Origin of the sequence: Geodermatophilus aquaeductus, assembly GCF_900182545.1 — a bacterium.
GTDB lineage: Bacteria > Actinomycetota > Actinomycetes > Mycobacteriales > Geodermatophilaceae > Geodermatophilus > Geodermatophilus aquaeductus.
The window spans coordinates 1-53987 of the sequence record NZ_FXTJ01000013.1 but is presented as its reverse complement, the minus strand read 5'-3'; the positions used below and the strand labels follow the sequence as shown (position 1 = coordinate 53987).

At 75.5% G+C, this 53987-nt stretch carries 52 protein-coding genes, 4 tRNA genes and 1 other RNA gene; 33 read left to right on the top strand and 24 right to left on the bottom strand.

The window, feature by feature from the left end; genetic code table 11:
* A partial coding sequence (locus FN207_RS22695) for a glycosyltransferase family 4 protein (protein ID WP_142460715.1) occupies window positions 1-686 on the top strand: 686 nt, incomplete at its 5' end.
* Entirely contained in the window at window positions 683-1654 is a 972-nt protein-coding gene (locus FN207_RS22690; RefSeq protein ID WP_185938511.1) for a PIG-L family deacetylase, read from the top strand. The genes FN207_RS22695 and FN207_RS22690, both read left to right, overlap by 4 nt.
* Before the next feature lie 35 nt (window positions 1655-1689).
* On the opposite strand, the gene FN207_RS22685 is transcribed toward FN207_RS22690, so the two are convergent.
* Window positions 1690-2730, bottom strand: coding sequence for a PHP domain-containing protein (locus tag FN207_RS22685; RefSeq protein ID WP_142460786.1), 1041 nt, complete (start codon window positions 2728-2730; stop codon window positions 1690-1692).
* Between the two features lie 8 nt (window positions 2731-2738).
* Window positions 2739-3296: a DoxX family protein gene (locus FN207_RS22680; protein ID WP_142460714.1), complete on the bottom strand. Its 558-nt coding sequence runs from the start codon at window positions 3294-3296 to the stop codon at window positions 2739-2741.
* A 143-nt stretch (window positions 3297-3439) separates the two neighbouring features.
* Here FN207_RS22680 and FN207_RS22675 point away from each other — a divergent pair, with 143 nt between their 5' ends.
* Complete coding sequence (locus FN207_RS22675; RefSeq protein WP_142460713.1) at window positions 3440-4084, top strand: hypothetical protein; 645 nt, start codon at window positions 3440-3442, stop codon at window positions 4082-4084.
* On the opposite strand, the gene FN207_RS22670 is transcribed toward FN207_RS22675, so the two are convergent.
* The 4 genes from FN207_RS22670 to FN207_RS22655 all read right to left on the bottom strand — a co-directional run bounded on the left by FN207_RS22670 (window position 4065) and on the right by FN207_RS22655 (window position 7774).
* Window positions 4065-4661 carry a hypothetical protein gene (locus tag FN207_RS22670; RefSeq protein WP_142460712.1) on the bottom strand — a complete coding sequence of 199 codons (597 nt, stop codon included), beginning with the start codon at window positions 4659-4661 and terminating at the stop codon, window positions 4065-4067. The two genes, FN207_RS22675 and FN207_RS22670, sit on opposite strands and share 20 nt — an antisense overlap.
* Before the next feature lie 300 nt (window positions 4662-4961).
* Entirely contained in the window at window positions 4962-5573 is a 612-nt protein-coding gene (locus FN207_RS22665) for a hypothetical protein (protein ID WP_142460711.1), read from the bottom strand.
* Between the two features lie 203 nt (window positions 5574-5776).
* On the bottom strand, window positions 5777-7219 hold the full coding sequence (locus tag FN207_RS22660; protein WP_142460710.1) for a bifunctional phosphatase PAP2/diacylglycerol kinase family protein: 1443 nt from the start codon (window positions 7217-7219) through the stop codon (window positions 5777-5779).
* A gap of 21 nt (window positions 7220-7240) precedes the next feature.
* The gene (locus FN207_RS22655; protein ID WP_142460709.1) at window positions 7241-7774 is read right to left on the bottom strand and encodes a CGNR zinc finger domain-containing protein; all 534 of its coding nucleotides are present in this window, start codon (window positions 7772-7774) and stop codon (window positions 7241-7243) included.
* 136 nt (window positions 7775-7910) lie between these two features.
* Between FN207_RS22655 and FN207_RS22650 the strand changes: the two genes are divergently transcribed.
* The 4 genes from FN207_RS22650 to FN207_RS22635 all read left to right on the top strand — a co-directional run bounded on the left by FN207_RS22650 (window position 7911) and on the right by FN207_RS22635 (window position 12164).
* Window positions 7911-9071, top strand: coding sequence for an MFS transporter (locus tag FN207_RS22650; RefSeq protein ID WP_246066283.1), 1161 nt, complete (start codon window positions 7911-7913; stop codon window positions 9069-9071).
* Window positions 9072-9166: 95 nt separating this feature from the next.
* Window positions 9167-9255 (top strand) — tRNA-Ser (locus FN207_RS22645).
* A 21-nt stretch (window positions 9256-9276) separates the two neighbouring features.
* A tRNA-Arg gene (locus FN207_RS22640) sits at window positions 9277-9349 on the top strand.
* Between the two features lie 214 nt (window positions 9350-9563).
* Window positions 9564-12164, top strand: coding sequence for an alpha/beta fold hydrolase (locus FN207_RS22635; RefSeq protein ID WP_142460708.1), 2601 nt, complete (start codon window positions 9564-9566; stop codon window positions 12162-12164).
* A gap of 7 nt (window positions 12165-12171) precedes the next feature.
* Here FN207_RS22635 and FN207_RS22630 read toward each other — a convergent pair whose 3' ends face one another.
* Complete coding sequence (locus tag FN207_RS22630; RefSeq protein WP_142460707.1) at window positions 12172-12639, bottom strand: DUF6194 family protein; 468 nt, start codon at window positions 12637-12639, stop codon at window positions 12172-12174.
* 63 nt (window positions 12640-12702) lie between these two features.
* On the opposite strand from FN207_RS22630, the gene FN207_RS22625 reads away from it, so the two are divergent.
* Window positions 12703-13407, top strand: a complete 705-nt coding sequence (locus FN207_RS22625) for a MerR family transcriptional regulator (RefSeq protein ID WP_221888363.1) — start codon at window positions 12703-12705, stop codon at window positions 13405-13407.
* 2 nt (window positions 13408-13409) lie between these two features.
* On the opposite strand, the gene FN207_RS22620 is transcribed toward FN207_RS22625, so the two are convergent.
* The 4 genes from FN207_RS22620 to FN207_RS27395 all read right to left on the bottom strand — a co-directional run bounded on the left by FN207_RS22620 (window position 13410) and on the right by FN207_RS27395 (window position 16659).
* The gene (locus FN207_RS22620) at window positions 13410-13883 is read right to left on the bottom strand and encodes a hypothetical protein (RefSeq protein ID WP_142460706.1); all 474 of its coding nucleotides are present in this window, start codon (window positions 13881-13883) and stop codon (window positions 13410-13412) included.
* A 274-nt stretch (window positions 13884-14157) separates the two neighbouring features.
* Entirely contained in the window at window positions 14158-15003 is an 846-nt protein-coding gene (locus FN207_RS22615) for a universal stress protein (RefSeq protein WP_142460705.1), read from the bottom strand.
* On the bottom strand, window positions 15000-16424 hold the full coding sequence (locus FN207_RS22610) for an amino acid permease (RefSeq protein WP_221888362.1): 1425 nt from the start codon (window positions 16422-16424) through the stop codon (window positions 15000-15002). The genes FN207_RS22615 and FN207_RS22610 overlap by 4 nt, the downstream gene beginning before the upstream one ends.
* A 100-nt stretch (window positions 16425-16524) precedes the next feature.
* On the bottom strand, window positions 16525-16659 hold the full coding sequence (locus tag FN207_RS27395) for a hypothetical protein (protein WP_281282161.1): 135 nt from the start codon (window positions 16657-16659) through the stop codon (window positions 16525-16527).
* A 252-nt stretch (window positions 16660-16911) separates the two neighbouring features.
* Between FN207_RS27395 and FN207_RS22600 the strand changes: the two genes are divergently transcribed.
* From FN207_RS22600 to FN207_RS22560, 9 genes are all read left to right on the top strand, one after another.
* A complete protein-coding gene (locus FN207_RS22600; RefSeq protein WP_142460704.1) occupies window positions 16912-17820 on the top strand; it encodes a hypothetical protein in 909 nt (302 codons plus the stop codon).
* Window positions 17821-17845: 25 nt separating this feature from the next.
* Complete coding sequence (locus tag FN207_RS22595) at window positions 17846-18343, top strand: MarR family winged helix-turn-helix transcriptional regulator (protein ID WP_142460703.1); 498 nt, start codon at window positions 17846-17848, stop codon at window positions 18341-18343.
* A 101-nt stretch (window positions 18344-18444) separates the two neighbouring features.
* Window positions 18445-19935, top strand: coding sequence for an HAD-IIIA family hydrolase (locus tag FN207_RS22590; protein WP_142460702.1), 1491 nt, complete (start codon window positions 18445-18447; stop codon window positions 19933-19935).
* Complete coding sequence (locus tag FN207_RS22585; protein ID WP_142460701.1) at window positions 19932-20954, top strand: glycosyltransferase family 9 protein; 1023 nt, start codon at window positions 19932-19934, stop codon at window positions 20952-20954. The genes FN207_RS22590 and FN207_RS22585 overlap by 4 nt, the downstream gene beginning before the upstream one ends.
* A complete protein-coding gene (locus tag FN207_RS22580; RefSeq protein ID WP_142460700.1) occupies window positions 20951-21931 on the top strand; it encodes a glycosyltransferase in 981 nt (326 codons plus the stop codon). The genes FN207_RS22585 and FN207_RS22580 overlap by 4 nt, the downstream gene beginning before the upstream one ends.
* Window positions 21928-23172 carry a glycosyltransferase gene (locus tag FN207_RS22575; protein ID WP_142460699.1) on the top strand — a complete coding sequence of 415 codons (1245 nt, stop codon included), beginning with the start codon at window positions 21928-21930 and terminating at the stop codon, window positions 23170-23172. The genes FN207_RS22580 and FN207_RS22575 overlap by 4 nt, the downstream gene beginning before the upstream one ends.
* Window positions 23173-23192: 20 nt before the next feature.
* Window positions 23193-23873, top strand: coding sequence for a D-sedoheptulose-7-phosphate isomerase (locus tag FN207_RS22570; protein ID WP_142460698.1), 681 nt, complete (start codon window positions 23193-23195; stop codon window positions 23871-23873).
* Entirely contained in the window at window positions 23870-25243 is a 1374-nt protein-coding gene (rfaE2, locus tag FN207_RS22565) for a D-glycero-beta-D-manno-heptose 1-phosphate adenylyltransferase (RefSeq protein ID WP_142460697.1), read from the top strand. The genes FN207_RS22570 and rfaE2 overlap by 4 nt, the downstream gene beginning before the upstream one ends.
* A gap of 41 nt (window positions 25244-25284) precedes the next feature.
* Window positions 25285-26202, top strand: coding sequence for a glycosyltransferase family 9 protein (locus FN207_RS22560; RefSeq protein ID WP_142460696.1), 918 nt, complete (start codon window positions 25285-25287; stop codon window positions 26200-26202).
* Between the two features lie 118 nt (window positions 26203-26320).
* Here the strand turns inward: FN207_RS22560 and FN207_RS22555 are convergent, their stop codons facing one another.
* The 7 genes from FN207_RS22555 to FN207_RS22525 all read right to left on the bottom strand — a co-directional run bounded on the left by FN207_RS22555 (window position 26321) and on the right by FN207_RS22525 (window position 34507).
* On the bottom strand, window positions 26321-27964 hold the full coding sequence (locus tag FN207_RS22555; RefSeq protein ID WP_142460695.1) for a VWA domain-containing protein: 1644 nt from the start codon (window positions 27962-27964) through the stop codon (window positions 26321-26323).
* 123 nt (window positions 27965-28087) lie between these two features.
* Window positions 28088-29065 carry a UDP-glucuronic acid decarboxylase family protein gene (locus tag FN207_RS22550; RefSeq protein ID WP_142460694.1) on the bottom strand — a complete coding sequence of 326 codons (978 nt, stop codon included), beginning with the start codon at window positions 29063-29065 and terminating at the stop codon, window positions 28088-28090.
* Between the two features lie 190 nt (window positions 29066-29255).
* Window positions 29256-30566, bottom strand: a complete 1311-nt coding sequence (locus FN207_RS22545; protein WP_142460693.1) for an ABC transporter substrate-binding protein — start codon at window positions 30564-30566, stop codon at window positions 29256-29258.
* Window positions 30567-30711: 145 nt separating this feature from the next.
* Entirely contained in the window at window positions 30712-31875 is a 1164-nt protein-coding gene (locus FN207_RS22540; protein ID WP_142460692.1) for a branched-chain amino acid ABC transporter permease, read from the bottom strand.
* 4 nt (window positions 31876-31879) lie between these two features.
* Entirely contained in the window at window positions 31880-32761 is an 882-nt protein-coding gene (locus tag FN207_RS22535; RefSeq protein WP_142460691.1) for a branched-chain amino acid ABC transporter permease, read from the bottom strand.
* A gap of 41 nt (window positions 32762-32802) precedes the next feature.
* Complete coding sequence (locus FN207_RS22530) at window positions 32803-33633, bottom strand: ABC transporter ATP-binding protein (protein ID WP_246066282.1); 831 nt, start codon at window positions 33631-33633, stop codon at window positions 32803-32805.
* Window positions 33626-34507, bottom strand: a complete 882-nt coding sequence (locus FN207_RS22525; RefSeq protein WP_142460690.1) for an ABC transporter ATP-binding protein — start codon at window positions 34505-34507, stop codon at window positions 33626-33628. Before FN207_RS22525 ends, FN207_RS22530 begins: the two co-directional genes overlap by 8 nt.
* 176 nt (window positions 34508-34683) lie before the next feature.
* On the opposite strand from FN207_RS22525, the gene FN207_RS22520 reads away from it, so the two are divergent.
* Window positions 34684-35919, top strand: coding sequence for a PucR family transcriptional regulator (locus FN207_RS22520; protein WP_246066281.1), 1236 nt, complete (start codon window positions 34684-34686; stop codon window positions 35917-35919).
* A gap of 95 nt (window positions 35920-36014) precedes the next feature.
* On the opposite strand, the gene FN207_RS22515 is transcribed toward FN207_RS22520, so the two are convergent.
* From FN207_RS22515 to FN207_RS22505, 3 genes are read right to left on the bottom strand one after another with little or no spacing between them, the layout of a single operon-like run.
* Window positions 36015-36248, bottom strand: coding sequence for a DUF2630 family protein (locus tag FN207_RS22515; protein WP_142460688.1), 234 nt, complete (start codon window positions 36246-36248; stop codon window positions 36015-36017).
* A 37-nt stretch (window positions 36249-36285) separates the two neighbouring features.
* A complete protein-coding gene (locus tag FN207_RS22510; RefSeq protein WP_246066280.1) occupies window positions 36286-37197 on the bottom strand; it encodes a prephenate dehydrogenase in 912 nt (303 codons plus the stop codon).
* Window positions 37194-37634, bottom strand: a complete 441-nt coding sequence (locus tag FN207_RS22505) for a PaaI family thioesterase (protein WP_142460687.1) — start codon at window positions 37632-37634, stop codon at window positions 37194-37196. Before FN207_RS22505 ends, FN207_RS22510 begins: the two co-directional genes overlap by 4 nt.
* A 43-nt stretch (window positions 37635-37677) precedes the next feature.
* Between FN207_RS22505 and FN207_RS22500 the strand changes: the two genes are divergently transcribed.
* From FN207_RS22500 to FN207_RS22480, 5 genes are all read left to right on the top strand, one after another.
* Window positions 37678-38340, top strand: coding sequence for an O-methyltransferase (locus FN207_RS22500; protein WP_142460686.1), 663 nt, complete (start codon window positions 37678-37680; stop codon window positions 38338-38340).
* Entirely contained in the window at window positions 38337-38855 is a 519-nt protein-coding gene (locus tag FN207_RS22495) for a tRNA adenosine deaminase-associated protein (protein ID WP_246066279.1), read from the top strand. Before FN207_RS22500 ends, FN207_RS22495 begins: the two co-directional genes overlap by 4 nt.
* Window positions 38852-39508, top strand: a complete 657-nt coding sequence (locus tag FN207_RS22490) for an HAD-IA family hydrolase (protein ID WP_142460685.1) — start codon at window positions 38852-38854, stop codon at window positions 39506-39508. Before FN207_RS22495 ends, FN207_RS22490 begins: the two co-directional genes overlap by 4 nt.
* On the top strand, window positions 39505-39990 hold the full coding sequence (locus FN207_RS22485; protein WP_246066278.1) for a nucleoside deaminase: 486 nt from the start codon (window positions 39505-39507) through the stop codon (window positions 39988-39990). The genes FN207_RS22490 and FN207_RS22485 overlap by 4 nt, the downstream gene beginning before the upstream one ends.
* Before the next feature lie 10 nt (window positions 39991-40000).
* Window positions 40001-40088 (top strand) — tRNA-Ser (locus FN207_RS22480).
* 61 nt (window positions 40089-40149) lie between these two features.
* Here FN207_RS22480 and FN207_RS22475 read toward each other — a convergent pair.
* Both FN207_RS22475 and FN207_RS22470 read right to left on the bottom strand, forming a co-directional pair.
* Complete coding sequence (locus tag FN207_RS22475; RefSeq protein WP_221888361.1) at window positions 40150-41880, bottom strand: serine/threonine-protein kinase; 1731 nt, start codon at window positions 41878-41880, stop codon at window positions 40150-40152.
* Window positions 41881-41923: 43 nt separating this feature from the next.
* The gene (locus tag FN207_RS22470) at window positions 41924-42271 is read right to left on the bottom strand and encodes a hypothetical protein (protein ID WP_110908316.1); all 348 of its coding nucleotides are present in this window, start codon (window positions 42269-42271) and stop codon (window positions 41924-41926) included.
* 167 nt (window positions 42272-42438) lie between these two features.
* Between FN207_RS22470 and FN207_RS22465 the strand changes: the two genes are divergently transcribed.
* Window positions 42439-42523: transfer RNA gene (locus tag FN207_RS22465), tRNA-Ser, on the top strand.
* A gap of 48 nt (window positions 42524-42571) precedes the next feature.
* Here FN207_RS22465 and FN207_RS22460 read toward each other — a convergent pair.
* On the bottom strand, window positions 42572-43498 hold the full coding sequence (locus FN207_RS22460) for a DMT family transporter (RefSeq protein ID WP_142460684.1): 927 nt from the start codon (window positions 43496-43498) through the stop codon (window positions 42572-42574).
* 187 nt (window positions 43499-43685) lie between these two features.
* Here FN207_RS22460 and ffs point away from each other — a divergent pair.
* The 9 genes from ffs to FN207_RS22415 all read left to right on the top strand — a co-directional run bounded on the left by ffs (window position 43686) and on the right by FN207_RS22415 (window position 53789).
* Window positions 43686-43781: signal recognition particle sRNA small type (gene ffs, locus FN207_RS22455), an RNA gene on the top strand.
* A 95-nt stretch (window positions 43782-43876) separates the two neighbouring features.
* A complete protein-coding gene (locus FN207_RS22450) occupies window positions 43877-44551 on the top strand; it encodes a YceI family protein (protein WP_142460683.1) in 675 nt (224 codons plus the stop codon).
* A gap of 56 nt (window positions 44552-44607) precedes the next feature.
* Complete coding sequence (locus FN207_RS22445; protein WP_142460682.1) at window positions 44608-46920, top strand: DNA polymerase III subunit gamma and tau; 2313 nt, start codon at window positions 44608-44610, stop codon at window positions 46918-46920.
* Between the two features lie 58 nt (window positions 46921-46978).
* Window positions 46979-47320, top strand: coding sequence for a YbaB/EbfC family nucleoid-associated protein (locus FN207_RS22440; RefSeq protein WP_142460681.1), 342 nt, complete (start codon window positions 46979-46981; stop codon window positions 47318-47320).
* A 38-nt stretch (window positions 47321-47358) separates the two neighbouring features.
* Entirely contained in the window at window positions 47359-47958 is a 600-nt protein-coding gene (gene recR / locus FN207_RS22435) for a recombination mediator RecR (RefSeq protein ID WP_142460680.1), read from the top strand.
* A gap of 184 nt (window positions 47959-48142) precedes the next feature.
* The gene (locus tag FN207_RS22430) at window positions 48143-49786 is read left to right on the top strand and encodes an ABC transporter substrate-binding protein (protein WP_142460679.1); all 1644 of its coding nucleotides are present in this window, start codon (window positions 48143-48145) and stop codon (window positions 49784-49786) included.
* A gap of 129 nt (window positions 49787-49915) precedes the next feature.
* Complete coding sequence (locus FN207_RS22425; RefSeq protein WP_142460678.1) at window positions 49916-51025, top strand: ABC transporter permease; 1110 nt, start codon at window positions 49916-49918, stop codon at window positions 51023-51025.
* The gene (locus FN207_RS22420; RefSeq protein ID WP_142460677.1) at window positions 51025-52083 is read left to right on the top strand and encodes an ABC transporter permease; all 1059 of its coding nucleotides are present in this window, start codon (window positions 51025-51027) and stop codon (window positions 52081-52083) included. Before FN207_RS22425 ends, FN207_RS22420 begins: the two co-directional genes overlap by 1 nt.
* Window positions 52080-53789: a dipeptide ABC transporter ATP-binding protein gene (locus FN207_RS22415; protein WP_246066277.1), complete on the top strand. Its 1710-nt coding sequence runs from the start codon at window positions 52080-52082 to the stop codon at window positions 53787-53789. The genes FN207_RS22420 and FN207_RS22415 overlap by 4 nt, the downstream gene beginning before the upstream one ends.
* The last annotated feature ends 198 nt before the right edge of the window (window positions 53790-53987 follow it).

Below are 53987 nucleotides of genomic sequence, written 5' to 3'. Positions count from 1 at the left end.
GCGTCCACAACGCGCTGCCCCCGGGTGCCTATCCGTACGGCGGGGAGGAGGCGCGGGCCCGCACGCGACGCCAGCTGGACCTCCCGCAGGACGTGCCCGTCGTCCTCTGCTACGGGCAGATGAGCGCGGAGAAGGGCGTGGGGACGCTGCTGGCGGCCTGGCAGCGGGTGCGCGAGCTGGTCCCCGACGCCCTCCTGGTGCTGGTCGACTCGCTCTCCGGTCATCGGGTAGTCCCCGACGTCCAGGCCGAGCTCGACCGGCTGCCCCCGGCGTCCTACCGGGTCTTCCCGGCTACCACCGACGTCGTCCCGTTCCTGCACGCCAGCGACGTGATCGCCTTCCCGACCCAGCTGCCCGAGTCCTTCGGGAGGGTCGTGCTCGAGGGACTGACGTCCGGGCGGCCCGTGGTGGCCTCTCGCATCGGTGCCCTGCCCGAGATCCTCTCGGGAGAACTGGGCCGGTTCCTGGTGACGCCCCGCTCGCCGGCGGAGCTCGCCGAGCGGCTCGTCGCCGTCCTCGACTGGCGGCAGACCGACCCCGGCCTGGGCCGCGCGTGCAGCGCGTTCGTCGACGAGCACTTCCCGTTCGACGCGCACCTGACGGCGCTCGAGGAGGTCCTGCACCGGCACCGCGCCCGGCGGCGACCGGACGCGCGGCACCGGAACACCGCGTCCGGCCGCTCGTGACCGGCCTCCGGGTCCTGCCCGGCCTGGTGACCGCTGCCGTGCAGCGCCGGACGCTGGCCGTGTGGCTGGGTGTGCGGCGCCGCGTCGCGGTCCTCGCCGGGGCGACCGGAGTCGCGCGCGGTCGGCAGGCCGCCGTGGCGGGGTGGCGCCCGCCGGGCACAGGCGGGGTGCTGGTCGTCGTGGCCCACCCGGATGACGACCTGTTCTTCCTGAGTCCGGACATCGTGCACGACCTGAGGGCCGGGAGGCCGGTCGTCACGGTGTACGTAACCTCGGGTGATGCCGGTCGGCCTGACCGGTACTGGCGGGGGCGCGAGCGTGGGATCGGGGCCGCCTACGCCCGGATGGTCGGGGCCGCCGACCGCTGGTCGACGTCCCGGGTGTCGATCGGGACAGCCGTGATGACGGAGGCCGTGCTGCTCGACCACCCTGCGGTCCGCCTGTGCTTCCTGCGGCTGCCCGACGGCGGGATGGAGGGCGCGGGTACCCCCCGGTCGGGCCCGGCCAGCCTCCAGCGACTGGTCAACGGCACGGCCTCCGTCCTGTGGACCGTCGAGACGCCGGCCCGGGCGTACTCGCGGTCGGCGCTGCTCGACGTCCTGGGCCGGTTCATCACCGAGTTGCAGCCCACCGTCGTCCGCACGCTCGACCACGCGGGAGCCTGGGGCGACGGCGACCACAGCGACCACCACGCGGTGGCCCGCCTGCTCGTCGCGGCCCGGGACCGCTCCGCGCCCGACGTGCCGGTGGTGGGCTACGTCGGGTACCCGGTCCGGGACCTGCCGGTCAACGTGGACGGGGCCGACCTGAACGCCAAGGTCGACGCGCTGGCGGCCTACGCCCCCTTCGACCCGCTGATGTGCCGGCCCGAGGAGTTCCAGGGCCGGCCGGAGGGCGCCTGGCTCCCGCGCCAACACCGGGTGGACCGGTGTTCCGCGGCAGGGGCTTCACCGTCTTCGGCAGCGTGACCTGACCCGACGGGCGCCAGGGCAGGCACCGCGACTCAGCCGGTCGTCCAGTCGAGCAGCTCGTCGGCGGTCCAGGTGTTGACCACTCGGTCGACGTCGACGCCGGTCTCGACCGCGCGCTCGCAGCCGTTGTCCTGCCAGTCGAGCTGACCGGGCGCGTGCGCGTCGGTGTCGATGGAGAACGAGCAGCCCAGCTCGACGGCGAGGGAGAGCAGCCGCAGCGGCGGGTCCAGCCGTTCGGGCCGGGAGTTGATCTCGACCGCGGTGCCGTGCTCGACGCAGGCGCTGAAGACGGCCTCGGCGTCGAAGGCGCTCTCCGGCCGGGGCCGCTGTCGCCGTCCCTCCCGCTGCTCGCGGGGGATGAGCAGCCGCCCGGTGCAGTGGCCGAGGACGTCGGTGTGCGGGTTGGCGACGGCGGCCAGCATCCGGGCGGTCATGGCGGCGGACTCCGCGCGCAGGTCGGAGTGCACGCTGGCCACCACGACGTCGAGCCGGCCGAGCAGCTCGTCGGTCTGGTCGAGGCTGCCGTCGACGTGGATGTCGCACTCGATGCCGGTGAGGATCCGGAAGGGGTGCAGCTCCTCGTTGAGCGCGGCGACGACGTCGAGCTGCCGCTCCAGCCGCTCCGCGGTCAGCCCGTTGGCGACGGTCAGCCGCGGCGAGTGGTCGGTGAGGGCCATGTACTCGTGGCCCAGGGCGATCGCCGCCTCGGCCATCTCGCGGATCGGGCTGCCGCCGTCGGACCAGTCCGAGTGCGTGTGCAGGTCGCCGCGCAGGGTGCTGCGGAACTCGGCGACGTCGTCAGCGAGGGGCACGAGCTCGCTGTGGGCCTCCTCGAGGCGGGCGAGGTACTCGGGGACGTCGCCGGCGTGCGCCTGCACGATCGCGGCGCCGGTCTTGGGGCCGATGCCGCGCAGGTCGGTCAGCGTCCGGGTGCTGATCCGCCGCTCGAGCTCGCCCTCCGGGAGCGCGTCGACGACTGCGGCCGCGGTGCGGAACGCGGCCACCCGGTGCGTGGGCTCGCGGGCGCGCTCCAGGAGGAAGGCGATCCTCCGGAGCGCGGCCGCGGGTCCCAGTGGCGTGCTCAGCTGGCCTTCCTCGCCTTCTTGGCGGCCTTCTTGGCGGCCTTCTTCTGCGCCTTGGCCGCGCGCTTGCCGGCCTTCTCGTAGCTCTTCTCGGTGCCCTCGGCGGCGCGCTTGGCCGCGCGCTTGGCCCGGTAGCCCACCGACGGGCGGCCCTCGGTGTCGACGGCGGCGATGAGCAGCCCGCCGAGCAGGCCGGCGTTCTTGAGGAAGTTCGCCAGCTGGCCGAAACGCTCCTCGGGGTCCTCGTGCTCCCAGAAGCGGTGCCCGGCCAGCGTCGTCGGGACGATGCTGCCGGCCAGGGCGAGGGCGCTCAGGCGGGGGAGCTTGCCGAGGGCGAACAACGAGCCGGCGCCGACCTTGATCCCGGCGTCGATCCGGACCCACTGCTCGACGTCGCGCGGCACCTGCACGGGCAGCTGCTCGTCCGCCGTCCTCGTGATCTGCTCGACCACCGGCCTGGCCCCCGGGACGCGGGTCTGCGGGTTGCGCAGGGTGTCGATGCCGCCGTAGATGAACGACGACGCGAGCAGGGGCCGGGCGATCCGGCGGACCAACATGGGTGACCTCTTCCGTCGATGGGACCTTCCGCGTGTCCCATGCCCGCGCTGCGGTGCGGGACACCCTGATCGGAACCTAGTGATCGACACGTCACTCTGCTCGGTCAATGCGCTCCGGCTGCGGTGCGGGAGAGGATCACCGGGTGCAGCCGACGGTCCGTCCCGAGCGGCGGACCGCCTGGTGGGTGCTCCTCCTCGCCCTGGTGGCCGTCGTCCTGTTCGGGGCGGCCTTCGCCGTGCGGCTGCGCTGCGGGCTCGGGCACTGCACGGAGCCGGCGGTGCGCCACCTGCTGTCCCTCGACGCGGTCGGCGGGCTGCCGCGGCTGTTCACCACCGGGGTCCTCGCGGCGGTCGGCGTCCTGGCGGCGGTCGGCGGGTGGTCCGCGCGGGGCCTCGTGCGGCTGTGGTGGGCCGGCGTCGCCGGGACGGCGCTGGTGCTGGCGGTGCTGAAGCTCGACAGCGCGCACGCGGCGGTGGAGTCGGAGACCTCCCCGGCGGCCACGCTGGTCCTCGGTCTCGCCGTCGCGGTGCCGTCGCTCGCGCTGCTCGCCTCCGCGGGGCGGGTGTGGAGGGTGGTCGACGGCGCCCGGGTGGCGGCCGCGTTCGCCGGCTACGCGCTGGCCGCGCTGGGCCTCGACGCGCTCACCGGCCTGGTCGTGGCGGTCCAGGACGACGCGAGGACGCTGTCGGCGTCGTCGGCCACGTTCGTGGAGGAGTTCGGCGAGGCGCTGGCGTCGCTGGCCGTCCTGGCGGTGGTCCGGTCGACGGTCAGTCGTACGGGTCGGTGAGGACGGCGCGGGCCTCGACGACGGCGAAGGTGACGGGCGCGCCCTCGGTCGTCGTCGTGCCGGGCACCGCGACGTCGGCGCTGCCGTCGACCCGGAAGGTGCCGCTCCACGTGGTGGTCAGCGACGCCGTGTAGGTGCCGGCCGCGTAGTCGTGGGTGATCGTGTGGCGCGGGTACGGGGCGCCGGGGTCGGTGGTCGTGAGGTCGGTGCCGTCGCCGGTGTGCCAGGTGAAGGAGTCCGCGGTCGCGGTGATCTCGACGGTGAAGCCGCGGATGTCGAGGACGAAGTCCTGGCTGGTCGGTCCGTCGGCGTAGAAGACGACCGGCAGGCCGACGAGCGCGTTGCCCGGTGGCTGCTGGCGCGTGGTCAGCGTCGGCAGCGGGAGGGTCTGGAAGTAGCGGAACACCTCGTCCGGCGACGGCGGCGGGTTGAGGTCGGTGATGTCCACGCACGACGTGCTGAAGCCCGTCCACGGACCGACGGCCGTGCCTGGTGCCGCTCCGCCGGTCGGGTAACCGTCGGTGGTCGTGCCGTCGGGCAGGACCAGGCGGCGTTGCTCGACATTGAGGAACCGCACGACTCGGTCCGGCGGCGCCGGACAGGGTTGGTCGGTCGCAGGGTTGCAGTCGTTCCCCGTCCACGTCGAGCAAGGACTCGTCAGTCGCCAGGTAAATGGTTGGGCTCCCGGCGCCGCATTCGACGCGGCGTACCCACCGCCGGGCGACGCTGCAAAGTAGTTCGCAAGGAGTGCGCCCGGTCCCGTGCTCACTTCTGGCGTACTGCAGACCCCGAGTGCACAGTCACCTGCCAGGGCGACCGGGGGGCCGAAAACCAATCCGAGTAGTGCGACCAAGCCGGCCGCAAGGCGCCGTCCCATTTATCCGATAGTCAAACTAGTCACGACCCAGGAAGAAATATCGTTCTTCCATTCGACCAGGGCGCCTGACTGTAGAGGGCCCGTTGCGGCGGCGCCTTCGTTATCTACTATCTGACCAGAGGCATCTCGAACGACGAGAGGGCCTTGTTCGTAGACGAATCCGACGTCGAATCCGTGGTCGGTTGCGAACGCTTCGTCGTCGTACGGGGTCATTCGCACCCAGACGTCATCGTATGTGAAACCTGCGGCACGATCTTCGCTGAACGATGTTGCGATCCGATCGCAAGCGTCGCAGTTCGCACTGAGTGTCGTAATGGGTTGGGGATCGAGGTCGCTATCGCCGATGTATTCGATCAGTAGCATGTAATAGTGAGTGAATTCCACCGCCCCGCGCGAGGTTCTTTCGCGCGCCTCGGGGGGCATGGGGAAGTCGGCGGGGCCGAGCGGCGGCAGGGCCTCGGTGGTCGGAGCGGCCTGCGCGCTCGTGCTCGGCAGGGTCTGGCTGGCCGGCTCGGCCTCGGAGCAGCCGGCCAGCGCCGCAGTCGCCACTACCAGCGCCGCCGCCGTCCGTGCAGCCCTGCCCATGCGTCGTCCACCCCCGTCGGCGATCACGGATCCGGGACCCTAGCCACTGACCGCCCCCTCGCGCAGTGCCCCTGTGGAGGGATCGCTCTTGCGGTGTCCCACCCGCTCCTGCGGTTGTGCAGCACCGCAGGAGCGGGGACGACACCGCAGGAGGCGCCGCATCGCGGGTGTTCCTCGCGCCTCGGGGGTCCTGCAGCACCCGCAGAGCGCGAGGAGCACCCGCAGAGCAGTCAGGACGTGCGGCTGCAGTACACCGTCAGCGGCGAGCGCTTGCCGAACACGAACGTGGAGGACGCCTCGCCCGTCTCGCCGTCGTAGGCCACCCGCTGCGGCCCCGACCACAGGTGCACCCGCAGCTGTGCCGTCTGGAACGACGCGTAGCCCGAGCTGCGGTCGCTGACCCCGAGCAGCGCCCCGAGCACCGCGCGGGTCCGGCTGAACGGGACGTCGGCGCGCAGGTACTGGACGTCGAGCAGGCCGTCCTCCAGCCGGGGCCGCCAGGCCGGCGCCAGGCCGCGCGGGGTGTACCGGCAGTTGCCGACGAACAGGATCCACACCTGCGCCGGCCGCCCGTCGAGCACCAGCGACACCGGCGTCCCGCCGCGCAGCACCTGCGCCGCCGCCGCGGCCGTCGCCGTCCACCGGCCCAGCCGGCCCTCGAGGGCGTCGCGGCGGCGCACCAGCTCCGGGTAGACGCCGATGCTCGCGGTGTTGAGGAACGGGACCCCGTTGACGTCGGCGACGTCCACGCACACCGCCTGCCCGGCCGTCACCGCCTCGGCGGCCTCCTCGAGCGTCTCGACGCCGAGGTCGCGCGCGAAGTGGTTGAGCGTCCCCGCCGGGACGACGGCCAGCGGCAGGCCCGCCTCCAGCGCCACCGCCGCCGCGGCTGCCACGCTGCCGTCGCCGCCGGCCACCCCGAGTGCGGCGGCCCGTCCCGAGCGGGCCGCCTCCTCGAGCAGGTCGGTGATGTTCTGCCCGGGCGACGTGGTGAGCACCTCGGCGGCGGGCAGCAGCCGCCGGACCTCCTCCGCGGGGTCGTAGTCCTCCTCGCCCGACCGCGGGTTCACCGCCACCACGAGTCCCGCGCCGTCGGGCAGCGCCGGGGCGGTCTGTGCCGGGCGCACCCGCGCCGGCTCGGTCGGCCGTACCGGCCACCAGCGCCGTCCGGCCAGCGCCACCCCGGCGCCGATGGCCAGGCCCGAGACGACGTCGCCCGGGTAGTGCACGCCCACGTGCACCCGCGAGTAGCCGACCGCCAGTGCCAGCGGTCCGAGCGCGGCGCCGGCCAGCGGGCTCTCCATCGCGACGCCGGTGGCGAAGGCGGCCGCCGAGGACGAGTGGCCGCTCGGGAAGGAGAGCGTGTGCGGCGCCCGTCGCAGGTGCCGCTCGCCGGTCAGGCCGGCGAGGTCCGGCCGCACCCGGCCGAACACCCGCTTGAGGACGGCGTTGACCACGGAGCTGGCCACCGCCAGCGATCCCACGCCGCGCAGCGCGCCCCGCCGGAACTGCCCGCGCCGCACGCCCAGGAGCAGGGCGATCGTGAACCACAGCTTCCCGTGGTCGGCCGCCCGCGACAGCCACCGCAGCCACCGGTCGGCCGGGCTCGCGGGCAGGGCGCCGATGGCGGCGTGCAGCCGCGCGTCCCAGTGGCGCAGCCGCAGCGGGGTCACCCGCGGGACGCTAGACCCCGCTCAGGCCTTGCGGCGGGCGCGGTACGCGGCGACCGTCGAGCGGCTGGCGCAGGTGTTCGAGCAGTACCGCCGGCTGGCGTTGCGCGAGGTGTCCACGTAGACGTCGTCGCAGGCGTCGGCCGAGCAGACGCCGAGCCGCTGCCACCCGTGCTGGGCCACCACCTGCGAGAGCCCCATCGCCACGGTCGTCGTCAGCTGCTCGAGCGCGGGGGCGTCGGGGCGGGCGTAGTGCAGGTGCAGCTCGCCGTCGTGGTCGGTGGCGTAGGGGTGCGGCCGGGCGAGGGTGAGCAGCTCGTTGAGCCGGGCGATGACGTCGTCCTGCGTGCCGGCGACGGCGACGGCGCGGACGAGGTCGGCGGTCGCGGCGGCGCGGCGGGTCTCGGCGGGGGAGAGGTCCAGCGCCGTCTCGGGCGTGAACCACTCGTCGTGCGCGCGCAGGAAGGCCGCGGCCCAGTCCGGGTCCGCCGCGCGGTCGGCGTTGGCCAGGTCGATGGCCAACTCGACGGCGTTCGACCCGTAGGTGTCGTAGTCCATGTGACTCCCTACCGCCCCTGCTACTGTCGTAGGGGGTCAACGAAGTTTGACCGCCTACTGTTCCTCTTCCCGCAAGTCTTAAGTGAGTGCTGTCGTGCGTTCGTACCTGTCCGTCTGGCGTCTGCCGTCCGCCCCCGTGCTGCTGCTCGCCGGGTTCGCCGGCCGGCTGCCCTCGGCGATGGTCCCGCTGGCGCTGCTGCTCATGGTGCAGCAGCAGACCGGTTCCTACGCCGTGGCCGGCCTCGCCTCGGCCACCTACGGCCTCGCGATGGCCGCGATGGCGCCCGTCCTCGGCCGCCTCGCCGACCGGCGCACCCCGCGTCCGGTGCTGCTGGTCCAGGCCGCCGCCTATCCGCTGCTGCTGGCGCTGCTGGTGGCCGTCGTCCTCGGGGGCGCGCCGACGGCGGTCGTCGTCGCCGCCTCGGCCGCGGCCGGTGCCGGCACCCCGCTGGTGTCCGGCACGGTCCGCGCGCTGTGGTCGCGGGTCGACCCGGCCGTGCGCGGCACCGCCTTCGCCCTCGACGCCACCGCCACCGAGCTGGTCTTCGTGGCCGGCCCGACGCTGGTGGCCACGCTCGCCGTCGTCGCCGGTCCGGCGTGGGCGCTCGGCGTCGCCGGGGTGCTCGCCGTCACCGGCGCGCTGGCGCTCGCGGCCTCGGCCGCGATGCGCGGCTGGGTGCCCGTGCCGTCCGCGGAGCGCATGAGCCCGTTCGCCACCGTGCTCGCCCCCGGCATGCCGCGCGTGCTGCTCAGCGGCTCGGCGCTGATGCTCGGCTTCGGCGCGCTCGAGGTCGCCATCCCCGCCTTCGCCGACGACGCCGGCTCGCCCGGGATGTCGGGCCTGCTGCTCGCCCTGTGGTCGCTGGGTTCGGTCGCCGGCGGGCTGTGGTTCGGCGCCCGCGTGGTCAGCGCCTCCCTGCCGCGGCAGTACCGGTGGCTGCTGTTGGGCGTCACGATCGGCCTGGCCCCGCTGACGGCGGCGTCGAGCCCGTGGGTGCTCGGCGCCCTGCTGTTCCTCGGCGGCACGGCGATCGCGCCCACGCTGACCGTGCAGAACTCGCTGGTCGGCGCTCTTGCCCCGGCGCACGCCACCACCGAGGCGTTCACCTGGCTGTCCACGATGGCCACCGGCGCCTCGGCCGTCGGCGCGGCCCTGGGCGGTGCGCTCGTCGACTCGTCGTCGGGCGTGACCGGCAGCCTCGTCCTCGCCGTCGCGGGCGCGGCCGTGGCGGTGCTGGTGACGCTGGTGCCCGGCCGCCGTCCGTCGTCGGTGACCCGCGAGCGGATGGCCGTCTGACCCCGCTCCTCCCGGCCCGGACCCCCCGGGCTGGGAGGGTCGCGGAGGCCGCTGGTAGTCTCTACCGCGGTGGTTCCGGGGGGACTCGGACCCCGGGAGGCTTCGCCTAGTCCGGTCTATGGCGCCGCACTGCTAATGCGGTTTGGGTTAATCCCCATCCCGGGTTCAAATCCCGGAGCCTCCGCGCACGACAACTGAACAGTCCGCACCCGTAGCTCAACGGATAGAGCATCTGACTACGGATCAGAAGGTTAGGGGTTCGAATCCCTTCGGGTGCACGTCTGGTTGAGACAGCACCGCGGCTCCGCTCCTGCCCAGGAGCGGAGCCGTTGTGTGTCCCCGGCCCGCGGGCGCCCGGTCGTTCGCCCGGTCGGGTGAACGGCCCCCGGGGCCTCCCCGCGCGGGCCCGGACCCCTCCTCCGGGCCACATACAGTGGCGTGCCGGCGCGTGCACGGTGCGGTACGCGACGGAGATCCCGCCCGGGAGGCTGCATGACCGAGTCCAGCGCGCCGACCGCCCCGAGCGCCGGTGCCGGCCCCGCGGGCGCCGTCACCGTCGTCCCCGGGGTGCCGGCGCTACCCCAGCCCGGCCCGGGGCAGAGCGTCCCCGGACGGCTGGCCGAGCTGGCCCGCGCCGTGCCGGACCACCCGGCGCTGGAGTCGGCCGGCGTCCGGCTGACCTACGCCGAGCTCGACTCCCGGGTGCGGGCGCTCGCCGCCGCGCTGGCACCGCTGCTCGCCGGGACGCCGGACGGGGCCGTCGCCGTGTACGCCGAGCAGGACGCCGACAGCGCCGCCGCCATCTGCGCGGTCACCGCCACGGGCCGGCCCTGCGTGGTCCTCGACGTCACCGTCCCGCCGGCCCGCGTGGCGCAGGTGGTCGAGCAGGCGCAGGTCGCCGTCGTCCTGGCCGACGACGACCGCCGCGAGGCCGCCGCCGGCCTGCCCGGGGTCACCGCGGTGCTCGGGCTCGTCCCGACGGCGGAGGCCGGCACCGCGCCCGCCCTCGACCCCGCCCCCGACCCCGCCGTCGACGAGGCCGCGCTGCTGCTGTTCACCTCCGGCTCGACCGGGGCGCCCAAGGGCGTCGTCTTCACCCACGGCACCGTCCTCGCCTCGGCGTTCAACCACGGCCGGGCGTTCCGGCTCGCGCCCGCCGACCGCGTCGCGGTCGTCATGCCGTCGTCCTTCGGGGCGGCGATGAACGTCCTCTTCGGTGCCCTGCTCAACGGCGCCACGGCCTGCGTGCGCGACCCGCGGGTGCACGGCCTGTCCGACCTCGCCGAGTGGCTGCGGGCCGAGCGCGTCACGGTGCTGTGCTGCACGCCGTCGCTGCTGCGGGCCCTCGGTGCGGTCCTGCCGGCCGGCTCCGCGCTGCCGGACCTGCGGCTGGTGCCCACCGGCGGGGAGAAGGTGTTCGGTGCCGACGTGCACACCGTGCGCCGGCACCTGGGCGAGCACGTCGCCGTGATGAACTGGCTCGGGTCCTCGGAGGCCTCGGGCCTGGCCGCCTTCGAGGTGCCGCCGGGTGCCCCGGTGCCCGCGGGGGTCCTCCCGGCCGGGCCGCCGCTGGCCCTGCAGCACCTCGAGGTCCTCGACGACGACGGCACCCCGCTGGCGGCTGGGGAGACCGGGACCCTGCACGTCACCTCGGCCTTCCTCGCCGCCGGGTACTGGCGCGACCCCGAGCAGACGGCGGCGCGCTTCGAGCGGCTGCCCGACGGGCGCACCCGGTTCCGCTCCGGTGACCGCGCCCGCCTGGTCGGCGACGTGCTGCACCTGCTCGGCCGCGCCGACGACGCGGTCAAGATCCGCGGCTACCTGGTCGAGCCCAGCGAGGTCGAGACGGCGCTGCGGGCACTGCCCGCCGTCCGCGACGTCGTCGTCCGCGCGGTGGACGCCGACACCCCCACGCCCCGCCTGGTCGCCTGGGTCGAGCCCGACCCCGCCGGCGGCACGGCCGCACCGGCCCTGCTGCGCGCCGGGGTCGCCCGCACCCTGCCGGCGTGGATGGTGCCCCGCGACGTCGTGCTGGTCGAGTCCCTGCCCCGCACCGAACGCGGCAAGGTCGACACCCGCGCCCTGCCGGACGTGCCCGAGCGCCCCGCGCCGACCCCCCCGCGCACGCCGCAGGAGGAGGCCGTCGAGGCCGTCTGGTCCTCGCTCCTGCACCTGGAGCAGGTCGGCCGGGAGGAGAGCTTCACCGCCCTGGGCGGGGACTCCCTGCTGGTGGAGGAGATGCTGGCGACCGTCCAGGCGCGGCTCGGGGTCGAGCTGACCACCGCCGACCTGGCCGAGCACGCCACCCTCGCCGAGTTCGCCGCGCTGGTGGCCGCCGCCGGAGGCGGCGCGGTCCGGCGCACCAGCGACCTGGTGACCCTCCGGACGACCGGCCGCCGGGCGCCGCTGTTCTGCTTCGCCGGTGCCGGCGGTGCGGCCGCGGCGTTCGCCCCGCTCGCCGGGGCCGTGGGCCCCGACCAGCCCGTGTACGCCTTCCAGGTCCGTGGCCTCGAAGGCCGCGGCGTGCCCGACTGGACCGTCGGCCGCGCCGCCCGCCGCTACCTGCGCCGGCTCGAGGCGATCGCCCCCGAGGGTCCGGTCGTCCTGGCCGGGCACTCCCTCGGCGGCCTGTTCGCCCTGCGGGTCGGCGACCTGCTGCGGCAGCGCGGGCGCGAGGTGCTGCAGGTGGCCGTGCTCGACACCTTCGTCCCGGCCGGCCTGCGCCCCGCGCAGGCACCGCAGCACCTGGGGCCGGAGAGCGCGCCGCTGACGCGGGGAGAGCTGTGGCGCACCCGCGTGCAGGTGCTCACCGCCGGTCTCGTGCGGCGTCCTCCCGAGGTGCAGAAGGAGGTCTTCCACCAGCACGGCGCCCGGGTGGGGCGCTTCCACCGCCCGCGGCCCTGGCCCGGCGCGGCGCTGCTGGTGCAGTCGGCGGAGAACGACGACGACGCCGCCTGGTGGGATCCCGTCCTCCGGGGACCCCGCGAGGTGCACCGCTTCGACTGCGGGCACAACGCGCTGCTGCGCCACCCCTACGTCGAGCGGCTCGCCGAGCTGCTCCTCGCCGCGGTCGACCGGGAGGCGCGGGGCTGATCCGCGTTCAGGCCCCCTCCCGGCGCTCCCGGCGGGCACGGGCCAGTCCGTGTGCGGTGGTCAGCAGGTCCCGGAGCGTGTCCTCCGCGCGGGGACCGGGGTCGACCACGCAGACCCAGCCCAGCGCGCCGTACACCGGGTGCGCCAGCACGGTGTCGGTCTCGTCCGGCGCGGGCTCGCCCGCGCCGGCCGGCTCGCGGGGGCCGCGGCCGACGAGCGCGGTGAACTCCTCCCGCCCCACGCCCACGTTGACGCGGAACGTCCCGGGGCGGTCCAGCCGCGACGACCGGTCGCCCGGCAGGTCCTTGGTCACCACCGTCGCGAACGGCTGGGTCCGGGGGACGACGCCGTCGGGTGCGTAGTAGAGGAAGACGTCGCCCCAGGCGGCCTCCGGCGACCCGTCGCCCGGCCCCGGCCGCAGGACCAGGACGCCGCCCAGCGCGGTGACGTGCTCGATGATCTCGTCGATGCCCACGCCCTCGAGCGTGGCATTCGGGTCCCTGTGGAGGGTCGGACCGGTCGGCACGCGGAGGTGGGGGTGCGGAGTCTCCAGTCAGGCCTGCGGACGGTCGACGTCGCGCGGCGGTCCGGGTACTCGGTACAGCAGGTCCGCGACCTCGAGGCCGACGGCGTCCTGCCCCCGGCGGAGCGGACCGCCTCGGGGTACCGCACCTTCACCGACCTGCACGTCCGTGCCGCGCTGGCCTACCGCTCGCTGGCGGTCGCCGTCGGACCGGTGCCCGCCCGGGAGCTGGTGCGGGCCGCGCACCGCGACCCGGCGTCCGGGCTGCTGCGGCTCCTCGACGCCGCGCACGCCCGCCTCGACACCGAGCGGCGGGAGCTCGCCCTCGCCCGCGAGGCCGCCGGGCTGATCGCCGAGGAGCCGATCGCGGACGTGCGCCCGTCGGACGCGATGGGCGTCTCGGAGCTCGCGGCCGCCCTCGGCGTGCGCCCGTCGACCCTGCGGCACTGGGACGCCGAGGGGCTCGTCGTCCCGCGGCGGGGCGCCGGCGAGGCGCGGCGGTACACCCCGGCCGACGTGCGCGACGCCCGGATCGTCGTCCAGCTCCGCCGCGCCGGGTACCGGATCGGCCCGCTGCGGGAGCTCCTGCCGCAGGTCCGCCGCGCGGGCCGGCGCGACGACGTCCTGGCCGCCCTGGCGGCCCGGGACGCGGACGTCGACGCCCGCTCCCGGGCCCTCCTCGAGGGGACGGCCGCGCTCGCCGCGCTGCTCGCGCGCTGACCTCAGAGGCCCAGCGCCGCACAGGCGTCGGTCAGGCTCTCCAGCCCCCCGATGGTGGCGTCGACCTCCTCGACGCCCTCGCCGCCCTCGAGGGCGGGCACCGCCTCGGCGGCCGCGGCGCTGGTCTCCTGCGCGGCGGTCAGGACGTCGGGCGACACCTCGCCCACGGGGGCGGAGTCGACGTCGGCGGCGAGGGCTTCCAGCGAGGCGTAGAAGTCGCCCGGGTCGGCGGTCGCGCCGCTGCCGTAGGCGTCGTAGGCGTCGAGGAGGGCCTGCCCGTCGGCGGCGTACAGGGCGCACACGTCCGCGTCGGCCGGCAGCGGGCCGTCCTCCGGCGTCCCCTCCTCGACCGTCCCGGCGGCGCCGCCGTCGGCGGCGGAGGCGACCGGGTCGTCCCCTCCGCCGCAGGCGCCGAGCAGGAGGACGGCCGCACCGGCGGCGAGCAGGGACGTGGTCCGGACGGCGGTGGTGCGCATCGTGGGGGGAGCTCCTCTGCGGGGCGGCGGTCGGCCGGGCGGCCGGGTGCCGTGCGAAGAGGAGACTCGGGGACGACGCTTGCCCGGTGCTTGCGGGCGGTTGCGGCCCGGTTGCAGAGTGGCATGAGGGGCGGGGGGCCGGTCCTGACGGTCTGGCCGCGTTGGTCGGTCCACCGAGCTGTCGGTGGCCACTCGATTGCCGGCTGCCCCCGCCCGTCTCAACTGTGAGCCGCGTCACAGGAGGAGTCAAGCCGACCCCTCCCCGGGCGTGTCCTCAGCCCTCCGTGCCGCGCGGGACCACGACCACCGGCACCGGGGCGGCCCGCACGATCCGGGTCGCCGTCGACCCGAGGAACACCCGCGCCAGCGGGCCCAGGCGCGAGGAGCCGACCACCAGCAGGTCGCCGTCGGACCAGCCTGCTGCCGCCACGGCGCCGGGCCACCCCGAGCCCCGCGCGACCACCGTGTCCGGCGGCCCGGGCAGCCCGGCGGCCACCTGCTCGAGCTCCGCCCGCGCCTGCCGCGCCCACGACGAGCTCACCTCGCGCTCGACGTGCAGGCCGGTCTCCGACGGCAGCATCGGGTCGCGCTCGGGCGCGAACGTGATCAGCCGCAGCGGCACGTCCCACGCCGCCGCGGTGCGCCGCGCCCAGGCCAGCGCCGCGCGGGAGCGCTCGGTGCCGGCCCACGCGCAGGTCAGCCGGGTCACCCGCTCCCCGGGGGAGCCGGCCCGCGCGGCGAGGGCGAGCGGCACGGGGGAGGAGCGCAGCAGGTGCTCGGGCACCGCGCCCTCCCGGCCGAGCACCAGCAGCGTGCCGCCGACCTGCTCGACCACGGTCACCAGCCCGGACGGGACCGAGGAGGCCTCGACGGCGACCGTGCGCACCTCGGCCACGCCGGCCGCGCGCAGGTCGTGCGCCGCGCGGCCCTGACGCGACCGCACCAGGTCGGCGACCCAGAGCCGGTACTCGCGGTCCACGCGCGGGTCGGGGAAGCCGCGCGCGGTCACGGTGGCCACCACGACGTCGTCCCCGCCGGTGCGCGCCAGCGTCGCGGCCAGGCGCAGGTGGGCCTCGGAGCGCTCCTCGAGGTCGGCGGGGTGGCCGACGACGAGGGTCACCGCGGCGCCCGCAGGGCCGAGTGGGTGCGCGCGTAGGTCACGTAGACGACGGCGGCGATCGCCAGCCAGCCGGCGAACAGCGCCCAGGTCACCCCGGGCAGGCCGTAGATGAGGTACAGGCAGAAGGCCACCGACAGCACCGGCACGACGGGGTAGCCGGGCACGCGGAAGCCGCGCGGCAGGTCCGGCTGGGTACGGCGCAGCACGATGACGCCGATCGACACCACGGTGAAGGCGACCAGCGTGCCCATGCTGGTCAGGTCGACGAGGAAGTCCAGCGGGACGAACCCGGCCAGCACGCCGACGAACAGCGCGACGGCGACCGTGCCGCGCACCGGGGTGAGGGTGCGCCGGTCGACGCGGCTGAACAGCGACGGGATCATGCCGTCCCGGCTCATCGCGAACAGGATCCGCGTCTGGCCGTACATGGTCACCAGCGTCACCGAGAAGATCGAGATCACCGCCCCGGCGGCCAGGACGATGGCCGGCCAGCGGGACCCCGTGACGTCCTCGAGGATCACCGCCAGCCCCGCCTCCTGGCCCTCGAAGGCGCCGGCGGCCTGGGCGCCGACCGCGGCGAGCGCCACCAGCAGGTAGACCACCGTGACCACGACCAGCGCGCCGATGATCGCCCGCGGCAGCGTGCGGCGCGGGTCGCGCACCTCCTCGCCGGCGGTCGAGACGGCGTCCAGGCCGATGAAGCTGAAGAAGATCGACGACGCCGCGGCGCTGACCCCGGCCACCCCGAGCGGCGCGAACGGCGACAGGTTGCCGGCGTCGAAAGCCGTGAACGCGATGACGACGAAGAACAGCAGCACGCAGACCTTGAGCACGACCATGACCGCGTTCGCCCGCGCCGACTCGCTCGCCCCGCGCACCAGCAGCAGCGCGCACAGCGTCACCAGCACGATCGCGGGCAGGTTGACCACCCCGCCGGCGCCGGGCGCGAACGACAGCGCGTCGGGGATGCGGACGCCGACGACGTCGTCGAGCAGTTCGTTGACGTACTCGCTCCAGCCCACCGACACCGCCGCCGAGCTGACCGCGTACTCCAGCACGAGGCACCAGCCCACGACGTAGGCCACGACCTCGCCGAGCGTGGCGTAGGCGTAGGAGTACGACGAGCCCGCGACCGGGATGGTGGAGGCCAGCTCGGCGTAGCAGAGCGCCGTGAACCCGGCGGTGATCGCCGCCAGGACGAAGGAGAGGACGACGGCGGGGCCGGCCTCGGGCACCGCGGTGCTCATCACGAAGAAGATGCCGGTGCCGATCGTGGCGCCGATGCCCAGCGCCATGAGCTGGCCGACCCCGATGCGGCGGGCCAGCACCCCGCCCTCGGCGTCGGTGGCGCCGGTCTCCTCGACCATGGCCGACACGGGCTTGCGCCGGAACAGCTGGGAGCGCACGGACGGAGCACTCACGCGGACCTCCTCGGCGGGGGTGCCGGCGTCGTCGACGGCGGACGGTGCCGCCCACCGTGGCCGAGAACGGCAGAAATGGCCATTTCTGCCGCCGGGGCGGTCAGCCGACCCGGCGGAGGACCTCCGGCGTCAGCTCGGCCACCGAGGTGTGGCCGGTGAGGCCCAGCGTGAGGTCGAACTCGCCGAGGACGTCGGAGACGACCTGCCGCACGCCGGCCGCGCTCGCCACCCTCACCGCGCCTCGCGACACGCCCGGCGACCGACACGCCGTGCCTGTGATCCGACGCGCCGCCGACCCGTCGTCAACCAGTGCTCACGCACCGCATCATGGGGGCGCGCCCTCGCCGGGACCACCGGCGCCGCGGCGTGCACGACCGCTCGAGGGGGAAACGTGCCGGTCGGGTCGGTGCCACGTCGCACCCCCCGCCCTGTCCTGTCGACAGGGCTCGCTCTGCTGTTCTCGGTCTCCGGCCTGCTCGGTGGCGGGGTGCTCCTCGCTGCGCCCGCCCTCGCCGTCGACGACCCCGCCCGCCCCGACGCCCGGGTCACGCACGGGCCGAGTTGCCGGCCCGGCGGGGTCGCCGTCGAGGTGACCGCCGGGACGGTCGCCTACGCCGTCACGCTGGCCACCACGCGCTCGGCCGAGGGGGAGGACGCCGCCAGCCTCGAGCCGGGCCAGACGGCGGTGCTGCGGACCGGCGACGTCGCGTGGGGCGAGACGATCGACAGCCGGCTGGAGTATGCCGCCCTGGACGGCTCCGGCACGACCTACGTCGACGAGCTCGAGGGCTTCTCCTTCACCCGCCCGGCCGAGGAGGACTGCGCCGCCATCGCGGCGCCGCCGACCGCGGCGGAGCCCGAGCTCCCGGCCGCGCCGCCCTCCTCGCCGTCGGCCGTCCCGCCGGCCGACGGCGTCGTCCCCGAGGTCGTGCCGATCCCGGTCCCCGGCCTGCCCGCGCCGGAGGCGGCGCCCGGTGCGCCGGCCGACGGCCCCGCGGCCGGTGCCGTGGTCGCCTCCGCCCCGGCCGGCCAGGTGGCTGCCGGCGGGCGGGTGGTGGTCTCCGCGGCCGGCTTCGGCGCCGGCGAGGAGGTCACCGTCACGGCCGCCGACGGCACGGTGCTCGGCTCCGCGGCCGCCGGACCGGACGGCGCGGTCGAGGTCGTCGTGCGCATCCCCGGCGGCGGCGCCCCCGGCCCGACGACCATCGAGCTGGTCGGCGCCGACAGCGCGCTCACCGCCGCGGTGCAGCTGCGCGTGGCCGGCGCCTCGAGCGCCGTCGACCCCGACCCCCTGCCGCTGGTGGCCGCCGGTCTCGCGCTCGTGGGCGCCGCCACCGGGCTGGTCCTGGTCGCCGCCCGCCGGCCGTCGGGCGGCGATCCGACCGGGGGCGCCTGAGACCGACCTGGGCGACGATGGGGCCATGCGCTCCGACGACGTGCTGACGACCGCCGTCCCGGCCGACCCGGCGGCGCTCGCGGGAGCCGCTCCGCTGGCCGCGGAGACCTGGCTGCGGATCGTCCAGGTGCACGACCGCATCACCCACCGCGTCGACTCCGCGCTGCACCGCGAACACGACCTGTCGCTCACCGGTTTCGAGGCCCTGCGGCGGATCGCCGAGGCGCCCGGGGAGCGGGCCACGATGGGCGAGGTCGCCGAGGCGCTCGGGCTGTCCCGCGCCGGGGTGACCAGCACGGTCGGCCGGCTGGTCGAGCAGGGCCTGGTCGTGCGGGAGCGGCGGCCGGGGGACCGGCGGCTGCTGCACGCCCGGCTGACCGAGGCCGGCCGCGAGCGCGCGCGGGCCGCCGCCGTCACCCACGACGAGCTCGTGGCGCACCTGCTCACCCTGCTGGGTGACGACGCCGCCGTGGTCACCGACGCGCTCGCGCGGGTGTCCGCAGCGACCCGCGTCCGACGCTGAACAGCACGTTCCCCGGTGCCGCCCCCTCGGGCTGCACGACGTCCGGAGGAACTTCAAGCCCGTAGTGTTTGCGGGGGATCGCGTCCGGGCAGGGCGCGATCATGCTCGCGGAGTGCACCGTCGTCGTGCCGACCATCGGCCGGCCGTCGCTCGGCGTGCTGCTCGACGCCATCGCCGCCGCGCCGGGGCCGCGCCCGGCAGAGCTCGTCGTCGTCGACGACCGGCCCGGCGGGCCCCCGCTCGAGGTGGACCGCCCCGGTCTGCCGCCGGTCCGCGTGGTCTGCACCGGGGGCGGCGGCCCCGCCCGCGCGCGCAACCTCGGCTGGCGGGTGGCCCGCACCCCGTGGATCGCGTTCCTCGACGACGACGTCGTCCCCGACCCCGACTGGTACGAGCGGCTGGCGGCGGACCTGACCGGGCTGCCCGCCGACGTCGCCGGCAGCCAGGGCCGGGTGCGGGTGCCGCTGCCGGAGGACCGCCGGCCCACCGACTGGGAGCGCGGCACCGCGGGCCTGGCCACGAGCGCCTGGATCACCGCCGACCTCGCCTACCGCCGGGCCGCGCTGGCCGCCGTCGGCGGGTTCGACGAGCGCTTCCCGCGCGCCTTCCGCGAGGACTCCGACCTCGCGCTGCGGGTCATGGACACCGGCAGCCGGCTGGTGCGCGGCGAGCGCCGGATCACCCACCCGGTCCGGCCCACCGACCGGTGGGTCAGCGTGCGCGTGCAGGCCGGCAACGCCGACGACGTCCTCATGCGCCGGCTGCACGGCCCCATGTGGCGCGAGCGCGCCGACGCCGCGGTCGGCCGCCGGCCGCGGCACCTGGCCGTCACCGCGGCGGGGCTGGCCGCCGTCGGGCTGGCCGCCGCACGGCGCCCCCGGGCCGCGGCGGCCGCCGCCCTGGCCTGGGCCGCGGGCACCGCCGAGTTCGCCTGGGCCCGCATCGCGCCGGGCCCGCGTGACCGCGCCGAGGTGACCACCATGGCGCTGACCAGCGCGGTCATCCCGCCGCTGGCCACCTGGCACTTCCTGCGCGGTGCCGTGCGGCACCGCCGGGTCACGCCGTGGCGCGGCCTGCCCGACCTCGTCCTCTTCGACCGCGACGGCACGCTCGTGCGCGACTACCCCTACAACGGCGACCCGGAGCTGGTGAGGCCGGTGCCGGGGGCGCGCGAGGCGGTCGACGCGCTGCGCGCCCGCGGCGTCCGGGTGGGGGTGGTGAGCAACCAGTCCGGCGTGGCCCGCGGCATCATCACCCGCGCCAAGGTCGACGCCTGCATGGCGCGGCTCGACGAGCTGCTCGGCCCGTTCGAGACCGTCCAGGTCTGCCCGCACGGCCCCGACGACGGCTGCTCCTGCCGCAAGCCGGCACCGGGGATGGTCAAGGCCGCCTGCGCCGAGCTCGACGTCGACCCGGCGCGGACCGTGGTGATCGGTGACATCGGCGCCGATGTCGAGGCCGCCGCCGCCGCGGGCGCCGTCGGGATCATGGTGCCGACGCCGGTCACGCGGAAGCAGGAGGTCGCCGCCGCCCCGCGCCGGGCGGAGACGCTGGCCGCCGCGGTCGGCGAGGTCCTGGCGGGCCGGTGGTGAGCGCGCGCCGGGGCACCGTCCTCGTCGCCCGGCTCGACAACGCCGGCGACGTCCTCCTGCAGGGCCCGCTGGTCCGCGCGGTCGCCGCCGACGCCGAGCGGGTGGTGTTCCTGGCCGGTCCGGCCGGCGCCGACGCCGCCGCGCTGCTGCCCGGCGTCGACGAGGTCTGGACGTGGGCCTGCCCCTGGATCCTCGGCGACCCGCCGCCGGTGGACGCCGCGGACCTCGCCGCCTTCACCCAGCGGGTGCGCGCGCTCGCGCCCGACGAGGCCGTCATCAGCACGTCGTTCCACCAGTCGCCGCTGCCGCTGGCTCTGCTGCTGCGGGCGGCCGGCGTGTCCCGCCTGAGCGCCACCAGCGTCGACTACCCGGGCGCGCTGCTCGACGTCCGCCACCGGGTCGGCCAGGACGACGAGGTGGACCTGCCCGAGCCCGAGCGGGCGCTGTCGCTGGCCCGTGCGGCGGGCTTCGAGCTCCCCGACGGCGACGACGGCCGGCTCGCGGTGCGCCGTCCGCTGCCGGCAACGCCGCACGAGCCCGGGTACGTCGTGCTCCACCCGGGCGCCTCCGTCCCGGCCCGCGCCTGGCCCGCCGAGCGCTGCGCCGAGGCGGTCGAGGCGCTGGCCGACGCCGGGCACCGCGTGCTGGTCACCGGCGGACCGGGGGAGCGCGCCCTCACCGCCGCCGTCGCGGGCACCCGCGGCGTCGACCTCGGTGGCGCCACGACCCTGCCGGAGATGGCCGCCCTGCTCGACGGCGCCGCGGCCGTGGTCGTCGGCAACACCGGCCCCGCGCACCTGGCCGCCGCCGTGGGGACGCCGGTGGTCTCGCTGTTCAGCCCGGTCGTGCCGGCCGCGCGGTGGGCCCCCTACGGCGTCCCGACCGTGCTGCTCGGCGACCAGGACGCGCCCTGCCGCGACACCCGCGCGCGCGTCTGCCCCGTCCCCGGCCACCCCTGTCTGACCTCGGTGACCGCCGCCGACGTCGTCGCCGCCGTCGAGAAGCTGGTGAGTGCATGAAGGTCCTGGTCTGGCACGTGCACGGCTCGTGGACGACGGCGTTCGTCGAGGGCCGGCACGAGTACCTGGTCCCGGTGGTCCCGGATCGTGGGCCGGACGGGCTGGGCCGCGCGCGGACGTGGAACTGGCCGGCGTCGGCTCGCGAGGTGACGCCGGAGCAACTGCGCGACGAGGACGTCGACGTCGTCGTGCTGCAGCGCGTGCGCGACCTGGAGCTGGTGCGCGAGTGGCTGGGCCGCGAACCCGGGCGCGACCTCCCGGCGGTCTTCCTCGAGCACAACGCCCCCGGCCTGGAGGAGGGCGCCGCGCCGGTCCCGTACACGCGGCACCCGCTGGCCGACCGCGACGACGTCCCGATCGCGCACGTCACCCACTTCAACCGGCTCTTCTACGACAACGGCCGGGCGCCGACGACGGTCATCGAGCACGGCATCGTCGACCCGGGCGAGCGCTGGACCGGCGAGCTCGCCCGCGCCGCCGTCGTCACCAACGAACCGGTCCGCCGCGGCCGCACGGTCGGCGCCGACCTGCTGGCCGGGCTGGCGCAGGCCGCACCGATCGACGTCTTCGGGATGGGCCTGACCGGGCTGCACGAGCGCTACGGCCTCGACCCCGGGCGGGTGGCCCTGTACGACGACCCGCCGCAGGCCGCGATGCACACCGAGCTGGCCCGCCGCCGGGTCTACGTGCACCCGGTCCGCTGGACCTCCCTCGGGCTCTCGCTGCTCGAGGCGATGCACCTCGGCATGCCGGTGGTCGCGCTGGCGGCCACCGAGGTCGTCGAGGCGGTGCCCGCGGGGGCCGGCGTGCTCTCCACCCGGCCCGAGGTCCTCTGGGACGCGGTCCGCACCTACCTGCACGACGAGGACGCCGCCCGGCTGGCCGGCAAGGCGGCCCGCGCCGCCGCGCTGGAGCGGTACGGGCTCCCTCGCTTTCTCGCTGATTGGGATGCGCTTCTCGAGGAGGTCACCCGATGAGGACGCACCGCGTGTCCGGCGCACCGCTGCGCATCGACCTGGTCAGCGAGCACGCCTCGCCGCTGGCCGCGATCGGCGGTGTGGACGCCGGCGGCCAGAACGTGCACGTCGCCGCGCTGGCCGCGGGCCTGGCCGCCCGCGGCCACGACGTCACCGTGCACACCCGCCGCGACGACCCCGACCTCCCCGACGAGGTCCCCACAGCCGACGGCTACGTGGTCAGCCACCTGACCGCCGGCCCGGCCCGCGCGCTGCCCAAGGACGACCTGCTCGGGCACATGCCGGCGATGGCCGCCGCGCTGCGCGCCCGCTGGTCGGTGGCGCCGCCCGACGTCGTGCACGCGCACTTCTGGATGAGCGGGCTGGCCGCCGTCGAGGCCGCCGGGAGCCTGCTCACGCCCGTGCCGGTGCTGCAGACCTTCCACGCGCTCGGCTCGGTCAAGCGCCGCCACCAGGGCGACGCCGACACCTCGCCGGCGCAGCGCGTCGAGCTGGAGCGGGGCCTGTGCCGGGCGGTGGGCCACGTGGTGGCCACCTGCACCGACGAGGTGTTCGAGCTGCGCCGCCTCGGCCTGTCCCGCGACCGCGTCTCCGTCGTCCCCTGCGGCGTGGACACCACCGTGTTCACGCCGCGCGGGCCGGTGGCGCCGCGCTCGGACCGGCCCCGGCTGCTCGTGCTCGGCCGGCTGGTGGAGCGCAAGGGCCAGGAGGACGCCGTCCGGGCGCTGGCCGCCGTCCCGGACGCCGAGCTCGTCGTCGTCGGGGGCCCGCCCGCCGGCGCGCTCGACGCCGACCCGGAGGTGCGCCGGTTGCGCGCCGTCGCGGCCGGGCTGGGCGTGGCCGACCGGCTGGTGTTCACCGGCTCGGTGGGCCGCGCCGACGTCCCGGCGTGGATCCGCTCGGCCGACGTCGTCCTGGCGGTGCCCTGGTACGAGCCGTTCGGCATCACCCCGCTGGAGGCCATGGCCTGCGGCCGCCCGGTGGTGGCCACCGCCGTCGGCGGGCTGCAGGACTCCGTCGCCGACGGCGTCACCGGCGACCTCGTGCCGCCCCGCGACCCGGCCCGGCTCGGCGAGGTCCTCGCCGCGCTGCTGGCCGACGACCCCCGGCGCGCCGCCTACGGCGCCGCCGGGGTGCGGCGGGCCCGCGCCCGCTACCGGTGGGCTCGCGTGGCCGCCGACACCGAGGCCGTCTACCGGCAGGTCCTGTCCACCCGGCGTCCCGTCGAGGCCGTCCGATGAGCGCCCCTGGAGGCCGCCCGATGAGCGTCGCTCCCCACTCCGCCTTCGAGAGCACTGCCGGCGAGGCCGTCTCGCCCGACTCCTGCACGCACCTGACCGGCCGCGACCACGTCGCGTCCCTCACCTCGGCGCTGCGCAGCCTCGACGCCTCGGTCGACACCCTCGACCGCTGGGGCGGGCTGCTGGCCGACGTGCTGTGCGGGGAGTCGCGCGGGCGGCTGCTGGCCGCGGGGAACGGGGGCAGCGCCGCGCAGGCGCAGCACCTCACCGCCGAGCTGGTGGGCCGTTACCGCGCCGACCGGCCGCCGTTCTCCGCGATCTGCCTGACCGCCGAGACCTCGTCGCTGACCGCGATCGCCAACGACTACCCGGCCGACGAGCTGTTCGCCCGGCAGGTCGAGGCGCACGGCCGCGCCGGCGACGTCCTGGTGCTGCTGTCGACGTCGGGTCGCTCGCCGAACGCCGTCGCCGCGGCCCGCCGCGCCCGGGAGTGCGGCATCACCGTCCTGTCGATCACCGGCCCGGCGCCCAACCCGCTGGCGGCGGCGTCGGACGAGGCGGTCTGCATCGACTCCCCGTGGACGGCGACCGTGCAGGAGTGCCACCTGGTCGCACTGCACCTGCTGTGCGCGGCCTTCGACGCCGCGGTGCTGGCCGAGCCGGCCCGGGTGCCGCAGACGCGGCTCGGGGTCGCCCGGTGAAGCCGCTGGTCGTGGTCGGGGACGCGCTGCTCGACGTCGACCTGGTCGGCACCGCGTCGCGGCTGACGCCGGACGCGCCGGTGCCCGTGGTCGAGGACCTGGAGACCCGCGAGCGCCCCGGCGGCGCGGCGCTGGCCGCCGTCATCGCCGCGCAGGCCACCGGCCGCGAGGTCGTGCTGGTCGCCCCGCTCGCCGACGACGAGGGTGCCGCGCGGCTGCGGGCGCTGCTGACCGGGCGGGTGCGGCTGGTCGCCGTCCCGGCCACCGGCGGCACCGCGGTCAAGCGGCGGGTGCGCGTGGGCGACCACTCGGTCGTGCGCCTCGACAGCGGCGCCTCCGCCGTCACCCTCGGCGAGCTCCCGGACGAGGCGCGGGAGGCCATCCGCGACGCCGCCGCCGTGCTCGTCGCCGACTACGGGCGCGGCACGACGTCCGATCCCGCCGTCCGGGCGGCGCTGGACGCGGCCGGCGGCCCGGTGGTCTGGGACCCGCACCCGCGCGGCGCCGACCCCGTGCCCTCGGTGCGGCTGGTGACCCCCAATGCGTCGGAGGCAGCCCGCGTGGCGGCCGCCGCGGGCGCGCGCGCCGACGGCGACGGACTGGCCGCCGTGGGCGCGCGGGCCGAGGCGTTGATCCGGCACTGGGGCGTGGGCGCGGTCGCGGTCACCCTCGGCGCCCGGGGCGCGCTGCTGTCCTACGGCGAGGGCGCCCCGATGGTGGTCCCGGCCGTGCCGGTCACCGGCGGCGACGCGTGCGGGGCCGGGGACTCCTTCGCCGCCGCCGCGGCGCTCGCGCTCGCCGACGGCGCGGTGACCGGTGAGGCGGTGGCGGCCGCGGTCGCCTTCGCCGGGCGCTTCGTGGCCGCCGGCGGCGCCTCGGCGTGGGACACCTCGACGGTGCGGGAGCCGAACGTGGCGGCCGAGGACGGCGTCGCGGCGCTGCTGGCCCGCGTCCGCGCGACCGGCGGCACCGTGGTGGCCACCGGGGGCTGCTTCGACCTGCTGCACGCCGGCCACGTGGCCACGCTGCGCGCCGCCCGCGGGCTGGGCGACTGCCTGGTGGTGTGCATCAACTCCGACGAGTCGGTGCGCCGGCTCAAGGGGCCCACGCGGCCACTGGTGACCGCTCCGGACCGCGCGCGGGTGCTCGAGGCGCTGGAGTTCGTCGACGCCGTCGTCGTGTTCGACGAGGACACCCCGGCGGAGGTGCTCGACCGGCTGCGGCCCGACGTCTGGGCCAAGGGCGGCGACTACGCCGGCGCCGACCTGCCGGAGGCCGCGGTGCTGCGACAGTGGGGCGGCCAGGCGGTCGTCCTGCCCTACCTCGACGGCCACTCGACCACCGCCCTGGTCGAGCGCTCCCGCGTGTGACCTCCTCCGACTCCGTGCAACTCCGCGGAGTTGCACAGCCGGTGGCGGTCGTGCTCCGGCCGCTGGGGCTCGGTGACCTGCTCACCGGCGTCCCGGCGATCCGGGCGGTCCGCGCCGCCGTGCCCGGCCACCGGCTGGTCCTGGCGACCACGGCCGCGCTCGCGCCGCTGGCCGGGCTGGTCGACGCCGTCGACGAGGTGCTGCCCGCACGCGAGCTCGAGCCGCTGGACTGGGACCGGCCGCCGCCCGAGCTCGCCGTCGACCTCCACGGCAAGGGGCCGGCCTCGCACGTCGTCGTCGCCGACCTGCACCCGGCGCGGCTGCTGACCTTCGCCAGCCCCGGCTACCCCGGCCCGGCCTGGTACCCCGACGAGCACGAGGTCCGGCGCTGGTGCCGCCTGGTGTCGGAGGGCCTGGACGTCGCGGCCGACCCCGACGCGCTCGACCTCGCCGTCCCGGACGTGCCCCCGCCGGTCACCGGCGCCGCGCTCGTGCACCCCGGCGCGGCCTTCCCCGGCCGGCGCTGGCCGGCCGAGCGGTTCGCCGCGGTGGCGCGGCACCTGGCCGCCGCCGGGCACGACGTCCGCGTCACCGGCGGCCCGGCCGAGCGGGACCTGGCGTGCGCCGTCGCGCGCGGCGCCGGGCTGCCCGACGACGCGGTCCTCGCCGGGACGACGTCGACGCTCGAGCTGGCCGCCACGGTGGCCGCCGCCCGCGTCGTGGTCAGCGGCGACACCGGCGTGGCGCACCTGGCCACCGCCTACCGCCGCCCCTCCGTGGTGCTCTTCGGCCCGGTGTCGCCGGCGCTCTGGGGCCCGCCGCCACGACCACAGCACGTGGTCCTCTGGCACGGCGACGGCACCGGTGACCCGTGGGGCACCGAGCTCGACCCCGCGCTGGCGCGGGTGACCGTCGACGAGGTGACCTCCGCGCTGGACCGGCTGCTCCCCACCCGTTGACCGGCAGGGTGGGCCGATCGCGGGGGCCGGAGGCTCCCCGATCGGGACACGGGCAGCGGCTCTGCGTGAGTCGGGACGGCACGTGGCCGCGGTGTCGGCCGGTAGGCCGACGAGGTGCTCAGCGCTGGCGGAGGGCGTCGAAGAGGACGTCCTGCAGGTCGTTGGGGTCGACGGCGGAGTAGGAGGCCCCGCCGGTCGCCGCGGCGATCTCCTCCAGTGCCGCGACGTCGGCGTCCGGGCCGAGCGCGACCCCGATGACCTTGATCGGCCGCTGCGCGTCCACCTCGGACTCCAGCGTCTGCAGCAGCTCGTCCAGCGAGATGCCGGAGGAGTCCTCGTTCGTGCCGTCGGTGACCAGCACGACGCTGTTCACGGCGTTCGGGTCGTACTGGTCCCGCGCGGCGCGCACGGCGGCGAGGGTGGTGTCGAACAGGCCCGTGCCGCCGGGGGAGAGCCGGTCGGGGAGGGACTCGAACTGCTCGGCCAGGAACTCGCGCTGCGTGCCGCCGTCGACCTCGGCGTCCATCTCGCGGATGGGCGCGAGCTCGACCCAGTCCTGCTCGCCCTGCAGCTGGTAGGCGAACGCCCAGACGCCGCCCGCCGCGTTGCCGGGCAGGAGCTCCAGGGCGCTGAGCGCGGCGTCGCGCATCAGGGTGGCGCGGGTGCCGTCACCGGCGGGAGCCTCCATCGACTGCGACACGTCCCAGACGGTCAGCAGCCGCGACGGCGCGGCCAGCCGGGCGAGCTCGGCCAGCAGGTCGGTCGCCTGCTCGGCGTCGACCGCGAGGACCTCGGGGGCCTCCTCGCGCACGCCCGGGCCTGGGTCGGTCGGGGCGGTGCCCTCCGCGTCGCGGAAGCCGGCGGCCAGGACGGCGGTGCCCGCGGCCTCCGAGGTCAGCCGGCGGACGACGGCGTCGACGGCGGCCCGGTCGTCGTCGGAGGCCGAGCCCACCCGCAGCACCGGGTAGTCCAGCTCGGGGGAGCCCTCGGCCGGGTAGACGGCGACCAGCGAGGAGTCCTCGGCGCCGCGGTTGACGCTGATGACCTCCTGCTCGCTCATCGGCAGCAGCGGCGCCTCGGCCTCACCGGCCTGCGCCGCGGCGAGCGCCTCGGCGGGGGTGACCGACGGACCGCGGCGCGCGGCGAGCACGGCCTGCACGACGGCGTTGTCCGCGGCGTCCCCGCCACCGAGGGAGGAGCGGACGGCGGCCAGCGCGGCGACGCCCTCGGCGCTGGCGGCGAGGTCCGGGACGGCCACCGGGCGGGCACCGGACAGTGCCTCGCCCCACGGCGGCGGCGTGGCGCTCCAGCCCAGCTCGTCGGCGGCCGCGCTGCTGGTGCCCAGGACCACCGGCGAGGTGGCCATGGAGCCCGACGCGTCGAGCGGGGCGTCGCCGGCGCGCACGGCCCACAGGGAGCTGTCGGGCACCCACACCTGCGGCAGCGCGGACCCCTCGAGGGCGCCGAGGTCGCCGACCGTCTGCAGCGGCTCCTGGGCGGTGACCTCCGCCGTCGCGCAGGCGCCGCCGCCGAGGTCCTGCGGCTCGGCGAGCAGCTCCTGGGCGACGTCGCCGAGCTCGGGGGCGACGGTGACCCGGACGGTGCGGGTGGTCGCGCAGTCGCCGCCGCTGCCGTCGGAGCCGGCGAGCCACCACACGACGCCGCCGGCCACGAGGGCCACGACGACGAGGGCGACGATCAGCGCGATCGGCGCGGGTCGCTGTACGCGCCGCGCAGAGGTGGTGTCCGCGTGGCGGCCCATGAATGACTCTCCGTCAGTGTCCGGTTCCTCGGCGTGCCCACAGCCGCCCGTCCCAATGTAAACGTGAACCAGGACACGGAGGAGGGCCTCCGCCAGAGAGTGTCCGAGGACACCCGGCGCGGGTCAGCCGGCGCGCAGCTCCGCGGTCTCCCGCTGCTCGGCGAACCAGGCCACCGTGCGGCGCAGCCCCTCCTCGGAGGGGACCGTGGGCCGCCAGCCGAGCAGCTCCTCGGCCCGCCGGGTGTCGGGGCGGCGGACCTTCGGGTCGTCGACGGGCAGGTCGATGTAGGAGATCTCCGACGACGACCCGGTCAGCTCGACGATCCACTGCGCCAGCCGCAGCATCGTCAGCTCGTCGGGGTTGCCGATGTTCACCGGCCCCGGCTGGTCGGACCAGGCGAGGGCGAGGATGCCGCGGACGGTGTCGTCGACGTAGCAGATCGAGCGGGTCTGCGAGCCGTCACCGGCCACGGTCAGCGGGCGCCCGGCCAGCGCCTGGCCGACGAACGCCGGGATGGCGCGACCGTCGTCGGGGCGCATGCGGGGTCCGTAGGTGTTGAAGATCCGCACGATCCCGGTGTCGGTGCCCTTCGACGTCCGGTAGGCGGTGGTCATCGCCTCGCTGAAGCGCTTGGCCTCGTCGTACACGCCGCGCGGGCCGACCGGGTTGACGTTGCCCCAGTACTCCTCGGGCTGCGGGTGCACCAGCGGGTCGCCGTAGACCTCGGAGGTGGAGGCCAGGACGTAGCGGGCGCCCTTCTCGTGCGCGAGGCCCAGGGTGTGCAGGGTGCCGAGGCTGCCGACCTTGAGCGTCTCGATCGGCATCTTCAGGTAGTCCAGCGGGCTGGCCGGCGAGGCGAAGTGGAGCACGAGGTCCACCGGGCCGGGCACGTGCACGAAGTCGGTGACGTCGCAGCGCACCAGGCGGAAGCCCGGGTGCTCCATCAGGTGGACGACGTTCTCGGGCGTGCCGGTCAGGAAGTTGTCGAGGCACACCACCTCGACGCCGCGCTCGAGCAGGTGCTCGCACAGGTGGGACCCGAGGAAGCCGGCGCCGCCGGTCACCACCGCCCGCCGGATCGTCCGTGCCGCGCGCACCATGCCTGCTCCCGTCGTCTCGCCGTCCCGCCTCGTGCGCAGGACCTCCAGCGTCCCCTACCCGGAGATCAACTCCCGACACTTCGGGAGCTGAGTGTCCCCCTTCCTCACCCGGAACGGCGAACGGGCCGCCGGCCCCGCGAGGGGACCGACGGCCCGTTGCCGTCAGGTCAGGCGCCGTGGAGGGCCTGACTCAGTTGATCGGCTCCTCGTCCGGGATGCCGCTCTCCGGCGGGCTGGCCGGCTCGTTCTCGGCCTCGGTGATCTCGGCGTCGCCGTTGTCGGTGACGAGCACCGGCGTCAGCTCCTCCGAGCCCTCACCCAGCAGCCGGCTGACGAGCATGCCGCTGTAGCCGGCGTGCACGTCCTCCGAGTAGCGGAAGGGCGAGAAGCCCGGGCCCTCCCACTCGGAACCGGCCTGCTCGACGGCGGCGACCAGGTCGTCACGCGTCGGGTTCTGACCGGCGGACTGCAGGGCCTGCACCATCGTGTAGGCCTGCGACATGCCGTAGGCGCGGTAGTTGGTGAGCTCGCCCTCCTGGCCGGACTCCTCCCACACCCGCTGCCACAGCTGGGTCCACTCGTTGTCCGGGTTGTCCACGCCGGGGATGTACTCGGTGGTCAGCACGCCGTCGAGCAGGCTGGCGTCACTGACCGCGCCCTCGGAGAAGCGGGCCAGCAGCGAGCCGACCAGCACCGGGTCCGAGCCGACGTTCGAGTAGAACCACTGCGGGGCGTAGCCGAGCTGCAGTGCGGTCAGCTGCGACAGCGCCGTGTAGCTGGGGACGTTGAAGCCGAGGACGAAGTCCGCGCCGGCGGCCTGCAGGGCCGAGATCTGCGGACGGACGTCGGTGTTGCCCGGGACGTAGGTCTCCTCCGCGACGATCTGGTCCTCGAGGTACTGACGGGCACCGGCGGCGCCGTCCTCACCGAAGTCGTCGCCCTGGAGGAACAGGCCGACCTTGGCGTCGGGGAAGTTCTCGGCCACGTACTGGCCGATGATCTTGCCCTCGATCTCGTAGTCGGGCTGCCAGCCGAAGGTGTACGGCTTCTCCTCCGGGTCGTCCCACAGTCGCGAGCCCGAGGAGACGAACAGGTCGGGCACGCCCTCGCTGTTGAGGAAGTCGGTGACGGCGTTGTGGGTCGGCGTGCCGAGGCCCGACATGATCGCGAACACCTCGTCCTCGAGGACGAGCTGGTTCACCACCTGGCTGGTGTTGGTCGGGTTGTAAGCGTCGTCCCGGTAGACGAACTCGATGTCGCGGCCGTTGACCCCGCCGTTGGCGTTGACGAAGTCGAAGTACGCCTGGACACCGGTCGGGATCTCGCTGTAGCCGGGCGCCGCGACGCCGGTCAGCGGGTAGTGCGCGCCGAGCTTGATGCTGTCCTCGGTGATGCCGATGTCGGAGGCCTCGTTCTCCGCGCTGTCGCCGCCCCCGCCACCCCCACCGGAGTCGCCGCCGCCACAGGCGGCCAGGGTGGTGGCGACGGTTGCCGCGGCCACGAAGCTGACGAGGCGTCGTGAGGATCTTGTCAACGGTTCTCCTCTGGAGCGGACCCGGGCGCCTGTGCCCGGGAGTCTGATGGGGCGGGTGGAGCTGAGCCGGCCACGGGGCCGGATCGGGGGACAGCCGAGGGGTCCCGGCCCCTCACCCCCTGGTACGCGCGCCGGCCCGGCGGGCGCGCTGCTTCATCCAGGCCAGCCGGATCGACCCGACCAGACCGGCCGGGGCGAACAGCATGACCAGCACGAGGATCACGCCGTAGACGACGTAGGAGATCTCGGCGGCCTGGGCGGCGTCCATGTCCAGCGACTCCCCGGCGTCCCGGAGCGCGCGCGGCAGGAACACCAGCAGCGCCGAGCCGATGAGCGCCCCGAGGAGGCTGCCCAGGCCGCCGATGACGATGGCGGTCAGCAGGGACAGGGACAGGACGATGGTGAAGGCGGTCGGGGCCGTCAGGCGGACGACGAGCGCCAGCACGGCTCCGGCGAGCCCCGCCGCGGCGGCGCTGACCAGGAAGGCCAGGACCCGCCACGTGCCGAGGTTGATGCCGGAGAGCTCGGCGGCGACCTCCTGGTCGCGGACCGCCCGCCACGTGCGCCCGATGCGGCTGCGCATCAGGTTGGCCAGCAGAAAGTAGGTGACCAGCAGGCAAGCGACCGCGATGTAGGCGATCCACTTCACGCCCGAGGCGGAGTTGCCCGACAGCGTGCGGATGCCCTCGACGAACCAGTCCGGGCGGTCCGGCGAGGAGACCGTTAGGCCCTGCTCGCCGCCGAGGAAGTCGCGGAAGTACAGCGCCAGGCCCGGCAGGCCGACCGCCAGGGCGAGCGTGGCGCCGGCCAGGTACGGGCCGTGCAGGCGGGCGGCGGCGACACCGACGACCGCGCCGACGAGCGAGGTCAGCGCGATCGCGGCCAGGAAGATCACGACGAGCGGCAGGGGCTCCTCGACGTCGAGCAGCAGGGCCGTCGTGTACGCGCCGACGGCCATGAGGGCGCCGTGGCCGAGGGAGATCTGCCCGTTGAGGCCGGTCAGCAGCGTCAGGCCGCCCGCCGCGATGGCGTAGAAGGCGACGTAGCCGATCTGCGCGTTGAAGCCGAGGTCGGTCGACTCCAGCAGGATCACGGCGCCGACGGCGCAGAGGACCAGCACGAGCAGGTGCCGCAGCAGCGTGTTGCGCGGTAGCAGCGTGCGGCCGCCGGTGGCCTGCACGGAGCTGGCGTTGCTGGCGGCGGTGGCCGTGGTGGGCGCGTCGGAGGTGGCCGCGCCGGAGGCGGGGGAGGAGGCGGGGGTCTGCAGGTCGCTCACGGTGCTATGCCCTCCGCGTCTGGGTCGTCGAGAACAGGCCGCCGGGTCGCACGAGCAGGACCACGACGAGGACCACGAGCGCGGCGAGGCCGACCAGCTCGTCGCCGAGGTAGCCGCGCACGTAGCTGAGGGCCAGGCCGAGCAGCAGGCCGCCGACGACGGCGCCGATCGGGGAGTCCAGGCCGCCCAGAACCGCGGCGACGAAGCCGAAGACGATCAGCGCGTCCATGAACGTGGGCGCCACGAAGGTGACCTCGGCGGCGATGAGCATGCCGGCCAGCGAGCCGACGACCGCGGCCAGCGCCCAGCCGAGGGTCAGCATCCGGCCGACCCGGACACCGAGCAGCCGGGCGACCTCCTGGCCGAACGCCGAGGCGCGCATGGCCAGGCCGACGCGGGTGAAGCGGAACAGGGCGGTGAGCCCGACCATCACCAGCAGGACCGCGCCGAGGGTGAACAGGGTGTTGGGGCTCAGCGCGAGGGTGAAGTCGCCGGCCTTGAAGCCGATCGTGGAGAACGGCGCGACGAACGCGCGCTGATTGACCCCGAACAGCACCGAGATGAGCGCCTGGATGGCGATGAAGAGACCGAGGGTCACGATGACCGCGTTGAGCTCCGGCCCGCCCTCGACCGGCCGGATGACCACCCGCTCGATGACCGCGCCGATGACCAGCCCGGCGAGCAGCGCGACGACGAGGCCGACCCAGTAGGACTGGCCGCCCTCGATGAGGGACAGGGCGATGAACGTCGTGAGGGCGCCCATCGCGCCCTGGGCGAAGTTGACGATCCGGGTGGACCGCCAGATGAGCACCAGGGCGAGGGCGAAGGCGGCGTAGACCGCGCCGGTGATCACCCCGCCGAGGGTGAGGTTGACGAACTGCTGCACGTGAGGGCTGCCTTCCTGGGGTGCGGAGGAGCGGGGAGGGGCTAGAAGCCCAGGTAGGCGTGGCGGAGGTCCTCGTCGCCGGCGAGCCGGTGGGCGTCGTCGGTGACCACGACGCGACCGAGGTTGAGGACCACCCCGGTGTCGGCCACGGACAGCGCGCTGCGGGCGTTCTGCTCCACCAGCAGGACCGACAGGCCCTCGGTGTCGACGAGCTTGCGCAGCAGCGCGAAGATCTGCGCCACGATCCGCGGGGCCAGGCCCAGCGAGGGCTCGTCGAGCAGCAGCAGCTTCGGCCGGGCCAGCAGCGCGCGGCCGATGACCAGCATCTGGCGCTCACCGCCGGAGAGCGTGTGCGCCGTCGAGCCGCGGCGCTCCTTGATCCGCGGGAACAGGTCGTAGACCCGGTCGAACTCGTCCTGCCCGACCTTGCCGCGGAACAGCGAGCCGACCCGCAGGTTCTCGTCGACGGTCAGCTCGGCGATCACGCCGCGACCCTCGGGCACGTGCGACATGCCCTTGGTGACCATCGCCTCCACCGGCGACCGGGTGACGTCCTCGCCGTTGAGGACGACCCGGCCGGCGGTCGGGCGGACGAGGCCGCTGATGGTGCGCAGCAGCGTCGTCTTGCCGGCGCCGTTGGCGCCGAGGACCGCGGTGATCCGGCCCTGCTCGGCGCGCAGCGTCACGCCGTCGAGCGCCTTGACCGGGCCGTAGGCGGCCGACAGGCCCTCGACGGAGAGGACCGCGTCGGCGGTCGCGGTGCCGCCGCCGGCCACGACGTGGCTGCCGGTCGCGGCGCCCCGTCCGGCGTCGCCCTTGCTCAGGCCGGTCCCTGCGGCGCCCGCCGCGGTGCTGCCGTGCGCCTCAGCCACGGTGGGTCCCCCCGTCGGTGCCCGCCAGCTCGCTGACGTCGGTGGTGTCGTCGACGGCGTCGCCGAGGTAGGCCTCGGTGACCGCCGGGTCGTTCTGGACCTGCTGCGGCGTGCCGGCGGCGATCTGCTTGCCGGAGTCCAGGACGGTGATCTGGTCGCACACGCGCATGACCAGGTCCATGTGGTGCTCGACGAGCAGGACGCTCATCCGGCCCGACAGGTGGCCGATGAGGGTGCCCAGCTCGTGCATCTCGTCCTCGCTCAGACCGCTGGCCGGCTCGTCGAGCAGGAGGAGCTCGGGCTCGGCGACCAGCGCGCGGGCCAGTGCCACCCGCTTCTGCACGGGGTAGGGGAGGCTGCCGGGGTAGCGGCCGGCGTAGTCGGCGGCATCGAGCTCGGCCAGCGCCGTCATGGCCCGCTCGCGCAGCCGGGCGTCGTCCCGGTCGGAGGTCGGGATGGCGAACAGCGCGGAGAAGAAGCCGGCGCGGGCGTGCTTGTGCGCGCCGACCATCACGTTCTCCAGCACGGTGAGGCCGGGGAAGAGCCCGACCCCCTGCAGCGTGCGGGCGATGCCGAGCCCGGCCAGCTGCGCCGGCCGCAGCCGCCGCAGCTCCTGGCCGCGCCAGGTGATCGTGCCCTCGCTGTTGCGGACCAGCCCGCAGGCCACGTTGAACATCGTCGTCTTGCCGGCGCCGTTGGGCCCGATGAGGCCGTGCACCTGGCCCGGTTCGACGGTCAGCGACACGTCGGTCAGGGCCTTGATGCCGCCGAAGGTGACGCTGATGCCCGTCATCTCCAGTCGGGCGGTGGGCGATCGGTCCTGGTGCCGGGTGCTGCTGCCTGTGGTGTCCGGCGGCTGCGCCAAGGTGCCCACGTCTCCTCTGCGTCGGGGAGGTCGCCGCGGTCAAGCCCGGCGCACTCTCGCGTCGATTGGGTCACGGCTACGTCCGTATGAGCCTGAGGGCCGGTGAGGGCCGTCACAATGGGCTGACCGCACAGTGATGGGTGCCACGTGTTGTGCTCTGTGCGATGAACACCGGAGGTGAGCGCGTGCGGACTGCCCCCTGGGGGGTCGAGGAGCGCCTGGCTGAACTCGTGCCGGTGCTGCTGGACCGGCTCGACGAGATGACCGACCGGATGGTGGAGATCCTGGTCGAGACCGAGCCGGCCTACCGCGAGGCCATGTCCGGGGGCGACCCGCAGATGCGTGCCACGCTGCGGCGCAACCTCGAGGTCGGCGTCCGCGGGCTGCTGCCCGACGTGCCCGCCGCCTACCACCAGAGCCACGCCGAGGGTGCCCGCGCCGTCGGCCGCCTCCGGGCCGCCCAGGGCATCCCGCTGGAGGCCGTGCTGCGCGCCTACCGGCTCGGCGGGCAGATCACCTGGGAGGCGCTCGTCGCGCTGTCCCGCCAGGGTGACCGGCACGACGACGGCCTGCTGCTCGAGGTCGCCGGCTCGCTGTGGCGCACCAACGACCGCGGGTGCAGCGCCGCCGCGGAGGGCTACCGGGCCGAGGAGCGGCGCCGCTCGGGTCTCGACGCCGTCGAGCGGCAGCGGCTGCTCGACGGGCTGCTCGACGGCCGCGGCGGCGACCCCGCCTTCGCGCGCACCGCCGCCGACCTGCTGTCGGTGCCGCTGGCGGGCCGGCTCGCCGTCGCCGTCGCCCCGGTGCGCGACGAGGGGGACGAGCCGCTGGACCCGGCGGCCGCGCTGCTCAAGCGCGGCATCCGGTCGGCGTGGGGCACCCGGTCGCAGGCCGCGGTGGGCGTGGTCGGGCTCGGCAGCCGGCGGTTGCCGGAGCTGCTGTCCTGGCTGGGCGCCGTCGCATCCGGCCCGGTGGGGGTGTCCTCGGTGGTGGAGGGCGCGGCGGCCGTGGCCGGCGCCTACCGGCTGGCCGAGACCGCTGCGCGCACCCTGCCCGACGGCGTCGCGCGGGTGGTGACCATCGACGACCGGCTGCCCGAGGCGCTGCTGAGCAACTCGCCGGAGATCCTGTCCCGGCTGGTGAGCCAGACCCTGGGCCGGCTGCTCGAGCTGCCCGGGGACGAGCGCGAGGTGCTGCTGGAGACGCTGTCGGCGTTCCTCGACGCCGACGCCTCACCCACCCGCGCCGCCGACCTCCTCTACTGCCACCGCAACACGGTCATGCACCGGCTGCGACGGATCGAGTCGGTGACCGGCCGCAAGCTCACCGACCCCCGGGCCCGGCTGCTGTGGCAGCTGGCCCTGCTGGGCACCGGCCACCACGACGCCGGGCACCGGCGGCCGGTCCGCGACTCCGCCTAGGGACCCCAGGAGGGAGGCCGCGGAGCGACCTCTTCCAGCGGCCCCCTGCAGGGCCCCGCCGCGAGCCTGCGAGCGGTGGGGGGCAGGGGGTCCTTCTACTGGAGGTAGCCCTCGACCTCCGACCTCGGGCGCACCTGCGCGCTGTCGGGGTCCTCGTCGTACTGCCGCTTGGCGTCCCGCTGGCGGATGAGGTCCCACAGCTGGTCCCGCTCCTCCTCGATCTGCCGGAGCCGGGCGCGCTGCTCCTCGGTGTGCTCCGAGCTCTCGCGGAGGCGGTGCTCCTCCTCGACCAGCGCGTCGATGCGGCTGCGGATCTCGCTGTCGTCCATGGGGGGCTCCCTGCCCGGCGCGGCGGAGGCGAAACGGTCAGCGGCCGGGCACCCAGCCCTCGACGAAGGCGGCCAGCCGCTGGGTGACCGCACCGCCGGTCCGGCCCAGCGCGAGCAGCGCCGCCCGGTCCAGCGGCACCCGGACCACCCGCCGGCCGGGGTCGGCGGTCCGCACGGCGTGGCCGGCGGCGACGAGGTCGGGCCAGGGCCGGTCCAGCTGCGCGCGCACGCGGGCGAGCGCGGCCGCCGTCGGCCCGGCGTTGCCCTCGACCATCGCGATGACGAACGCCGGGTCGCTGCCGGCCACCCGCGTGCCGTCGCGGAAGCTGCCGGCCGCCAGGGCGAGCGCCAGCGGCCCTGCCTCGCCGGCCGCCGCGGCCAGCGCCGCGGCGAGCAGGTGCGGCACGTGGCTGATGGCTGCGACGGCGTCGTCGTGCTCGGTGGCGGTCACCGGCACCACCTCGGCACCGGCGTCGAGGGCCACCTCCGCGGCCCGCAGCCAGCGGCGCAGGTCGGTGCCCGGCTCCAGGCACAGCGCCCACCGCGCGCCGCGGAACAGGCCGGGGTCGGTGGCGCCGTGGCCGGACCGCTCGGTCCCGGCCATCGGGTGCCCGCCCACGAACCGGCCGCCCAGCGCCGCGCCCACCGAGGCGAGCACGGGGACCTTCACCGAGCCGAGGTCGGTGACCGTGGCGTCGGGGTCGACGTCGAGACCGTCGAGCGCGCCGGCCATCGCCGGCAGCGGCACGGCCAGGACGACGACGCCGCCCAGTTCCTGTGTGACGCGCACGCCGCGCGCCGCGGCCGCCTCGCGCGCGGCCGGGTCGACGTCCCACCCGGACACCTCGCGGCCGGCGGCCACCAGCGCGGCGGCCAGTGACCCGCCGAGCTGGCCGAGGCCCACCACCCCGACCGGCGGCTTCGGCATGGTGGGGACGGGGAGGCTCACGCCGGCCCCCAGGGCTGCTCGGTGCGGAAGACGCGGGCCAGCGCGGTGGCCACCAGCCGGCCGTCGTCACCGCGGGCGTCGATGCGGTAGACGGCGGTGCGGCGGCCGCGGTGCAGCTCGGTGCCCTCGGCGACCAGCCGCTCGCCGGGCCGGCCGGCGGTGAGGAACTCGGTGTGCACGTCCTGGGCGACGGCCACCGTGCCGTGGCTGTTGCTCACCGCCGCGTGGACGACGTCGAGCAGCGCCATGGTCGCGCCGCCGTGCGCGGTGCCGACGGCGTTGAGCAGGCGGGGACCCACGGTCATGCCCGCGCGGGCGTAGCCGGGCCGGACCTGCTCCAGCTCGATGCCCAGGAGCGCGGCGAGCGGGTCGGCCGCCAGGCGGTCGAACAGCGCGGGGTCGACCTCGGCTCCGTCGTCGGGTGCGGGATCGGCCATGATCAGAGGCTATGGCCTCCGCCTCCCCGTCTCCGGACACGCCGTGACGCCGCGGTCGTTCCTCCTCACCCAGGAGGTCTCCGACTACGTGCGCGCCAGCTCCGAGCCGCTGGACGAGGTGGCCGCCGCCCTCGTGGCCGAGACCGCCGGGCTCGCCGACCGCGGGGAGGTCCCGGCCACCTTCCAGATCGCGGTCGAGCAGGGCGTGCTCATGCAGCTGCTCACCGCCGCGCTCGGCGTCCGGCGGGCGGTCGAGATCGGCACGTTCACCGGCTTCTCCGCGCTGTGCATCGCGCGCGGGATGGTCGACGGCGGCCGGCTGCTGTGCCTGGACCGCAGCGAGGAGTGGACGGCGATCGCCCGCCGGTACTGGGAGCGGGCCGGCGTCGCCGACCGGGTCGAGCTGCGCCTGGGCGAGGCGCTGGACCTGCTCCGCGAGGTCCCGGTCGAGCCGGTGTTCGACCTCGCCTTCGTCGACGCCGACAAGGCCGGCTACCCCGCCTACGTCGAGGAGCTGCACCCGCGGATGCGGCCGGGCGGGCTGGTCCTGCTCGACAACACGCTGCGCAGCGGCCGGGTGCTGGCGCCGGTCTCCGAGGAGGACCACGTGCTCGTCGCGCTCAACGCCGCGCTCGCCACCGACCCGCGGTTCGAGACGGTGCTGCTGCCGCTGGCCGACGGCCTGACCGTGCTGCGGGTCCGGTGAGCGCGCCCGAGCCGGCCCTGCCGGCGAGCACGTGGCCGCCGAGCTGGGCGGTGCTGGTCAGCCGCAGCGGCGGCGGGTGGCGGGTGCAGCTGCTGGCCGCCGACGCCTCCGACGAGTTGCCGGTGCTGGAGCGGGCGCTGGGCGAGCCGGGCGCGGAGGGGTGGCCGCCGCCGTTCGTGGTCGTCGTCGACTCGCGGCTGTACTTCGTGGTGCTGCGGCACGGCCCGGGTGGCATGGTCCGGGCCCTGATCTCCGACGCCACCATGCAGGAGTGGGTGCTCGGCGCGGAGGTCGTCGAGCGCTACGGGATCGCCGTCGACGAGGACGGCGCCTTCGACGACGACGAGACCGGCTGGCCGGGAGGGGACCTGGACGTGTTCGCCGACGACGGACTGCCCGCGGACGACCTGCGGCCGATCGTGACCGCCGACGACCTGTGGGCCGACGAGATGGTCGCGCGGATCGCCGCGCGGCTGGGCTTCGCCGACGAGCTGGCCGCGGCGGTGGGGGCATGAGCGCCACCGCGTCGGCCGTCGTCTTCGACCTCGGCGGGGTGATCACCGAGAGCCCGATGCTGGCCTTCGCCGCCTACGAGGCCGAGGCCGGGCTGCCCGACGGGCTCATCCGGCGGCTCAACAGCACCAACCCGGACACCAACGCCTGGGCGCGCTACGAGCGCAACGAGCTCGACGTCGAGGGGTTCGTCGACACCTTCGAGGCCGAGGCGCTGGCCGCCGGCCACCGGGTCGACGCGCGCCGGGTGCTGGGCGCGCTGGCGGGGGAGGTCCGCCCGGAGATGGTGGAGGCGGTGCGCAGGCTGCGGGCCGCCGGGCTGCCGCTGGGGATGCTGTCGAACAACGTCGCGCCGATGGAGCGCACCGGGCGGCTGGCCGAGCTGCTCGACCTGTTCGACGCCGTCGTCGAGTCCTCGCTGGAGGGCATCCGCAAGCCCGAGCCGGAGATCTACCGGCGGGCGCTGGCGCGGCTCAACGAGGCCACCGGCCGGGACCTGGACTTCGCCGACTGCGCCTACCTCGACGACCTGGGCATCAACCTCAAGCCGGCCCGCGCGCTCGGCATGCACACGATCAAGGTGGCCGACCCCGCCGCGGCGCTGGCCGAGCTGTCCGCGCTGGTCGGCCTCCCCCTGGCCGACGCCCGCGCGTGAGCGCGCCGGACTCCCTGCCGGACGACGTCGTCGACGCGGCGATGGTCCGCGCGCTCGAGTTGGCCGCCGCCGCGCAGGAGTGGGGCGACACCCCGATCGGCGCCGTCGTCTTGGGGCCCGGCGGCGCGGTGCTGGCAGAGGCGGCCAACGAGCGCGAGAAGCGGGGAGACCCCACCGCGCACGCCGAGGTGCTGGCCCTGCGCGCGGCCGCCGCGGTGCACGGCGACGGCTGGCGGCTGACCGGCGCGACGCTCGTCGTCACGCTGGAGCCCTGCACGATGTGCGCCGGCGCGAGCGTGCTGGCCCGGGTCGACCGGGTCGTCTACGGCGCCGACGACCCGAAGGCCGGGGCCGCCGGGTCGCTGTGGGACGTCGTCCGCGACCGCCGGCTCAACCACCGCCCGCAGGTCACCGGCGGCGTCCGCGCGGAGGAGAGCGCGACACTCCTACGCGCGTTCTTCCGCCGGAAGAGGGGCCTGTAGTCTCTTCGGCGGTGGCGTGTCCGAGCGGCCGAAGGAGCACGCCTCGAAAGCGTGTGAGGTGCAAGCCTCCGTGGGTTCAAATCCCACCGCCACCGCCAGCGGTCCTCGACGGCGGCGTCCCATCCCGGGGCGCCGCCGTCGTCGTGTCCGGGGTGCGGGTCAGGCCAGGACGTCGAGGTCGACCAGCAGCCCGCCGTCCTCGCCGCGGACGAAGGTCACCGCGTGCGTCTCCACCAGGCGCTCCCCGGTGCGGACGAACTCCACCTGGCTGGTCGCGGTGATGCGGTCACCCTGGTCGTCGACGTCCTGCACGTCGAGGAGGGAGACCTCGTCCCAGCGGCCGAAGTAGTCGCGGTAGTAGTCGAAGCTCGCGCGCGACTGCAGGGTCGGCCCGGTCATCGCGTAGGCACTCTCGGCGTCGCCGGGCAGGTACTCGTAGTACTGCTCGAGGGTCTGCCGCGCCTCGGTGGCCGGGTCGGTCGCGGGGTCGGCCGGCGGCTCCTCAGCCTCCGTCGTCGGCGCCGCCCCGGTGGTCTGCTCCGGGGCCTGCCCGCCGGTGTCCTCCGACGTCGGCGCGGGCTCGGTGGTGGGGTCCGTGCTCTCCGAGGTGGGAGCGCCGGTCGTCCCCGACCCCGTCGGGTCGGCCGACGGGGTGGCGCCGTCCCCGTCGCGCAGGGCCAGCCACCCGCCGAGGGCCGCCAGTACGACCAGGAGCACCAGCGCGGCCGCCAGCAGCGGGCCGCGGTGCCGCCTGCGGGGACCGACCAGCGGCCGCTCGGGCTCCGGGCCGGACGGCGGCCCTGGGGGCTCGGGCGACGACTCGGGTGCGACGGCGGCGGCGGCGGCGGCGGCGGGTGCGGCGGCGGGCGCGGGCGGCTCCGGGGTGGCAGGCGGGTCCGGAGGCGCCTCCGCCGGGGCCGCCACGGCGGGCTGCACGGCGGTCGGCGGGCCGCTGCGCTGCGACTCGGCGGGGAACCGGGCGGTCCGGTTGCGCCCGCGGGGGGTCTGCAGGTCGGTGCGGGCGAGGAGCACCGTCGTCGGGTCGCCGTCGCGGCCGGCGGCCAGCTTGGCCAGGACGTCGCGGACCTCGGGCATCCCCGGCCGCTCGGCGGGGTCGCGGGCGAGCATCCCCAGCAGCGGCTTCTCCAGCGAGCCGGCGTGCCGGGGCGGGCGGATCTCCCCGCCGGCCACCCGGTGCAGCAGGCGCAGCGCGTTGTCGTCCATGCCGAACGGGGGCTCGGCCTCCACGCAGGTGTAGAGCGTGGCGCCGAGGGAGAAGACGTCGCTGGCGGGGGTCATCTCGCTGCCCTGCGCGACCTCGGGGGCGAGGAAGGCCGGCGTCCCGGTGATCTGGCCGGTCTGGGTGAGCGTGACGTCCCCGCTGGCGTGCGAGATGCCGAAGTCGGTGATCTTGACGAGGCCGTCGACGCGGTCGCCGCGGCCGATGAGCACGTTGGCCGGCTTGACGTCGCGGTGCACGATCCCGGCCGCGTGCACCGCGGCCAGCGCGTCGGCGAGCTGGGCGCCGACCTGCGCGGCCTGGTCGGTGCGCAGCGGCCCGTCCTCGGCGAGCACCGCGGCCAGGCTGCGGGAGGGCAGGTACTCCATCACCAGCCACGGCACGCCCTGTTCGAGCGCGACGTCGTAGACCGAGATGGCGTGCGGATGGCTCAGCCGCGCGGCGATCCGGCCCTCGCGGAGGGCGCGCAGGCGCTGCTGGTCGGTCGTCTCCGGGTCGGCGCCGACCGCCAGCAGGACCTGCTTGACGGCCACCCGCCGGTCGAGGAGCTCGTCGCGCCCGAGCCACACCGCACCCATGCCGCCGCCGCCGATGCGCTCCAGCAGGCGGTAGCGGCCGGCCACCAGGCGGCCCGGGACGGTCGTGGTCACCGGCGAGTCCTACCCCACCGGCGGCCTCGCGGCACGGGGGAGATCAGACCGTGCTGGGGACGCCGTAGCGGCGTGCGTACTCCTCCTGCGCCCCCTCGGGCAGGACGTCGTAGAGCTCGCCGAGCTGCTGGACCGCGTCGGGCTCGAGGTCGTCGAACAGTCGGGACCACGTGGGCGGCTCGTCGTAGCTGCGGGTGAGCAGCAGCTCCCAGGCCTGTGTCTGCCGGTCGCGCTTGCTGCGCTCCGCGGCGAACTCCGACAGGTAGCGGTCCTTGGCCGCCGCCTTCTCCTCCGCCGTCGCGGTGGGCGGGAGACCCGCCGGGTCGGCGCCGCGCAGGACGTCCGCGATGGCGTCCACGACCTCCGGTCGGACCTGCACCGGCTCGCTCATCCGCCTACCTCCTCAGTGCCCGGAGCGGTGCCCCGATGCGGTGCCCCCGTGCGCTCCCCGACCGGCCCAGCCTGCCCCGTGCCGGCCGTGCCGACCACCCGGGGCGGCACGCGGTCCCGGGGCGTCGGCTGACCCGCGCCCCGGTGCCCGGTAGGATCGCCGGCACGGGAGGATTCGCCTAGTGGCCTATGGCGCTCGCTTGGAAAGCGGGTTGGGGGCAACCCCTCGGGAGTTCGAATCTCCCATCCTCCGCAGGACGACGACGGGCCCCCGGCTGACGGCCGGGGGCCCGCCGCGCGTTCAGGCCCCGGCCACCGGCTCCGGTGCGCGCCGCAGCCGGTGCAGGTACAGCCCGGCCACGGCCGCCATCAGCAGCAGGCCACCGGCCACGGCCGCGGGCGCCAGTCGCTCGCCGAGGAACGCGGTGGCCAGCACGGTCGCGGTCAGCGGCTCGAGCAGCGTGACGATCGAGGCCACCGCCCCCGGCACCGTCCGCACGCCGGTGAAGAACAGGCCGTAGGCCAGTGCGCTGGGCACCAGGCCCAGGTAGAGCAGCACGGCGAGCGTGCCGCCGTCGGTCGGGACGGAGATCCCCTCGGCCAGCACCACGGGGGTGAGCAGAAGGGCGCCGCCCGCGAAGCCGGCGAGGGTGACGGGCACGCCGGCCGGCACGCCCCCGCCGGCCAGGGTGACGACGGCGTAGCCGAGGGCCGAGCCGCTGGCGACGAGCGCGCCGAGCAGCACCGCCGTGCCGGTGCCGGCGCCCGCGGAGACGCCGACGAGCAGGACGAGCCCGACGAGCGCGACCGTCAGGGCGGCCAGGGTCGCCCCGTCCGGCCGGCCGGAGCCAAGCAGGGTGCCGCCGACGGCGATGAGCAGCGGCGCCAGCCCGAGGGCGACCAGCGTGGCGATGCTCACGCCCGCCCGCTCGACCGCGGTGAAGTAGGCGAACTGGTAGGCGGCCAGCCCGACGCCGACGAGGACGAGCCGCACGGCGACCGGTCGGGTCACGGCGACGGCGGGACCCCGCCGCCGGGCGGTCGCGCCCCAGGCGACCGCGAGGGCCACCGCGCCGATGGCGAGGCGGTACCAGGCGATGTCGAGGGCGGAGAGGTCGCTGCGGTCGGAGATCACGCGGCCGGACAGGCCGGAGGTGCCCCAGCACAGCGAGGCGAGGACGACGAAGAGAAACCCGCGACTCGACGCGGGGGAGGAGGGGGTGGACACGACGCTCCTGGGCGCTGGTTCCGGACGGGGACGCGGGTCCGGAGCACGGCGCAGGGGCGGCCGGGCGGGTGCCGGCCGCGGATCAGCCCGCGGTGCTCCGGGTCAGGAGCGGGGCGGGGGCAGGACGAGGGCGCGCCGGGAGGCCATGGTCGGGGAGGCTAGCGGCCGGCGTCCTCTACAGTGGTGGGCAGACCCCTCGTGTGGCGTCACCCCGTGAACCTCCCCAGGGCCGGAAGGCAGCAAGGATAAGCGGGCTCTGGCGGGTGCGCGGGGGGTCCCTTCTTGTCCCCGGAACGTCACCGGGCCGTGGCGCGTCTCACAGCTGACTGCCAGGTTGGTGCGTCAGCATCCTTGAACCGTCAAGGAGAGGGGTTCCCCATGGCAAGGCCGCGCCGTCGTCTCTGGTGGATCGTCGGGGGGATCGTCGCGGTCCTGGCCCTCGGCCTCGGCATCGGCCCGCTGCTCTACGCCGCGACGCAGGAGGACGCCGCCGCGGCGCCGACCGTGCAGGCGCAGCCCTCCGACGTCGAGCTGGTCGACGACACCGACGGCACGTGGACGGTCACGACGGGGTCCTCGGCCGGCTACCGCGTCGACGAGGTGCTCAACGGCGCGGACGTGACCGTCGCCGGCACCACCGGTCAGGTCAGCGGCTCGGTCGTCATCGCCGACGGCGACCTGAGCACCGGTGAGGTCACCGTCGACGTGGCCAGCATCAGCACCGACAGCGGCCAGCGGGACAGCTACTTCCGCGGCAACGTCATGGACGTCGGCACCCACCCGACCGCGACGTTCACCATCCGCGGGCCCGTCGACCTCCCCGAGCTGTCGGGCACCCCCGTGACGGTCACGGTCACCGGCGACCTCACCCTGCGCGGCCAGACGCGGCAGGTGCAGGCCGACCTCGCCGTCGTCCGCACGGCCGGGGGCGTCGACGTCTCCGGCGCCATCCCGGTGGTCTTCAGCGACTTCGGCATCGCCGCGCCCAACCTGGGCTTCGTCCGGGTCGAGGACCGCGGCCAGGTCGAGTTCCTGCTCAAGCTGGTGATGTGACACGGACGGCGTCCCGGTGCTGCCGGGACGTCGTCCCTGCCACGTAACCTCGCCGCGTGGCTCTGGCGCTCTACCGGAAGTACCGCCCGGCGACCTTCGCCGAGGTGGTCGGCCAGGAGCACGTGACCACCCCGCTGGTCAACGCCGTCGACGGCGGCCGGATCAACCACGCCTACCTCTTCAGCGGACCGCGCGGCTGCGGCAAGACGTCGTCGGCGCGGATCCTGGCCCGCTCGCTCAACTGCGAGCAGGGGCCGACGTCGACCCCGTGCGGGGTGTGCGGCTCGTGCGTGGCGCTGGCGCCCGACGGCCCCGGCTCGCTCGACGTCATCGAGATCGACGCGGCCAGCCACGGCGGCGTCGACGACGCCCGTGACCTGCGGGAGCGCGCGTTCTTCGCGCCGGTGAGCAGCCGCTACAAGGTCTACATCGTGGACGAGGCGCACATGGTGACCACGCAGGGCTTCAACGCCCTGCTCAAGGTGGTCGAGGAGCCGCCGGAGTTCCTGGTCTTCGTCTTCGCCACGACCGAGCCGGACAAGGTGCTGCCGACGATCCGCTCGCGCACCCACCACTACCCGTTCCGCCTGGTCCCGCCGACGACGCTGCGCGGCCTGCTGGAGAAGACCTGCGCCGCCGAGGGCGTGCAGGTCGAGCCCACGGTGTTCCCGCTGGTCGTGCGGGCCGGCGGCGGCTCGGTGCGCGACTCCCTGTCGATCCTCGACCAGTTGCTGGCCGGCGCCGGGCCCGAGGGCGTCACCTACGCCAGCGCCGTGGGGCTGCTCGGCGTCACCGACGACGCGCTGCTCGACGAGGCCATCGACGCGCTCGCCGCCACCGACGCCCCCGGGGTGTTCCGCGCCGTCGACCGCGTGGTGGAGGCCGGGCACGACCCGCGCCGGTTCGCCACCGACCTGCTCGACCGGCTGCGCGACCTCATCGTCCTCGACGCCGTGCCCGACGCCGGCGGCAACGGCCTGCTCGACTGCCCGCCCGACCGTCTCGACCTCATGGTCCAGCAGGCGAGGGCGCTGGGGTCGGCGACGCTGTCGCGGCTGGCCGACACGGTGCACGCCGGGCTGACCGACATGCGCGGGACCACCGCGCCGCGGCTGCTGCTCGAGCTCGTCTGCGCGCGCATGCTGCTGCCCGCCCACGACGACGCCGGCACCGGCGCGCTGCAGCGCCTGGAGCGCCTGGAGCGGCGGCTGGCGATCGGCGGGGTCCCGGAGGCGGGTGCCGGTCCCGCGGCCGCCTCGGCGGCGCCGGTCCGCGAGCCCGCCCGCCCGGAGCCCGCCCGCGCCGAGCCTGCCCGCGCCGAGCCCGCCCGTTCCGAGCCCGCGCCGGCCCGGCCCGAGCCCACCCGCGAGGCGCCCGCGGCCGCCGACCGCGGCGCTGCCGCGCGGCGCGAGTACGTCCGGCCCTCCCAGCGCAGCGCCCAGCCGGCGGCTACCGCTCCGCCCACCCCGGCTCCGGCCGCGGCGGCCCCGGCGTCCGCCGGGGACGACTGGCCGGAGACCACGCGCCCCGGCTCCGGCGCGGCCCGGCCGGCTCCGGCGGCCTCGGCGGCCCCGGCGGTGGCCTCCGACGACTGGCCGGAGACCGCGGCGCCCGGCTCGGCGCCCCCGCGCCCGGCGCCCGCACCGGCCGCCGCGCGGACCGGCGCGCGCGTGGTCAGCGGGGAGCCCGACATCCCGCTGCCGCCCGAGCCCACCGACGACGAGGACTGGCCGCACCCGGCCGAGCCCGCGGCCGCCCGTGCCGCGGCGGCCCGCGTCGCCGAGCCGCGGCCGCCGGCGGCACCGCCGCGGGCCGCGGCCGAGTCCACGCCCGCCCCGCGCGGCGGCGAGCCGACCCCGCTGGTGTCCGCCGACCCGGCCGGCAGTGCTGGGGCCGGCGAGGGCGGGCTGACCACGGGCGACGTCCGGCGCGTGTGGCCCGAGCTGCTCGCCGTCGTCAAGCGGCACAAGCGCACCACCGAGGCGCTGCTGAAGAACGCCCAGGTCCACGAGCTGCGCAACAGCGTCCTCACGCTGTCCACCTCGTCCCCGGCGCTGGCCCGCCGGATCGGCGACGACCTCAACAAGGACGTGCTGCGCGAGGCGCTCAACGAGCTGCTCGGCGTGCGGTGGAAGGTCGAGGCGGTCGTCGAGGGGGCGACCCGCGGGGGAGGCGCGAGCGGACCGTCGCCCGAGGCGGCGCAGGAGGCCGCCCAGGCGGCCGAGGCCGCGGAGGCGCGCGAGCTCATGGCCCAGCGGGCGGCCGAGGCCGACGACCCCGCCCGCGACCGGGAGCCCGCCGTCGACCCGGAGCAGGCGGCGCTGGCCCTGCTCCGCGCCCAGCTGGGGGCCCGGCCGGTCGAGTCCTGACCGCGCCGGTGCCGCTCGCCGTCCCCCGGATGTCGGAGCGGCGGCATACGCTCGGTGCATGTTCCCCGGTGGTGGCCAGCCCGACCTGTCGGCGATCCTGCAGCAGGCCCAGCAGATGCAGCAGGCCCTCGCCGCCGCGCAGGAGCAGCTCGCCTCCGAGGAGGTCACCGGCTCGGCCGGCGGCGGCCTCGTCACGGCCACGATGACCGGCGACGGTGAGCTGCAGGCGGTCACCATCGCGCCGGCGGCCGTCGACCCCGACGACGTCGAGACCCTGCAGGACCTCGTCGTCGCGGCCGTCCGCGACGCGTCGCGCATGGCCGGCGAGCTGACCGCCGACCGCATGGGCCCGCTGGCCGGTGGGCTCGGCGGCGGCTTCCCCGGGCTGCCCGGCGCCTGACCGGCGCCCACCTCCCCCTTACTCCTCAGAGGACAACCGTGTACGAGGGTGCCGTCCAGGACCTCATCGACGAGCTCGGGCGCCTGCCCGGCGTCGGGCCCAAGAGCGCCCAGCGCATCGCCTTCCACCTGCTGGCCGCCGAGTCGGCCGACGTGGGCCGGCTGGTCGCCGCCCTGCAGCGCGTGCAGGCCGAGGTCCGCTTCTGCGTCACCTGCTACAACGTCGCCGAGGGTGAGCAGTGCCGGATCTGCAAGGACCCGCGCCGCTCCGACGACGTCATCTGCGTCGTCGAGGAGCCCAAGGACGTCGTCGCGATCGAGCGGACGCGGGAGTTCCGCGGCCGCTACCACGTCCTCGGCGGCGCGATCAGCCCGATCGAGGGCGTCGGCCCCGACGACCTGCGGGTCAAGGAGCTGATGACCCGGCTCATGGACGGCAGCGTCACCGAGCTGATCATCGCCACCGACCCCAACCTCGAGGGCGAGGCCACCGCGGCCTACCTGGCCCGGCTGGTCGGCCCGCTCGGGCTCGCCGTCTCGCGCCTGGCCAGCGGGCTCCCGGTGGGCGGCGACCTCGAGTACGCCGACGAGATCACCCTGGGCCGCGCGTTCGAGGGCCGCCGCCGCATCGACGCCTAGGGACGCGGCCCGAGGGTGACGCCCGGGTGGCCGGGAGGTGGCGTCACGGTCGGGTAACGCCCGTGCACGAGGTCTCTGAGCGCTGAGAGACGTGTGCTACCCATGTGCAGCCCCAGGCCCTGGCGGCCCGCTCGACGGCGCCCACGAGGCGCCGCGCGGCCGCGCACCGAGAACGAGGTAGCGCATGACTCCCGTAGGGACCCCCGGCCGGCGCGTGCGCGCGGCCACCGCCGGCATCGCCGTGACGGCGCTCGCCCTGACCGCGTGCGGCGGCGGCGACGACGGCGGATCGGGTGGGGGTGGCGGTGACGGCGACGCGCTGATCATCGGCACCACCGACCGGATCGTCACGCTGGACCCCGCGGGCTCCTACGACAACGGTTCCTTCACCGTGATGAACCAGGTCTACCCGTTCCTGCTGAACACGCCGCTGGGCAGCCCGGAGCCGGAGCCCGACATCGCCGAGACGGCCGAGTTCACCTCGCCCACGCAGTACACCGTCACGCTCAAGGACGGGCTGACCTTCGCCAACGGCCACGAGCTCACCTCGTCGGACGTCAAGTTCAGCTTCGACCGGATGGTCGCCATCAACGACCCCAACGGCCCGGCGTCGCTGCTCTACAACCTGGCCAGTGTCGACGCCCCCGACGACACCACGGTCGTGTTCAACCTGACCAACCCCGACGACCAGATCTTCCCGCAGATCCTGACCTCGAACGTGGGCCCGATCATCGACGAGGAGGTCTTCGACCCCGAGGCGCTGACCCCGGACCAGGAGATCGTCGACGCCAACGCCTTCGCCGGCCCCTACACGATCACCAGCTACGAGCAGAACGACCTGGTGTCCTACGAGGCCAACCCCGACTACCAGGGCCTCCTCGGTCAGCCTGCGACCAGCGCGATCAACGTCCGGTACTACGCCGAGGCGTCGAACCTGAAGCTCGACATCGAGGAGGGCGCGGTCGACGTCGCCTTCCGCAGCCTGACCGCTGCCGACATCGACGACCTGCGCGGTAACGAGGACGTCGAGGTCGTCGACGGCCCCGGCGGCGAGATCCGCTACATCACGTTCAACTTCAACACCCAGCCCTACGGCGCGACCACGCCCGAGGCCGACCCGGCCAAGGCGCTGGCCGTCCGCCAGGCGGTCGCCCACCTGATCGACCGGCAGGAGCTGGCCGACCAGGTCTACCGCGGGACCTACACCCCGCTGTACTCCTACGTCCCCGAGGGCCTGACCGGCGCCATCACGCCGCTGCAGGACCTCTACGGCGACGGCCAGGGCGGCCCCGACGCCGACAAGGCCGCGCAGGCGCTGCAGGCGGCCGGCGTGCAGACCCCGGTCCAGCTCTCGCTGCAGTACTCCAACGACCACTACGGCCCGAGCTCCGGTGACGAGTACGCGCTCATCAAGGACCAGCTCGAGTCGACCGGCCTGTTCCAGGTGGACCTGCAGACCACCGAGTGGACGCAGTACTCCGAGCAGCGCACCGCCGACGTGTACCCGGCCTACCAGCTCGGCTGGTTCCCGGACTACTCCGACGCCGACACGTACCTGACGCCGTTCTTCCTCACGGAGAACTTCCTCGGCAACCACTACAGCAACCAGCAGGTCAACGACCTGATCCTGCAGCAGGCCAGCACGCCGGACCCGGCGGCCCGGCAGGCGCTGATCGAGCAGATCCAGCAGCTCGTCGCCGCCGACCTGTCGACGGTGCCCTACCTGCAGGGTGCCCAGGTGGCCGTCGTCCGCACCGGTGTGACCGGCGCCGAGGACACCCTCGACGCGTCCTTCAAGTTCCGCTACGGGGCCCTGTCCCGCGGCTGACGAAGGACCCGTCCGACCCCGGCCCCGGGTGACCTCCCGAACGGAGGCCACCCGGGGCCGACCCGTGTGCAGGACCCTGGGATCGTGACCCGGCGCCGGGACCGCGCGGGCACCGACCGAGCAGGAGACATGACGACCACCACCACGACCGAGCTGACCGGCAGCGGCCCCGAGGCCGACGCCGCCCCCGCCGGCGGCCGCCGGCGCCGCGGCGGCGGGGGACTCGGCAGCTACCTCCTGATCCGGTTCCTGCTGATCTTCCCCACCGTGTTCGTCCTCGTGACGACGGTCTTCTTCCTCATGCGCTCGACCGGTGACCCCATCACCGCCGCGCTGGGCGGCCGGCTGCCCGCCGCCGAGCTCGCCGCGCGCGTCCGCGAGGCCGGGTACGACCGGCCGGTCGTCGTCCAGTACGTCGAGTACCTGGGCCAGATCCTGAGCGGCGACTTCGGCACCACGCTGTCGGACCGGCGGCCCGTCCTCGACGTGCTCACCACGTTCGGCACCGCGACGCTCGAGCTGGCCTTCTACGCGCTGGTCGTCGCGTTCGTGATCGGGATCCCGCTGGGCCGCTTCGCCGCCTACGCGCGCGACCGCTGGCCCGACGCGGTCCTGCGGGTCTTCGCGATCCTCTGCTACGCCACCCCGGTCTTCTTCGCCGGCATGCTGCTCAAGCTGGTGTTCTCCAGCGGGCTGGGCTGGCTGCCCGCCAACGGCCGGGCCTCCACGCGCAGCGAGATCATCATCCAGACCAGCGTCGACAACCCCACGGGCATCTACCTGGTCGACGCGATCCGCACCGGCAACGGCGAGGTGGTGCGGGACGTGCTCGAGCACGCCGTCCTCCCCGCCCTCGCGCTCGGGCTGCTCACCGCCGGCGTCTTCCTGCGCCTGGTGCGCACCAACGTCATCGGCACGCTCGGCATGGGCTACGTGGAGGCGGCCCGCTCCCGCGGCGTCGGCGAGCGGCGGCTGCTGCGCAAGCACGCCTACCGGCCGGCGCTGGTCCCCATCGTCACGGTGATGGGCCTGCAGATCGCGCTCCTGCTCGGCGGGGCGGTCCTCACCGAGACCACCTTCGAGTGGCGGGGACTGGGCTTCCAGCTCTCGGAGTACCTGCAGGCCCGCGACTTCGTCGCCGTCCAGGGGATGGTCGTCCTGCTGGCCGTCGTCGTCGCGGTCACCAACTTCGTCGTCGACGTGATCGCCGCCCTGATCGACCCCCGGGTGAGGTACTGATGGCCACCGCGACGTCCGCCTCGTCCACCCCGTCCAGCCCGGCCGCGCCGGCTCCGGCGCGACGCAAGCGCGGGCTGCCGGTCGTCCGCCAGCTGCGGCAGAGCGTCGGGCTGCAGCGCGGCATGCTCGTGGCCGGGCTGGTGCTCGCCGCCGTCTTCCTGCTCACCGCGGCGCTCGCCGACGTGCTCGCGCCCTACGACTTCAACCAGCTGCGCGACGCCGACGGGCCGTTCGGGGCGCAGCAGCGACCGTCGAGCGAGCACCTGCTCGGCACCACCGTCGGCGGGTACGACGTGCTCTCCCGCGTCATCTACGGCACCCGCACGGCGCTGCTGGTCATCGTCGTGGCGGTGGTGCTCTCGCTGTTCGCCGGCGTGCTGATCGGCCTGGTGTCGGGGTACTTCGGCGGGTGGGTCGACCGCGTGCTGGTCGTCGTCTGCGACGCGGTCTACGCCTTCCCGTCCCTGCTGCTGGCCATCGTGGTGGCGATCGTCCTGAGCGGCGGCCAGTCCAGCCTGTGGGGCGGCATCATGGCCGCGAGCATCTCGATCACCGTCATCTTCATCCCGCAGTACTTCCGCGTGATCCGGGCGGAGACGGTGCGGATCAAGTCCGAGGCCTACGTCGAGTCGGCCAAGGTCATCGGCGCGAGCCACTGGCGGATCATGACGCGGCACGTGCTGCGCAACGCCACCCGCACGCTGCCGCTGATCCTCACGCTGAACGCGTCGGAGGCGATCCTCACGCTCGCCGGGCTGGGCTTCCTCGGCTTCGGCATCGAGCCCACTGCCGCCGCCGAGTGGGGTTTCGACCTCAACCGCGCGCTCTCCGACGTCACCAGTGGGATCTGGTGGACGTCGGTGTTCCCCGGCCTGGCCATCGTCCTGGTGGTCCTGGGCCTGACCCTCGTCGGCGAGAGCCTCAACGACCTGGCCGACCCGCGGCTGCGCAGCCGCCGGGCCGCCGAGTCCGGGCAGACCGGCGAGGTGTCCGTGGTGCCGGGCGGTCCGCTCGGCGCCGGTCCGGCCGGCCTGGCCGGCATCGAGGAGGTCCGGTGAGCACGCACCTGTCCACGGGCGGGGACGCCGTCGTCGACATCCGGGACCTGTCGGTCACCTTCGCCACCGATGGCGGCGACGTCACCGCGGTGCAGGACGTGAGCCTGTCGGTGGCCGCCGGCGAGGTGCTGGCGATCGTGGGGGAGAGCGGCAGCGGCAAGACCGTGACCGCCCGCAGCATCCTCGGGCTGCTCCCCGAGACGGCGGTCACGCGCGGCGCCGTGCTGCTCACCCGCAAGGACGGCACCGCGGAGCACGACGTCGTCACGCTGTCGCGGTCCGGGCTCGGGGAGGTGCGCGGCCGGGATGCGGCGATGGTGTTCCAGGAGCCCTCGACCTCGCTGAACCCCGTCTACCCGGTCGGCTGGCAGATCGCCGAGGGCCTGCGCGCGCACGGGCGGCTCAGCCGCAAGGAGGCCCGGGCCAAGGCCGTCGACGTGCTCCGCCGGGTGGGGATCCCGGAGCCGGAGAAGCGGGTCGACCACTATCCGCACCAGTTCTCCGGCGGGCAGAAGCAGCGCATCGTCATCGCGCAGGCGCTCGTCCTCGACCCCGGCGTCATCATCGCCGACGAGCCGACGACGGCCCTCGACGTGACCGTGCAGGCCGAGATCCTCGACCTGCTGCGCCGCTGCCGCGACGAGTTCGGCGCGGCGATCGTGCTGATCACCCACAACATGGGCGTCGTCGCCGACCTCGCCGACCGGGTCGCGGTCATGTACCAGGGCCGGCTGGTCGAGCAGGCCGACGTCCGGACGCTGTTCTCGAACCCGCGCGAGGACTACACCCGCCAGCTGCTCGGCTCGGTGCCGCGGCTGGGCACGGGCCGGGTGCGCACCGCCGAGCGGGCGGCCGCCCGCCCGGAGGGCTGGGAGACCGGGGCACCGGTGGTCGAGGCCCGCGACCTGCGGATCGTCTACCCCGGCCGGCTGCGCCAGCCGGACTTCGTCGCCGTCGACGGCGTGAGCTTCGGCATCCGGCCGGGCGAGGTGCTCGGCCTGGTCGGGGAGAGCGGCAGCGGCAAGACGACGATCGGCCGGGCCATCGCGGGCCTGACGAAGGTGACCGGCGGGTCGCTGTCGGTGCTCGGTACCGAGATGAACGGGGTCAAGGAGAAGCGCTTCCGGCCGGTGCGCGAGCGGATCGGGTTCGTCTTCCAGGACCCGGCGTCGAGCTTCAACCCGCTGCTGACCGTGGCGGAGGCCGTGGCCGAGCCGCTGGTGGTCCACCGCCGCGCCGGTGACGCCCACGAGGCCCGCGGCAGGGTCGACGAGCTGCTCGAGGCGGTCCAGCTGCCGCGCGCGTTCGGCGACCGCTTCCCGCACGAGCTCTCCGGCGGGCAGCGCCAGCGGGCCAGCCTCGCGCGGGCGCTGGCACTGGGGCCGGAGCTGCTGATCGCCGACGAGCCGACGTCGGCCCTCGACGTGTCGGTGCAGGCCCGGGTGCTGGAGCTGTTCGACGAGATCCAGCGCGAGTTCGGCTTCGCGGCGCTGTTCATCAGCCACGACCTCGCCGTCGTCGACCTGCTGGCCGACCGGATCGCCGTCCTCTACCGCGGCCGGCTGGTCGAGGAGGGCACGGGCGAGCAGGTGCTCGGCGCGCCGCAGCACCCGTACACGCAGCGGCTGCTGGCCTCGCTGCCCGTGCCCGACCCCGACGAGCAGGCCACCCGCCGCGCCACCTGGGAGCAGCTGGCGAAGGCATAGCTGAAGGACCCTCCTGCCCCCCGCCACTCGCAAGCTCGCGGCGGGTCCCTGCAGGAGGGCCGCCCCCGTCCGGACCGTCCGGACGGGGGGATTGCTTCCTAGGTGTACTGACCGGAGACGTTGGTCGAGGACGTGTGACCACAGGATCTGACTGACCGATCTTGTGACGGGAGGACCTCCGGGCGTGGAGTGGAGCTG

Excerpts from the sequence above, each read along its gene's own strand:
- FN207_RS22680 (WP_142460714.1), bottom strand. The coding sequence starts at position 3,296 with ATGTTGGTCCGCCGGATCGCCCGGCCCCTGCTCGCGTCGTCGTTCATC.
- FN207_RS22655 (WP_142460709.1), bottom strand. The coding sequence starts at position 7,774 with ATGGACTACGACACCTACGGGTCGAACGCCGTCGAGTTGGCCATCGAC.
- FN207_RS22635 (WP_142460708.1), top strand. The coding sequence starts at position 9,564 with ATGACCGAGTCCAGCGCGCCGACCGCCCCGAGCGCCGGTGCCGGCCCC.
- FN207_RS22620 (WP_142460706.1), bottom strand. The coding sequence starts at position 13,883 with ATGCGCACCACCGCCGTCCGGACCACGTCCCTGCTCGCCGCCGGTGCG.
- FN207_RS22595 (WP_142460703.1), top strand. The coding sequence starts at position 17,846 with ATGCGCTCCGACGACGTGCTGACGACCGCCGTCCCGGCCGACCCGGCG.
- FN207_RS22590 (WP_142460702.1), top strand. The coding sequence starts at position 18,445 with ATGCTCGCGGAGTGCACCGTCGTCGTGCCGACCATCGGCCGGCCGTCG.
- FN207_RS22580 (WP_142460700.1), top strand. The coding sequence starts at position 20,951 with ATGAAGGTCCTGGTCTGGCACGTGCACGGCTCGTGGACGACGGCGTTC.
- FN207_RS22575 (WP_142460699.1), top strand. The coding sequence starts at position 21,928 with ATGAGGACGCACCGCGTGTCCGGCGCACCGCTGCGCATCGACCTGGTC.
- FN207_RS22570 (WP_142460698.1), top strand. The coding sequence starts at position 23,193 with ATGAGCGTCGCTCCCCACTCCGCCTTCGAGAGCACTGCCGGCGAGGCC.
- FN207_RS22555 (WP_142460695.1), bottom strand. The coding sequence starts at position 27,964 with ATGGGCCGCCACGCGGACACCACCTCTGCGCGGCGCGTACAGCGACCC.
- FN207_RS22550 (WP_142460694.1), bottom strand. The coding sequence starts at position 29,065 with ATGGTGCGCGCGGCACGGACGATCCGGCGGGCGGTGGTGACCGGCGGC.
- FN207_RS22515 (WP_142460688.1), bottom strand. The coding sequence starts at position 36,248 with ATGGACGACAGCGAGATCCGCAGCCGCATCGACGCGCTGGTCGAGGAG.
- FN207_RS22505 (WP_142460687.1), bottom strand. The coding sequence starts at position 37,634 with ATGGCCGATCCCGCACCCGACGACGGAGCCGAGGTCGACCCCGCGCTG.
- FN207_RS22490 (WP_142460685.1), top strand. The coding sequence starts at position 38,852 with ATGAGCGCCACCGCGTCGGCCGTCGTCTTCGACCTCGGCGGGGTGATC.
- FN207_RS22470 (WP_110908316.1), bottom strand. The coding sequence starts at position 42,271 with ATGAGCGAGCCGGTGCAGGTCCGACCGGAGGTCGTGGACGCCATCGCG.
- FN207_RS22450 (WP_142460683.1), top strand. The coding sequence starts at position 43,877 with ATGGCAAGGCCGCGCCGTCGTCTCTGGTGGATCGTCGGGGGGATCGTC.
- FN207_RS22440 (WP_142460681.1), top strand. The coding sequence starts at position 46,979 with ATGTTCCCCGGTGGTGGCCAGCCCGACCTGTCGGCGATCCTGCAGCAG.
- FN207_RS22430 (WP_142460679.1), top strand. The coding sequence starts at position 48,143 with ATGACTCCCGTAGGGACCCCCGGCCGGCGCGTGCGCGCGGCCACCGCC.
- FN207_RS22425 (WP_142460678.1), top strand. The coding sequence starts at position 49,916 with ATGACGACCACCACCACGACCGAGCTGACCGGCAGCGGCCCCGAGGCC.
- FN207_RS22420 (WP_142460677.1), top strand. The coding sequence starts at position 51,025 with ATGGCCACCGCGACGTCCGCCTCGTCCACCCCGTCCAGCCCGGCCGCG.